This is a genomic window from Georgenia subflava (assembly GCF_009193155.1).
Taxonomy (GTDB): domain Bacteria; phylum Actinomycetota; class Actinomycetes; order Actinomycetales; family Actinomycetaceae; genus Georgenia; species Georgenia subflava.
This window is the reverse complement of the sequence record NZ_VUKD01000003.1, coordinates 513,319-570,989: the sequence shown is the minus strand read 5'-3', so window position 1 is coordinate 570,989 and position 57,671 is coordinate 513,319. Positions and strand designations below refer to the sequence as shown.

General features: G+C 72.3%; 52 protein-coding genes and 1 other RNA gene (1 of these 53 running past the window's edge). 28 read left to right on the top strand and 25 right to left on the bottom strand.

What is annotated here, in order from left to right:
• The first annotated feature begins 10 nt into the window (after nt 1-10).
• From GD748_RS12580 to GD748_RS12570, 3 genes are read left to right on the top strand one after another with little or no spacing between them, the layout of a single operon-like run.
• The gene (locus GD748_RS12580) at nt 11-1,192 is read left to right on the top strand and encodes a Nif3-like dinuclear metal center hexameric protein (protein WP_152195521.1); all 1,182 of its coding nucleotides are present in this window, start codon (nt 11-13) and stop codon (nt 1,190-1,192) included.
• Nucleotides 1,189-1,926 (top strand): zinc ribbon domain-containing protein, encoded by a 738-nt coding sequence (locus tag GD748_RS12575; protein ID WP_152195520.1) that lies wholly within the window; start codon nt 1,189-1,191, stop codon nt 1,924-1,926. The genes GD748_RS12580 and GD748_RS12575 overlap by 4 nt, the downstream gene beginning before the upstream one ends.
• Nucleotides 1,923-3,284, top strand: a complete 1,362-nt coding sequence (locus tag GD748_RS12570; RefSeq protein ID WP_226921275.1) for a bifunctional RNase H/acid phosphatase — start codon at nt 1,923-1,925, stop codon at nt 3,282-3,284. Before GD748_RS12575 ends, GD748_RS12570 begins: the two co-directional genes overlap by 4 nt.
• A gap of 3 nt (nt 3,285-3,287) precedes the next feature.
• On the opposite strand, the gene GD748_RS12565 is transcribed toward GD748_RS12570, so the two are convergent.
• On the bottom strand, nt 3,288-4,082 hold the full coding sequence (locus GD748_RS12565; RefSeq protein WP_152195519.1) for a YaaA family protein: 795 nt from the start codon (nt 4,080-4,082) through the stop codon (nt 3,288-3,290).
• 200 nt (nt 4,083-4,282) lie between these two features.
• On the opposite strand from GD748_RS12565, the gene rnpB reads away from it, so the two are divergent.
• An RNA gene (gene rnpB / locus GD748_RS12560) (RNase P RNA component class A) lies at nt 4,283-4,662 on the top strand.
• Between the two features lie 133 nt (nt 4,663-4,795).
• On the opposite strand, the gene GD748_RS12555 is transcribed toward rnpB, so the two are convergent.
• From GD748_RS12555 to map, 5 genes are all read right to left on the bottom strand, one after another.
• Nucleotides 4,796-5,230, bottom strand: coding sequence for a hypothetical protein (locus tag GD748_RS12555; RefSeq protein ID WP_152195518.1), 435 nt, complete (start codon nt 5,228-5,230; stop codon nt 4,796-4,798).
• 221 nt (nt 5,231-5,451) lie between these two features.
• Nucleotides 5,452-5,664 (bottom strand): PspC domain-containing protein, encoded by a 213-nt coding sequence (locus tag GD748_RS12550; RefSeq protein WP_152195517.1) that lies wholly within the window; start codon nt 5,662-5,664, stop codon nt 5,452-5,454.
• Between the two features lie 112 nt (nt 5,665-5,776).
• Nucleotides 5,777-6,565 carry an MBL fold metallo-hydrolase gene (locus tag GD748_RS12545; protein WP_152195516.1) on the bottom strand — a complete coding sequence of 263 codons (789 nt, stop codon included), beginning with the start codon at nt 6,563-6,565 and terminating at the stop codon, nt 5,777-5,779.
• A gap of 9 nt (nt 6,566-6,574) precedes the next feature.
• Entirely contained in the window at nt 6,575-7,342 is a 768-nt protein-coding gene (gene ppgK, locus GD748_RS12540) for a polyphosphate--glucose phosphotransferase (protein WP_152195515.1), read from the bottom strand.
• Between the two features lie 72 nt (nt 7,343-7,414).
• A complete protein-coding gene (map, locus tag GD748_RS12535; protein ID WP_152195514.1) occupies nt 7,415-8,287 on the bottom strand; it encodes a type I methionyl aminopeptidase in 873 nt (290 codons plus the stop codon).
• Nucleotides 8,288-8,333: 46 nt separating this feature from the next.
• Here map and GD748_RS12530 point away from each other — a divergent pair, with 46 nt between their 5' ends.
• Nucleotides 8,334-8,525 (top strand): SPOR domain-containing protein, encoded by a 192-nt coding sequence (locus GD748_RS12530; protein WP_152195513.1) that lies wholly within the window; start codon nt 8,334-8,336, stop codon nt 8,523-8,525.
• A 12-nt stretch (nt 8,526-8,537) separates the two neighbouring features.
• Here the strand turns inward: GD748_RS12530 and panB are convergent, their stop codons facing one another.
• On the bottom strand, nt 8,538-9,437 hold the full coding sequence (gene panB, locus GD748_RS12525) for a 3-methyl-2-oxobutanoate hydroxymethyltransferase (RefSeq protein WP_152195512.1): 900 nt from the start codon (nt 9,435-9,437) through the stop codon (nt 8,538-8,540).
• Nucleotides 9,438-9,832: 395 nt separating this feature from the next.
• Here panB and glnA (GD748_RS12520) point away from each other — a divergent pair, with 395 nt between their 5' ends.
• From glnA (GD748_RS12520) to GD748_RS12490, 7 genes are all read left to right on the top strand, one after another.
• Nucleotides 9,833-11,170: a type I glutamate--ammonia ligase gene (gene glnA / locus GD748_RS12520; RefSeq protein ID WP_152195511.1), complete on the top strand. Its 1,338-nt coding sequence runs from the start codon at nt 9,833-9,835 to the stop codon at nt 11,168-11,170.
• A gap of 42 nt (nt 11,171-11,212) precedes the next feature.
• On the top strand, nt 11,213-14,260 hold the full coding sequence (locus tag GD748_RS12515) for a bifunctional [glutamine synthetase] adenylyltransferase/[glutamine synthetase]-adenylyl-L-tyrosine phosphorylase (protein WP_226921273.1): 3,048 nt from the start codon (nt 11,213-11,215) through the stop codon (nt 14,258-14,260).
• A gap of 105 nt (nt 14,261-14,365) precedes the next feature.
• Nucleotides 14,366-17,107 carry a LuxR C-terminal-related transcriptional regulator gene (locus GD748_RS12510; RefSeq protein ID WP_152195510.1) on the top strand — a complete coding sequence of 914 codons (2,742 nt, stop codon included), beginning with the start codon at nt 14,366-14,368 and terminating at the stop codon, nt 17,105-17,107.
• A gap of 235 nt (nt 17,108-17,342) precedes the next feature.
• Nucleotides 17,343-17,600, top strand: a complete 258-nt coding sequence (locus GD748_RS12505) for a hypothetical protein (protein WP_152195509.1) — start codon at nt 17,343-17,345, stop codon at nt 17,598-17,600.
• A gap of 76 nt (nt 17,601-17,676) precedes the next feature.
• Complete coding sequence (locus tag GD748_RS12500) at nt 17,677-18,735, top strand: NAD(P)-dependent alcohol dehydrogenase (RefSeq protein ID WP_152195508.1); 1,059 nt, start codon at nt 17,677-17,679, stop codon at nt 18,733-18,735.
• Entirely contained in the window at nt 18,732-19,682 is a 951-nt protein-coding gene (locus GD748_RS12495; RefSeq protein ID WP_152195507.1) for an ABC transporter ATP-binding protein, read from the top strand. The genes GD748_RS12500 and GD748_RS12495 overlap by 4 nt, the downstream gene beginning before the upstream one ends.
• Entirely contained in the window at nt 19,679-20,542 is an 864-nt protein-coding gene (locus GD748_RS12490; protein WP_152195506.1) for an ABC transporter permease subunit, read from the top strand. The genes GD748_RS12495 and GD748_RS12490 overlap by 4 nt, the downstream gene beginning before the upstream one ends.
• Nucleotides 20,543-20,811: 269 nt before the next feature.
• Here the strand turns inward: GD748_RS12490 and glnA (GD748_RS12485) are convergent, their stop codons facing one another.
• Nucleotides 20,812-22,236: a type I glutamate--ammonia ligase gene (gene glnA, locus GD748_RS12485; protein WP_152195505.1), complete on the bottom strand. Its 1,425-nt coding sequence runs from the start codon at nt 22,234-22,236 to the stop codon at nt 20,812-20,814.
• A 317-nt stretch (nt 22,237-22,553) separates the two neighbouring features.
• Here glnA (GD748_RS12485) and GD748_RS12480 point away from each other — a divergent pair, with 317 nt between their 5' ends.
• Together GD748_RS12480 and GD748_RS12475 are read left to right on the top strand one after the other, a co-directional pair.
• Nucleotides 22,554-24,302: an HNH endonuclease signature motif containing protein gene (locus tag GD748_RS12480; protein WP_152195504.1), complete on the top strand. Its 1,749-nt coding sequence runs from the start codon at nt 22,554-22,556 to the stop codon at nt 24,300-24,302.
• A gap of 165 nt (nt 24,303-24,467) precedes the next feature.
• Nucleotides 24,468-24,827: an RDD family protein gene (locus tag GD748_RS12475; protein WP_152195503.1), complete on the top strand. Its 360-nt coding sequence runs from the start codon at nt 24,468-24,470 to the stop codon at nt 24,825-24,827.
• A gap of 285 nt (nt 24,828-25,112) precedes the next feature.
• Here the strand turns inward: GD748_RS12475 and GD748_RS12470 are convergent, their stop codons facing one another.
• The 4 genes from GD748_RS12470 to GD748_RS12455 form a co-directional block, all read right to left on the bottom strand.
• A complete protein-coding gene (locus GD748_RS12470) occupies nt 25,113-25,841 on the bottom strand; it encodes a DUF4191 domain-containing protein (RefSeq protein WP_152195502.1) in 729 nt (242 codons plus the stop codon).
• Between the two features lie 92 nt (nt 25,842-25,933).
• Entirely contained in the window at nt 25,934-26,932 is a 999-nt protein-coding gene (gene lipA / locus GD748_RS12465; RefSeq protein ID WP_152195501.1) for a lipoyl synthase, read from the bottom strand.
• Between the two features lie 41 nt (nt 26,933-26,973).
• The gene (gene lipB, locus GD748_RS12460) at nt 26,974-27,702 is read right to left on the bottom strand and encodes a lipoyl(octanoyl) transferase LipB (protein WP_152195500.1); all 729 of its coding nucleotides are present in this window, start codon (nt 27,700-27,702) and stop codon (nt 26,974-26,976) included.
• 9 nt (nt 27,703-27,711) lie between these two features.
• Nucleotides 27,712-28,242 carry a MarR family winged helix-turn-helix transcriptional regulator gene (locus GD748_RS12455; protein ID WP_152195499.1) on the bottom strand — a complete coding sequence of 177 codons (531 nt, stop codon included), beginning with the start codon at nt 28,240-28,242 and terminating at the stop codon, nt 27,712-27,714.
• Between the two features lie 127 nt (nt 28,243-28,369).
• On the opposite strand from GD748_RS12455, the gene GD748_RS12450 reads away from it, so the two are divergent.
• Both GD748_RS12450 and GD748_RS12445 read left to right on the top strand, forming a co-directional pair.
• On the top strand, nt 28,370-30,781 hold the full coding sequence (locus GD748_RS12450; protein WP_226921271.1) for an MMPL family transporter: 2,412 nt from the start codon (nt 28,370-28,372) through the stop codon (nt 30,779-30,781).
• Between the two features lie 145 nt (nt 30,782-30,926).
• The gene (locus GD748_RS12445; protein ID WP_193312929.1) at nt 30,927-32,210 is read left to right on the top strand and encodes a protein kinase domain-containing protein; all 1,284 of its coding nucleotides are present in this window, start codon (nt 30,927-30,929) and stop codon (nt 32,208-32,210) included.
• A gap of 94 nt (nt 32,211-32,304) precedes the next feature.
• On the opposite strand, the gene GD748_RS12440 is transcribed toward GD748_RS12445, so the two are convergent.
• The 4 genes from GD748_RS12440 to GD748_RS12425 form a co-directional block, all read right to left on the bottom strand.
• Entirely contained in the window at nt 32,305-33,294 is a 990-nt protein-coding gene (locus tag GD748_RS12440) for a TIGR01777 family oxidoreductase (protein WP_152195497.1), read from the bottom strand.
• Between the two features lie 86 nt (nt 33,295-33,380).
• Nucleotides 33,381-35,204, bottom strand: a complete 1,824-nt coding sequence (gene sucB, locus GD748_RS12435; protein WP_152195496.1) for a 2-oxoglutarate dehydrogenase, E2 component, dihydrolipoamide succinyltransferase — start codon at nt 35,202-35,204, stop codon at nt 33,381-33,383.
• A gap of 24 nt (nt 35,205-35,228) precedes the next feature.
• The gene (gene lpdA, locus GD748_RS12430; RefSeq protein WP_152195495.1) at nt 35,229-36,608 is read right to left on the bottom strand and encodes a dihydrolipoyl dehydrogenase; all 1,380 of its coding nucleotides are present in this window, start codon (nt 36,606-36,608) and stop codon (nt 35,229-35,231) included.
• A 318-nt stretch (nt 36,609-36,926) separates the two neighbouring features.
• Entirely contained in the window at nt 36,927-38,399 is a 1,473-nt protein-coding gene (locus GD748_RS12425) for a leucyl aminopeptidase (protein ID WP_226921269.1), read from the bottom strand.
• A gap of 46 nt (nt 38,400-38,445) precedes the next feature.
• Here GD748_RS12425 and GD748_RS12420 point away from each other — a divergent pair, with 46 nt between their 5' ends.
• From GD748_RS12420 to GD748_RS12410, 3 genes are all read left to right on the top strand, one after another.
• Nucleotides 38,446-38,799, top strand: a complete 354-nt coding sequence (locus tag GD748_RS12420; RefSeq protein WP_152195493.1) for a hypothetical protein — start codon at nt 38,446-38,448, stop codon at nt 38,797-38,799.
• Nucleotides 38,800-38,810: 11 nt separating this feature from the next.
• On the top strand, nt 38,811-39,281 hold the full coding sequence (locus GD748_RS12415; protein WP_152195492.1) for a hypothetical protein: 471 nt from the start codon (nt 38,811-38,813) through the stop codon (nt 39,279-39,281).
• Between the two features lie 62 nt (nt 39,282-39,343).
• Nucleotides 39,344-40,378 (top strand): quinone-dependent dihydroorotate dehydrogenase, encoded by a 1,035-nt coding sequence (locus GD748_RS12410; RefSeq protein ID WP_152195491.1) that lies wholly within the window; start codon nt 39,344-39,346, stop codon nt 40,376-40,378.
• Between the two features lie 70 nt (nt 40,379-40,448).
• Here GD748_RS12410 and GD748_RS12405 read toward each other — a convergent pair whose 3' ends face one another.
• Nucleotides 40,449-41,033 (bottom strand): DUF3043 domain-containing protein, encoded by a 585-nt coding sequence (locus GD748_RS12405; protein ID WP_152195490.1) that lies wholly within the window; start codon nt 41,031-41,033, stop codon nt 40,449-40,451.
• A gap of 86 nt (nt 41,034-41,119) precedes the next feature.
• On the opposite strand from GD748_RS12405, the gene GD748_RS12400 reads away from it, so the two are divergent.
• Nucleotides 41,120-42,481: a dipeptidase gene (locus tag GD748_RS12400; RefSeq protein WP_152195489.1), complete on the top strand. Its 1,362-nt coding sequence runs from the start codon at nt 41,120-41,122 to the stop codon at nt 42,479-42,481.
• Between the two features lie 76 nt (nt 42,482-42,557).
• Here GD748_RS12400 and GD748_RS12395 read toward each other — a convergent pair whose 3' ends face one another.
• Nucleotides 42,558-42,911, bottom strand: a complete 354-nt coding sequence (locus tag GD748_RS12395) for a DUF4333 domain-containing protein (RefSeq protein WP_152195488.1) — start codon at nt 42,909-42,911, stop codon at nt 42,558-42,560.
• Nucleotides 42,912-43,004: 93 nt separating this feature from the next.
• On the opposite strand from GD748_RS12395, the gene GD748_RS12390 reads away from it, so the two are divergent.
• The 6 genes from GD748_RS12390 to GD748_RS12365 all read left to right on the top strand — a co-directional run bounded on the left by GD748_RS12390 (nt 43,005) and on the right by GD748_RS12365 (nt 49,367).
• Nucleotides 43,005-44,282 carry a glycerate kinase gene (locus GD748_RS12390; RefSeq protein ID WP_152195487.1) on the top strand — a complete coding sequence of 426 codons (1,278 nt, stop codon included), beginning with the start codon at nt 43,005-43,007 and terminating at the stop codon, nt 44,280-44,282.
• Between the two features lie 197 nt (nt 44,283-44,479).
• Nucleotides 44,480-44,833, top strand: a complete 354-nt coding sequence (locus GD748_RS12385; protein ID WP_152195486.1) for a HesB/IscA family protein — start codon at nt 44,480-44,482, stop codon at nt 44,831-44,833.
• Between the two features lie 112 nt (nt 44,834-44,945).
• Nucleotides 44,946-45,917 carry an FKBP-type peptidyl-prolyl cis-trans isomerase gene (locus GD748_RS20215; RefSeq protein ID WP_152195485.1) on the top strand — a complete coding sequence of 324 codons (972 nt, stop codon included), beginning with the start codon at nt 44,946-44,948 and terminating at the stop codon, nt 45,915-45,917.
• A gap of 347 nt (nt 45,918-46,264) precedes the next feature.
• Entirely contained in the window at nt 46,265-47,155 is an 891-nt protein-coding gene (ctaC, locus tag GD748_RS12375; RefSeq protein WP_193312928.1) for an aa3-type cytochrome oxidase subunit II, read from the top strand.
• Nucleotides 47,155-48,930 carry an aa3-type cytochrome oxidase subunit I gene (ctaD, locus tag GD748_RS12370; RefSeq protein ID WP_152195484.1) on the top strand — a complete coding sequence of 592 codons (1,776 nt, stop codon included), beginning with the start codon at nt 47,155-47,157 and terminating at the stop codon, nt 48,928-48,930. The genes ctaC and ctaD overlap by 1 nt, the downstream gene beginning before the upstream one ends.
• Nucleotides 48,927-49,367: a cytochrome c oxidase subunit 4 gene (locus GD748_RS12365; RefSeq protein ID WP_319593315.1), complete on the top strand. Its 441-nt coding sequence runs from the start codon at nt 48,927-48,929 to the stop codon at nt 49,365-49,367. The genes ctaD and GD748_RS12365 overlap by 4 nt, the downstream gene beginning before the upstream one ends.
• A 268-nt stretch (nt 49,368-49,635) precedes the next feature.
• Here GD748_RS12365 and GD748_RS12360 read toward each other — a convergent pair whose 3' ends face one another.
• The 5 genes from GD748_RS12360 to ctaE form a co-directional block, all read right to left on the bottom strand.
• A complete protein-coding gene (locus GD748_RS12360; RefSeq protein ID WP_152195483.1) occupies nt 49,636-50,262 on the bottom strand; it encodes a superoxide dismutase in 627 nt (208 codons plus the stop codon).
• Between the two features lie 641 nt (nt 50,263-50,903).
• Nucleotides 50,904-52,631 (bottom strand): cytochrome bc1 complex cytochrome b subunit, encoded by a 1,728-nt coding sequence (gene qcrB, locus GD748_RS12355; RefSeq protein WP_152195711.1) that lies wholly within the window; start codon nt 52,629-52,631, stop codon nt 50,904-50,906.
• A gap of 59 nt (nt 52,632-52,690) precedes the next feature.
• Complete coding sequence (qcrA, locus tag GD748_RS12350; protein WP_152195482.1) at nt 52,691-53,746, bottom strand: cytochrome bc1 complex Rieske iron-sulfur subunit; 1,056 nt, start codon at nt 53,744-53,746, stop codon at nt 52,691-52,693.
• Nucleotides 53,743-54,522, bottom strand: a complete 780-nt coding sequence (gene qcrC, locus GD748_RS12345; protein WP_152195481.1) for a cytochrome bc1 complex diheme cytochrome c subunit — start codon at nt 54,520-54,522, stop codon at nt 53,743-53,745. The genes qcrA and qcrC overlap by 4 nt, the downstream gene beginning before the upstream one ends.
• Before the next feature lie 51 nt (nt 54,523-54,573).
• Nucleotides 54,574-55,227 carry an aa3-type cytochrome oxidase subunit III gene (gene ctaE / locus GD748_RS12340; RefSeq protein ID WP_152195480.1) on the bottom strand — a complete coding sequence of 218 codons (654 nt, stop codon included), beginning with the start codon at nt 55,225-55,227 and terminating at the stop codon, nt 54,574-54,576.
• 378 nt (nt 55,228-55,605) lie between these two features.
• On the opposite strand from ctaE, the gene GD748_RS12335 reads away from it, so the two are divergent.
• On the top strand, nt 55,606-56,040 hold the full coding sequence (locus tag GD748_RS12335) for a response regulator transcription factor (protein ID WP_152195479.1): 435 nt from the start codon (nt 55,606-55,608) through the stop codon (nt 56,038-56,040).
• Complete coding sequence (trpD, locus tag GD748_RS12330) at nt 56,037-57,116, top strand: anthranilate phosphoribosyltransferase (RefSeq protein WP_226921267.1); 1,080 nt, start codon at nt 56,037-56,039, stop codon at nt 57,114-57,116. Before GD748_RS12335 ends, trpD begins: the two co-directional genes overlap by 4 nt.
• A gap of 65 nt (nt 57,117-57,181) precedes the next feature.
• Here trpD and GD748_RS12325 read toward each other — a convergent pair whose 3' ends face one another.
• A complete protein-coding gene (locus tag GD748_RS12325; protein WP_152195478.1) occupies nt 57,182-57,460 on the bottom strand; it encodes an Lrp/AsnC family transcriptional regulator in 279 nt (92 codons plus the stop codon).
• Between the two features lie 70 nt (nt 57,461-57,530).
• A protein-coding gene (locus GD748_RS12320; protein WP_226921265.1) for a DEDD exonuclease domain-containing protein crosses the window boundary here: on the bottom strand, nt 57,531-57,671 show its 3' end. It continues 1,641 nt past the right edge of the window; the window shows 141 of its 1,782 coding nt (coding positions 1,642-1,782); the start codon falls outside the window, past its right edge — the gene reads right to left on this strand; the stop codon is at nt 57,531-57,533.

Genomic DNA, 57,671 nt, shown 5'->3' with positions numbered 1-57,671 from the left:
GCTCGCGGACATGGCTGACCTGACCCTGGGCGACGTGATCGGCCTGCTCGAGGAGCACTACCCGCCGGGGACGGCCGAGGACTGGGACGCCGTCGGGCTGGTGGCCGGAGACCCCTCCGCCCCGGTGCGCACGGTGCTGCTCGCCGTCGACCCGGCACCCGAGGTCGTCGCCGAGGCGCTGGACCGGGGCGCCGACCTCCTCCTGACGCACCACCCGCTGTACCTGCGCGGCACGTCCTCCGTCGCGGCGACGACTCCCAAGGGTAGGGCGGTGCACTCGCTGATCACCGGCGGGTGCGGCCTCTACACCGCGCACACCAACGCCGACGCCGCCGTCGACGGTGTCGCGCACGCGCTGGCGGACCTCCTCGACCTCCAGGACGTGCGCCCGATCGACCCGCTGCCGGCGCCGGCCCTGGACACCCTCGTGACCTTCGTGCCGCGCGAGAGCACGACGACGCTCCTCGACGCGCTCGCGGCGGCCGGTGCGGGCCGGCTGGGGGACTACGAGCGCGCCGCCTTCACCTCCCCGGGCACCGGGACGTTCCGCCCGCTGCCCGGCGCCGACCCGACCATCGGCGCCGTCGGCACGGTCGAGGAGGTCGCCGAGGACCGCCTCGAGGTCGTGCTGCCGCGCGAGCGCCGGGACGCGGTGCTCGCCGCGCTACGGTCCGCCCACCCCTACGAGGAGCCGGCGCTGACGCTGATCGAGCAGCCCCGCTCCGACTCCGCCGTCGGGACCGGCCGGATCGGGCGGCTGCCCCGACCGCTCACGCTGCGGGACTTCGCCGACCGCGTGGCCGCGGTGCTGCCGCGCACCCCCCAGGGGCTGCGCGTGGGCGGCGACCTGTCCGCCGACGTCAGCACCGTGGCGGTGTGCGGTGGCGCCGGCGACTCGCTGCTGGCGCGGGTGCGCTCGCTCGGCGCCGACGTCTACCTCACCGCCGACCTGCGCCACCACCCGGCGGCGGAGCACCTGGACGGCGGGCGCCCCTACCTGGTGGACGCCACGCACTGGGCCAGCGAGTGGCCCTGGCTGCCCCGGGCGGCAGAGGTGCTGCGTTCCGGCGCGGCCGCGCGCGGCGCTAGGTTGGACCTGCACGTCTCGACGCTCGTCACCGACCCGTGGGACCTGCACCTCGGACAAGAGAACAGCAGCGAGCCGCCGACCACCGAAGGAGCACGCCAGTGACCACAGCCCCCGTGGAGGACCAGCGCCGGCTGCTCGACCTCCAGGCCCTCGACACCCGCATCGCCAAGCTCGCGCACCAGCGCCGCACCCTGCCCGTCCTGGCCACCCTCGCCGAGCTCGACGGGCGCGCCGAGGACCTGCACCGTGCTCAGGTCGAGGCCCGCACCGTCGCCGCGGACACCCGCCGCGAGCTCACCAAGGCCGAGAGCGACGTCGAGCAGGTGCGGTCCCGGGCGGCGCGCCACCAGAAGCAGCTCGACTCCGGGCAGGGGCTCTCCCGCGAGCTCGTCGCGCTCCAGAACGAGCTCGGCCAGCTCGCCGAGCGCCAGGGCGTGCTCGAGGAGATCGAGCTGGAGATCATGGAGCGGATGGAGACCGCGGAGGCACGCGTCGCCGAGCTGGACGCCCAGGAGAAGGCGCTGTCCGCCGACGTCGAGCGCCACACGGCCGAGCGGGACGCCGCGTTCGCCGACCTCGACGCCGAGGCCGAGAAGGTCGCCGCGGAGCGGGCGGAGGTCGCCGGCCGGATCGACGGCGACCTGCTGGACCTCTACGAGTACGCCCGCTCGCGCACCGGCGGCCTGGGGGTGGTGGGGCTGCACGGGCACCGCAGCGAGGGCGCCCAGATCGACTTCTCGCTCAGCGAGCTCGCCGCGATCGACGCAGCCGCTCCCGAGGAGGTCCTGCTGTCCGAGGAGCACGGCTACATCCTGGTGCGCCTGGACGAGCAGTGACGGCGACCGGCGACGGGCCGGCTCAGCCCGGGCTGTTCGACCTCGGACCGGAGGAGCCGCCGGCGCCGGACGGGCAGGCGTCGGTCGACGTGCCGGCCGCGCCCGGGCGCCGTCTCGTCGTCGAGACCGACGGCGGTGCGCGCGGCAACCCCGGGCCCGGCGGCTACGGCGCGGTGGTCCGCGACGCCGAGTCCGGCGAGGTGCTCGCCGAGCGCGCGGCCTTCCTCGGGGTGGTCTCCAACAACGTCGCCGAGTACTCGGGCCTCGTCCACGGGCTCCGGGCCGCCGCGGAGATCGACACGGCCGCGGTGGTCGAGGTCCGCGCCGACTCCAAGCTCGTCGTCGAGCAGATGAGCGGCCGCTGGAAGATCAAGCACGCCGAGCTGGCGGCCCTCGCCGAGCAGGCGCGCCAGGCCCTGCCGCCGGGCCAGGTGCGCTACACGTGGGTGCCGCGGGCGCAGAACACCGCCGCCGACGCCCTCGCGAACGCCGTGATGGACTCCGGCGGGACGATCGCCCGTGACCACACCGAGGACCGCGTCCCGTCGTCGGCCGTCAGCGGTCCAGGCCGCGCCGGCCGTGCGGACGGGCAGCAAGCGGGCTGGTCCGGTGCGCACGACGACGCCGAGGAGGCTGCCGCCGCCGAGGCCAACGCCCCGCGCTCCTCCGGCACCCCGCTGCCCCGGCACGACGGCGAGCCGGTGACCGTGGTGCTCGTCCGGCACGGCGTGACCGCCCACACCGAGTCGGGCAGGTACTCCGGCGGGGACACCCCGGGACCGCCGCTCAGCGAGCTCGGCCGACGCCAGGTCCGCGGCGCCGCGGCGATCGTGCGCCGCGTGGGGACCGACCTGTGGCCCGACCTGCCGACGCCGTCGCAGCTGGTCGCCTCACCGATGGTGCGCACCCGCGAGACGGCCGCGGCGCTGGGCGAGCCGCTCGGGCTGACAGCCGGCACGGAGGCGCGGCTGGCCGAGTGCCGCTTCGGCTCGTGGGACACCCTCACGGTCCCGGAGATCGAGGCCGGCTGGCCCGGACAGCTGCTGTCGTGGGCGACGGACCCCGACCACCGGCCGCCCGGTGGGGAGTCGATGGCGGACGTCGGCGTCCGGGTCGGTGCCGTGGTGCGCCGGCTCGCCGCCGACCGGCGGGGGAGCACGGTCGTCGTGGCCGCGCACACCGTCGTGATCCGTGCCGCCGTCGGTCTCGTGGGGCAGCTGCCCGCGGCGCACTGGTCGAGCGTGCGCATCCCGCCCGCCTCGGTCACGATCGTGCGGGTCTGGCCCCAGGCCGGCGCGGACGGCCACCTGGTGGGGGATCTGACGGTGGTCGCCTGCCCCGCCGAGCTCGGCGCCTGAGAGCTACGCCCGTTCGACGAGGGTGAGGGTGCGCCGCCCGCGGACGCCGTCGAGCTCGACGGCGTGCACGGCACCGACCACGGTGGACGCCGTGTCGATCATCTCCTCGGCCGCAGCGGCGAGCTCCTCCGCCGTGCGCGGGGGAGTGCCCGCCCGCACCAGCAGGTGGTGGGTCAGGACCCCACGGGCGTGCTTGGCGTTGTGGGAGACCACCTGACGGCGCCCCCCGGACTCGCGGACCACCTGCACCTGCACGTGTTCCGCACCGGCAGGCGGGCGCCAGGCCGCGGCGTAGGTCGCCGACCGGCAGTCCACGACGACGTCTCCGGCCGCCTGCTCGTCGAGGACGTCCGGCAGGTGCCGGCGCCAGAACGTCGACAGCTTGCCCGTGCCCGGCAGGTCGACGCCCATTGACAGCCGGTAGGCGGGCACGCGGTCGGCGGGACCCAGGACGCCCCAGAGGCCCGAGAAGATCCGTACGCTGCGGTTCGCACGCCGTCGGGCGGTGCCGGTCAACCCTGCGAGGCCGGCGGCCGTGTAGAGCACCCCGGTGTAGACCTTCGCCGCCGGCGCGGCGGGCGCCGAGAGCAGCGCTGTGTTGCGCCGGACCTCGTCGGCGACGGCGGCGCCCACCCCGAGGACATCCGGGGCGTCCGGGCGGGCCGAGAGCTCGCTGACGTGGCCGAGCACCTGCTCCCGCGCACCGGTCAGCGCCGAGGCGGACAGGGCGCTGAGATCGACGGGTGCGCCCCGCGTGGGCGCGGTCTTGCCCTCCGAGGGCGGCAGCAGCAGAAGCACCCCGGGATGGTAGCCGCGGGTCGCGGAGCGTCGTCGCGCCGTCCGACCCGTGGTGCCGACCGGCTGGTGGCTCGAGCGGGCCGAGGGTTCGAGCGAGTCGACCATTGGTCGAGGAGTGGCCGGGCGGTTCGAGCGGACGCGCTGGTGGTCGAGCTCGTGGTCGGTCACCATCGGCGTGCCGGTAGACTCGGCGGCGCGGATGAGTCGGCCAGGCGGTCGCGTCACTCCGGCTCCGGCCGGGGTGCCGAGGAACGTCCGGGCTCCGTAGGGCGGGGTGGTGGGTAACGCCCACCCGGGGTGACCCGCGGGACAGTGCCACAGAAAGCAGACCGCCCTCCTGGTCCGCCAGGAGGGTAAGGGTGAAACGGTGGTGTAAGAGACCACCAGCACGGCGGGTGACCGTCGTGGCTAGGTAAACCCCACCCGGAGCAAGACCAGACAGCAGGCGTTCGAGGGTTGCCCGCCCGAGCCTGCGGGTAGGTCGCTGGAGGCGTGCGGCAACGCACGTCGTAGATGGATGGCCGCCACCGCGGTGCCTGGCACCGCGGGACAGAACCCGGCGTACCGGCCGACTCATCCGCCCTGCGTCGGCCCCCGTCCGCCCGCTGGCGTCAGCCTCTGACGTGGCTCAGGCTGCGGGTGTGCTCGCCTCGTGGCGGGGCTCAGGCTGCGGGCATGCTCGCAGCTCGGCGGGGTTCACCCCGTGGTGCGGCTCAGGCGAAGACGCTGATCGAGAGCGCGCCGTCGCGCTCGGCGAGGTCCTCGGCGGAGTAGCTGTAGACGTGCTCGCGGGGAGGTGACCCGGCCGACCGCAACGTGATCGTGTACTCGTCGGCGATCTCGACGTCCTCGAAGACCGCCGTCCAGGTGCAGCCGCGATCTGACGACGTGCCGGCACCACCGACCGTCGCCTCGCCGAGCACGGCCTCGTCGGCGTCCACCGTCACTGTCGCGCCGTCGAAGAAGCTGCCCTCGTAGGCAGTCGCGGTGCAGTCGGTCGTCCGAGAGGTGCCGGCGTCGGTGAGCTGCACGGTGATACGGGGCGGGACGTCCGGGTTGCGCGGCATGGCCGTGGAGGCGATGACCGTGATGGCCGCGAGAGCTCCGACGGCGACCCCGCCCCACCGCAGCAGATTCCGTGACGTCAACGACTCTCCTCACACTCTCGAACCTGAGCCCAGTGTAAGGAGTCGGGCTCGAACGGACACGGTCAGGGACGACGGGCCAGGCGTGGCATCGACCACGTCCGGGCGGTCGTACCGCCGGACCTCGCCCCCTTGCCTGCCGGCCTCGCCGTGTCGGCCGGCAGGCCCGCCAGCATGCCGCGTCGTCCTCACCGCCAGACGGTCGGCCCGACGGCGCGGAGCCCTCAGTACTCGTTCGGCATGAGGACCCACAGGATGAAGTACACGAGGAACTGGCTGCCGGGCAGCACCATCAGCAGCAGCACGAAGAGCAGCCGAGCGGTCCAGGGGCTCAGCCCGAAGCGCTGGCCGAGGCCGGCGCACACGCCGGCGAAGATGCGGGTACGCCGGGGCCGGACGAGGCCGTTGCGGCCGACGGACTGACGGATGGAGCTCATGGTTTCCTCACTTCTTGGGGTCAACCACAACGGTGCCGCATCGGTCCTGCCCGCACCATCAGTGAACGCCCTGATATCTCCCTGATCCACGGCTGTGGCGGCGGACCCCGGCTCAGGCTCGACCGTGGCGCAGGAACCCGCGCTGCCGCTCATGCTCGTCCCTCACCCAGTGGTCCGCCAGCCGCGGCTCCTCCGCCGTGTCGAGATCCCGGCCGGCGGCGACCGCGTCGACATAGCGCCGGTCGGCGGCGAGCCGCTCGAGCGCGCCTGCGCGGTCTGTCACGTGGCCGTGGCCAGGGACGAGCATGGTCGTCGACGGTCGGACCAGCACCGAGGCCAGGCGGTCGAGGCCCTCGTGGTGGGCAGCGACCGGGTCCGCGACGTCGAGGTCGAGCAGCGGCACCTCGACGTCGGAGAGCATGTCGCCGGCGATCAGGACCGGCCCCGCCACGAGGGCGGCATGTCCAGCGGCGTGCGAGGGGTGCTCGACCACCTCCACCGGTGGGCCGGACCAGGGCACGGCCGTCGCACCGGACGCGAGAGCGGCGAGCCTGTCGGTCGTCGGTGCCGTGCCCGGCACGTCCGCGGCGGCCTCGACGCGCAGCCGCGGCAGGTGCTCGCGGGCATACCGTGCGGCGTCGGCCGTGGCCCAGCGCGGGACGCTGCCCAGGTCGCGATGCCACAGCAGGTGGTCCCAGTGCGCGTGCGTGACGAATCCGGCGACCGGGTGCCAGCCGCGGTGCGCCAGCGCCGCTGCGAGCGCGCCCACCTCTCCAGCGGTCAGCGCCGGATCGACGACGAGGCACGCGCCGTCGCCGGCCACGAGCACTGTCGACGTCGTGGTGTAGGTGGTCGCGGTGGCCACGTGGACGCCGGGCGCGACCTCGACGAGCGCACGCACCCCGACCGCTCAGCGGTAGCCGTGCGCGGCGAGATGTGCGGCGCCGACGATCCCGGCGGTGTTGCGCAGGCCGGCGGGCACGATGGGCGCCTTGGTGCGCAGCAGGGGCAGGAACTTCTCGTGCTTCTTGCTCACGCCGCCACCGACCACGAGCAGGTCCGGGGAGAAGAGCATCTCGACGGTGTCGTAGAAGCGCTGCAGCCGCCCGGCCCACTCCTCCCAGCTGAGGTCCTCCGCCTCCTTCACCGAGGACGCGGCCCGGTCCTCGGCGTCGTGACCGTCGATCTCGAGGTGCCCCAGCTCGGTGTTCGGCACCAGCGTGCCGTCGACCACCAGGGCCGAGCCGATCCCGGTGCCGAGGGTCGTCACCAGGACGACGCCCGGAACGTCCTTCGCCGCACCGAAAGCGACCTCGGCGATCCCCGCGGCGTCGGCGTCGTTGACCCCGATGACCTCCCGGCCGGTCGCGTCGCTCATCAGCTCGGGGACGTCGACACCCTGCCAGGACTCGTCCAGGTTGGCGATGAAGGGCACCACGCCGTGCTTGATGGGCGCGGGGAAGGTGAGACCGACCGGCGTCGTCGCCGGGATGTCGAAGGCCGCGACCAGCTCGGCCACCGTGGCGGCCACCGCGCGCGGCTTCGAGGGCTGCGGCGTCGGGATCCGCAGGCGCTCGCCGATGAGCTCGCCCGTGGCGAGGTCGACCGGCGCGCCCTTGATCCCGGATCCGCCGATGTCGATGCCGAAGCCGACGGCAGAGGTGGTCGGGGCGGTCATGGTGCTCCTCGTCGGTGGCTCAGGCTCGGGGATCTGCAGGCTCAGGGTCTGCAGGATCGGGGTGGACGTGCGTCAGGGCAGGGTCAGGATCTCGGCGCCGTCCTCGGTGACGACCAGCGTGTGCTCCCACTGGGCCGTGCGCGAGCGGTCCTTGGTCAGCACGGTCCAGCCGTCGTCCCACTGCTCCCAGTCGATGTCGCCGAGCGTGAGCATCGGCTCGATGGTGAAGACCATGCCGGGCTCGATCACGTCGTCGTAGCGCGGGGCCGAGTCGTAGTGCGGGATCACCAGGCCGGAGTGGAAGGCCTCGCCGACGCCGTGACCAGTGAAGTCACGGACGACGCCGTAGTCGAAGCGGCGTGCGTACGCCTCGATGACCCGGCCGATCACGTTGACGGCGCGACCGGGCTTCACCGCCTTGATTCCTCGCTCCATGGCGGTCTTCGTGCGCTCGACGAGCAGGTGCGACTCCTCGTCGACCTCGCCGACCTCGAACATGGCGTTGAGGTCACCGTGCACGCCGTCGACGTAGGCGGTGATGTCGACGTTGAGGATGTCGCCGTCACGCAGCACCGTCGAGTCCGGGATGCCGTGGCAGATGACCTCGTTGACGGAGGTGCACAGGGACTTGGGGAAGCCCATGTAGTGCAGGGTCGACGGGTAGGCGCCGTTGTCGACCAGGTACTCGTGGCCCACCCGGTCCAGCTCGTCGGTGGTCACCCCGGGCGCCACAGCCCGGCCGACCTCGACCATCGCGCGGGCGGCGATCTGCGAGGCCCGCCGGATCCGCTCGATCGTCTCCGGCGACTTCACCTCCGACGCCGTCACCCGCTCCGGGCCGGTGCGGCCGACGTACTCGGGCCGCGGGATGGAGGCCGGGACGTCGCGGACGGGGGAGACGGTCCCGGGGGCCAGGGTGCCCCGGGGAGCGCGATCGGCGAGCATAGGCTGGAGTCTACGGATCACCGGGCCGACCACTGGAGGGACGTTCATGGAGAGCAGCGAGCGCGAGTTCTACTACAACCTCAGCACCGGCCAGGTGGAGGAGGGCAAGGTCACCGGCGCCTCGGACCGCATGGGGCCCTACCCGACGGCGGAGGCGGCGGCCCAGGCGTTCAGCAGGGCGGAGGCCCGCAACGAGGAGTGGGACGCCGAGGACGAGGCGTGGGAGGACGAGCAGTAGGTCCGCGCTCGGCTACTTCTCGTAGCTGTGCTCGGCGGCGGGGAAGGTGCCCTCGCGCACGGCCCGCGCGTAGTTCCGGGTGGCGGCGAACAGCTCGGCACCCACCTCGCCGAAGCGCTTGGCGAACCGCGGCGACCAGCCGGTCATCCCGGCCATGTCCGTCCACACCAGGACCTGGCCGTCGCAGTCGGGGCCGGCACCGATGCCGATGGTGGGCACGTCGAGCACCTCGGTGACCCGTGCGGCCACCGGGGCGGGCACCATCTCCAGGACGACGGCGATGGCTCCTGCCTCCGCCAGCGCCAGGGCGTCGGCGACGAGCTGGTCGGCGGCCTCGGCCCCGCGGCCCTGCACGCGCTTGCCACCCAGCATGTTCTCCGACTGCGGGGTGAACCCCAGGTGCCCCACGACCGGGATGCCCGAGCGGGTGAGGAGCTGGACGTGCTCGGCCAGGTGCGCCCCGCCCTCGAACTTCACCGCGTGCGCGCCGCCCTCCTTGAGCATCCGTACGGCGCTGGCGTGGCACTGCGCGGGGGATGCCTCGTAGGAGCCGAAGGGCAGGTCCGCGATGACCATCGCGCGCCGGCTCGACCGCGACACGGCCCGTACCGCGGGGATCATCTCGTCCACGGTGACGGGGATGGTGGTCGGGTGGGCGAGCATGTTGTCGCCCATGGAGTCACCGACGAGCAGCATGTCGATGCCCGCCTCGTCGAAGATCCGGGCGGTCACCGCGTCGTAGGCGGTCAGCATCGTGAGCGGCTCGCCACGCTCCTTGGACTGGCGCAGGTGGTGCACGCGCACCCGGCGGGGCACCGGCACCCCGCCCGCGGCGTCGGTGGGGGTTCCGGCTGTGCCGTCACTGGTGGTGGTACCGGTGTCGGGGTCCGCCGGTGGCGTGTTCTGGGTCATCGGTTCTGCTCCTGCGTTCTCTGGCGGACGCCGGTCTCGACGGCGAAGGTTCGGCGGGCGGTCACGGCCGGACGCCGTCGGGTGCTCGCTTCGACGCGTCCCCGGTCGGCGGTGCCATGGGGCACACCCTATTGCCGGTACGTGTGCCCGGCGCACCTGCCCCGTCCCGCCGGCCCGTGTGCGGCGGGTGCGCCGGCACACCCCGTGCCGCCCGAGAGGTGGCGACTGTGCCGTGCGAGGCTGCACCTGCGCAGCCCGTGCCGCCCGAGTCGGGGTGCCGGTGCCGCGCGACGGCGCCCGTGCGACATGATGGGGCCTGCGGCGGGCGAGCCCGCCGGACCCGGCCGCCGGCCCTCGGCGGTACCTCCGATCGCCACGCAGTCAGGAGCCGATGGATGGACAAGCAGCAGGAGTACGTGCTCAGGGCGATCGAGGAGCGCGACATCCGCTTCATCAGGCTGTGGTTCACCGACGTGCTGGGCGTGCTCAAGTCCGTGGCGATCGCCCCGGCCGAGCTGGAGGGGGCGTTCGCCGAGGGCATCGGGTTCGACGGCTCGTCCATCGAGGGTCTCTCGCGCGTGTACGAGTCGGACATGCTCGCCCGTCCCGACCCGGCCACGTTCCAGGTGCTGCCCTGGCGCGGCGAGGAGAACGGCGTCGCGCGGATGTTCTGCGACGTGCTCACCCCCACCGGCGAGCCGGCCAGGTCCGACCCGCGCAACGTGCTCAAGCGCGCCCTGAGCAAGGCGGGCGACGCGGGGTTCACCTTCTACACCCACCCCGAGATCGAGTTCTACCTCTTCGAGAGCGTCTCCTCGCCCGACCAGCCGCTCGTGCCCATCGACCGGGGCGGCTACTTCGACCACGTGGCCCGCGGCACCGCGCACGACTTCCGCCGCGACGCGATCACCACGCTGGAGTCGATGGGCATCTCGGTCGAGTTCTCCCACCACGAGGCCGGTCCAGGGCAGAACGAGATCGACCTGCGCTACGCCGACGCGCTGAGCACCGCCGACAACATCCAGACCTTCCGCACCGTGGTCAAGGAGGTCGCCCTCCAGCAGGGCGTGCTCGCGACCTTCATGCCGAAGCCGCTCGTCGACGCCCCCGGCTCGGGCATGCACACCCACATGTCGCTGTTCGAGGGCGATCGCAACGCGTTCTACGACCCGTCGGGGGAGTACCAGCTCTCCGCCACCGGCCGCGCGTTCATCGCGGGCCTGCTGCACCACGCCGGGGAGATCACCGCCGTGTGCAACCAGTACGTCAACTCCTACAAGCGGCTGTGGGGCGGCGGGGAGGCACCCAGCTACGTCTGCTGGGGCCACAACAACCGGTCGGCCCTGGTCCGCGTGCCGATGTACAAGCCGGACAAGGGCGGGTCGGCCCGGGTGGAGTACCGCGCCCTGGACTCGGCTGCGAACCCCTACCTCGCCTTCGCCGTCCTTCTCAACGCGGGCCTGAAGGGCATCACGGAGGGGTACGAGCTGCCCGAGGGGGCCGGCGACGACGTCTGGGCGATGAGCCGTGCCGAGCGCAAGGCGCTGGGCATCCAGGCGCTGCCCAACTCGCTGCGCCAGGCGGTCGAGCTCATGGAGGGCTCCGAGCTCGTCGCCGAGACCCTGGGCGAGGACAGCTTCGAGTTCTTCCTGCGCAACAAGCGCTCCGAGTGGGAGGACTACCGCAACCAGGTCACCGCCTTCGAGCTGCAGCGGTTCATCCCCTCGCTGTGAGCCGGGGCTCCGCGACGGTTCCGGACCGGGAGGTGAGGGGGCGTGGTGCGTGAGGTCTCGACGACGTCGGCGCTGCGCCGGCTGGGCTTCGCCGAGCCGGGCGTCGCGGCCGCGCGCCTCGAGGACGCCGTCCTCGCCCCCGCCGTCGCGGCCGCGGCGGCCGGTTCGCCGCTGCCCGAGGCCCTGGGGGCGACGGCGGACCCGGACCGTGCCCTGCTGACCCTGCTGCGGCTCGCCGAGGCGGCGGCCGAGGCCGGGACCGCCGACGACCTGACGACGGTGCTGGCCGACGACGGTGTCCACCGGCGCCGCCTGCTCGCCGTGCTGGGGGCCTCGGCCGCGCTGGGGGACATGCTCGTGGCGCGGCCCGAGGACGCCGGGCTCCTCGCCCACCGCGCCGACGAGGTCCCGGTGCTGGACCTGCTGCCGGCGGACGAGCGCGAGCGCGCACTGCGCGCCGTCGGCGCCGATCCGGGTGACGACGTCCCGGTCGCACAGGTGGGCGGCGCGGAGGGCGCGGCGACGGTGCGTCGCACGTACCGCCGTCGCCTCCTCGAGATCGCCGCTGCCGACCTGACGAGCCCGGACCCGCTGGCCGACCTGCCGAAGGTCGCTGCCGCGATGGCCGACATCGTGGCCGGCGCGCTGGACGCCGCGCTCGCGGTCGTCCGGGCGGACAACCCCGAGGCGGCGCAGGTGCGGCTGGCGGTCCTCGGCATGGGGAAGACGGGCGGGCGCGAGCTCAACTACATCTCCGACGTCGACGTCGTCTACGTCGTCGAACCGGCCGACGCGACCACCGAGCACGACGCCGTCGCCCGGGGGACCAGGCTCGCCACCGCGCTCGCGGCAGCGGTCTCGGCCCCCGGTCCCGAGCCCGCGCTGTGGCCGCTGGACGCGAACCTGCGCCCCGAGGGCAAGGACGGGCCACTCGTGCGCACCCTCGCCTCGCACGTGGCCTACTACGAGCGCTGGGCCAAGGCGTGGGAGTTCCAGGCGCTGCTCAAGGCGCGCCCGGTCGCCGGGGACCTGGCCCTGGGGGAGGCGTACTGCGCGGCGCTGGCGCCGCTGGTGTGGACCGCCGTCGAGCGGGAGCACTTCGTCGAGGACGCCCAGGCGATGCGCCGGCGGGTCGAGGCGCACGTGCCGGCCGCCGAGGCGGACCGCCAGCTCAAGCTCGGCAAGGGCGGGCTGCGCGACGTCGAGTTCACGGTGCAGCTGCTGCAGATGGTGCACGGGCGCACGGACGGACAGATCCGCTCGCGCAGCACGCTGGAGGGGCTCGCGCAGCTGGCGGCGGGCGGCTACGTCGCGCGGGACGACGCGCAGCAGCTGGACCACCACTACCGGTTCCTGCGGGTGCTCGAGCACCGCATCCAGCTCCATCGGATGCGGCGCTCGCACCTGGTGCCGACCGGCGAGGCCGACCTGCGCCGCCTCGGGCGGTCCATGCGGGTCGACGGGGTGGAGGGCGCCGGCAGCCTGGAGGAGCGGTGGCGACAGGTCCGGCGCGAGGTCCGCCACCTCCACGAGGAGATCTTCTACCGTCCGCTGCTGCCGCTCACCGCCCAGCTGAGCGCGGACGACGTCGCCCTCACGCCCGAGGCGGCGCGCGCCCGGCTCGCCGTGATCGGGTACCACGACCCCGAGGGGGCGCTGCGGCACATCGCGGCGCTCACCGAGGGGATCTCCCGCCGTGCCACGATCCAGCGGCACCTCCTTCCGGTGATGCTCGGGTGGTTCGGGCAGGGGCCCGAACCGGACGCCGGTCTGCTCGCGTTCCGCAAGCTCTCCGAGACCATGGGCACCACGCACTGGTACCTGAAGCTGCTGCGCGACTCCGGCGGCGCCGCCCGCCGCCTGGCCACGCTGCTCTCCGGCAGCAGGTACGTCGCGGAGGCGATCGCCCGGCTGCCCGAGGCCGTCGCGTGGCTCGACGACGCCGCCGACCTGCGCGGACCGACGGCGTTGGCGCTGGGGGCAGAGCTGGCCGCGCTGCAGGCCAGGCGCGAGGACCCGGTGGAGGCCGTCCTCGCGGCACGCTACCTGCGCCGTCGGGAGCTGCTGCGGGCCGCCATCGGCGACGTGCTCGCGGCAGGCACGGGTGGGGACAGACGGGCCCCGGCGATGATCACCACCGCCGCGGACGTCGCGCTCCAGGGGGCGCTGCGGGTGGCCGTTGCGCAGGCGACGGCGGAGGCGGGGCTGGACGAGGCGCCGTCGCGGTACCTCGTGGTCGCGATGGGACGCCTCGGCGGGCAGGAGATGAGCTACGCCTCCGACGCCGACGTGCTCTTCGTGCACGACCCGCTGCCGGGGGTCGACGAGGGGGTCGCCACGCGGACGGCGCTGGCGGTCGCGACGGCGGTGCGGAGCCTCCTGGGTTCGACGGGGCCCGAGCCGCCGCTCGAGGTCGACGCCGGGTTGCGCCCGGAGGGCCGCAACGGCCCCCTGGTGCGCACGCTGGCGGCCTACGCGGAGTACTACGAGCGATGGGTCGAGCCGTGGGAGCGCCAGGCGCTGCTCCGGGCGCGGCCGGTGGCGGGCGACGACGACCTGGCCGGGCGCTTCGAGGCGCTGATCGCGCCGCTGCGCTACCCCGAGGAGGGGCTCTCGGAGAGCCAGCTGCGTGAGCTGCGCCGCATCAAGGCGCGGGTGGAGTCCGAGCGGATGCCGCGCGGGGTGCCGCCGAACCGGAACCTGAAGCTGGGCCCGGGCGGGCTGAGCGACGTCGAGTGGACCGTGCAGCTGCTGCAGCTGCAGCACGCCGGCGCGGTGCCGGAGCTGCGTACCCCGGTCACCCTCGACGCCCTCCACGCGCTGCACGAGGCCGGTCTGGTCGGTGTGGCGGAGGCCGAGCGGCTGGCGGACGCCTGGCAGCTGGCCTCGCGGGTCCGCGACGCGATCGTCCTCGGGACCGGCCGGACCACCGGCCGGCGGACCGACGTGCTGCCGCACGAACCGGTCGAGCTCGAGGTGGTCGCCCGGCTGCTCGGGTTCGAGCCCGGCGGCCGGCTGGACCTCGAGGAGCACTACCTGCGCACCGCACGGCGGGCCCGCACCGTCGTCGAGGAGCTCTTCTACGCCTGAGGAGCCTGCCGCAGTCCGCCGGCACGCGCTACCGTCGACCCACCCGGCACCGCCGGGCCGCGTCGACCCGTCCGACGCCGACCGCTTCCCGACGGGAGGTGGCAGGTGACCGTCCCGGTGCTCGACACCAAGGTCCGTATCCCGAGGCGACGGACCGGGACTGTCGACCGCACCCGGCTGCTCGACGTCCTCTCCGGGCTCCCGGACGCCCGCCTGACGCTCCTCTCCGCACAGGCGGGCTTCGGCAAGACGACCCTGCTGACCGAGTGGCTCGCGACGGACCCCGTCGCCGGCCGCTGCGTCGCCTGGGTCTCGCTCGACACGCGTGACAACGACCCCGCCGTCTTCTGGCGCTACGTCGTCGCGGCCGTCCATGCGGCGGCGCCGGACGCCGGGGCCCGGGCGCAGGCCCTCCTGCAGTCCCGCCGGACCACCACGGAGCGCGTTCTCGCCACCCTCGTCAACGACGTCGGTGCCCGCGCGGACGATCTGACTCTCGTCCTCGACGACTACCACGTGATCGACTCGCCCGAGGTCCGCGACGGCGTGGCCTTCCTGCTGGAGAACCAGCCGCCGACGCTGCACGTGGTGATCGCGAGCCGCGCCGACCCCGCCCTGCCGCTGGCGCGGTGGCGGGCACGCGGCGACCTCGTCGAGGTCCGTGCCGACGACCTGCGCTTCACCACCGCCGAGACGGCCTCCTACCTCACCGGGGTCATGGGCCTGACGCTCACCCCGGACCAGATCGCGAGCCTGGACGAACGCACCGAAGGATGGATCGCCGCGCTGCAGCTCGCGGCGTTGTCGATACGGGGCCGGGGCGACGTCGCCGGGTTCGTCGCGGAGTTCGCCGGCGACGATCGCCACGTGGTGGACTACCTCGCCGAGGAGGTCCTCCAGGGCCAGCCGGTCGACGTCCGCGACTTCCTCCTGCAGACCTCCGTCCTCACCCAGATGTCGGGCTCGCTCTGCGACGCCGTGACCGAGGGGCACGGCTCCGCGGGGCTGCTGGAGACGCTCGACCGGCGCAACCTGTTCGTGGTGCCCCTCGACGACCGGCGCCGCTGGTACAGGTACCACCACCTGTTCGCCGACGTATTGCGGGCCCGGCTCGTGGGCGAGCGGCCGGCGGAGGCTGTCGCCGCGCTCCATCGGCGTGCCAGCGCCTGGTACGAGACGAACGGCCCGCGGAGCCTGGCGATCCACCACGCACTGGCCGGCGGGGACGCCGCCCGGGCCGCGGACCTGCTCGAGGTCGTGCTGCCCGAGCTGAGCCGCGACCGGCAGGAGGTGACGATGCGGGCGTGGATCCAGGCGATCCCCGACGACATCCTCCGGACGAGACCCGTGCTCAGCGTCGCCTACGCCGGTGCGCTGATGGTCCGCGGCGAGGTCGAGGGGGTCGAGCAGCGTCTGCGCGACGCCGAGCAGTGGCTGCGCCCGACGCGCTCCGGGGAATCGGTGCCCACGACACCGATGGTCGTCGTCGACGCCGAGGCGTTCCGGCGCCTGCCGGGGGCGATCGCCGTCTACCGGGCGGGCCAGGCGCACGTCACCGGTGACGTGCCAGGCACCATGGCGCACGCCGGGCGGGTCCTCGAGCTGGCCGGGCCGGAGGACCACGTCGACCGTGGGGCGGCGCAGGCCCTCCTGGCGCTGGCGTGCTGGACCAGCGGTGACCTGGCGGCTGCGGAACGCTGGTACACCGAGGCGGTCCGGAGCCTCGCCCGGGCCGGTCACTACGCCGACGTCCTGGGCTGCCGCCTCGGCCTGTCCGACGTCCAGGTCGCGCGTGGCGGGCTCCGCGACGCCATGGCGACCTTCGAACGCGGGCTCGCGATGGCTGCCGAGCACGGTTCCCCGCCGCCGCGGGGGACGGGCGACATGCACGTGGGTATGGCGAGGCTCCTCATCGAGCAGAACCGGCTCGACGACGCACGTGACCACCTGCGCGCGAGCGAGGAGCTGGGTGAGCTTCTCGGACTGCCGCAGAACCGGTACCGGTGGTGCCTGGAGAGCGCGCGGCTCTGCCGTGCCGAGGGCGACCCGCAAGGCGCGCTCGACCTCCTCCACGACGCCGAGGCGGTCTTCACCACGGACTACTCGCCCGACGTCCGCCCGCTCGCGGCCGTGCGGGCACGCGTGCTGGTCGCGCTCGGCGCGGTCGACGAGGCGCTCGAGTGGGTGCGGCGGGAGGGGCTCTCCGCGGACGACGACCTGACCTATGTCCGGGAGTTCGAGCACCTGACCCTGGCCCGGGTGCTCCTGGCCGTCGCCCGCGCCGGGCGCCCGCGTGGCCATCCCGACCCCAGGCGCCTCCTGACGCGCCTGCAGAGCTCGGCCGAGGACGGCGGACGCACGGGCGCCGTCGTCGAGGCTCTCGTGCTCCAGGCCCTCGCCCACCATGCGGCCGGCGACGCAGATCCTGCCGTCGACGCGCTCGACCGGGCCGCGCGGCTGGCGGAGCCCGAGGGGTACGTGCGCCTCTTCCTCGACGAGGGCGACGCTCTCTCGGCCCTGCTCGGCGCACTGGTGCGGCGGGCCCCGGCCGGGCACTACGCGCACCGGCTGGCCGCGGCGGCCGCCCCTCTCGCGCCCGGTCCACGAGCGACACCCCGGGCGGCCGGAGTCGTCGAGCGGCTGAGCGCCCGCGAGCTGGAGGTCCTGCGGCTGCTCACCACGGACCTCGACGGGCCCCAGATCGCCCGCGAGCTCGTGGTCACGCTCAACACCGTGCGGACCCACACGAAGAACATCTACGCCAAGCTGGGCGTGAACAACCGTCGGGCGGCCGTCCGCCGAGCCGGCGAGCTCGACCTCCTCTCGCGGGGCAACGACAGACCCTGAGGAACGAGGGTCTCGACGACGCCAGGACCTGCTGAGGACCTGCGCACCCCGGGCGTCGTCGCCCGAGCCCTGACCTGGGACTTCTGTGCGGGCGACCCCACGCCGGCACGACGCCGTCCTCGCAGCGGGGTCTGCCGAGGATCACCCTACAGATCACCACATCTGGGGATCCGTCCTCACCACACCGGTCCCTAGCGTGCGAGCACACGGACGGACGCAGACCTGAAGGAGTGCCATGAACCCCGAGCGGCCCGAGCAGCAGCGGTACGAGATCCGCGTCCAGGGCCGTCTGGATCAACGGTGGTCGGCCTGGTTCGACGGCCTGGACCTCACCAGCGACGGCGACGGGACGACGACGATCCACGGGCCGGTCGTCGACCAGGCCGCGCTGCACGGCGTGCTGCAGAAGCTGCGCGACACCGGGCTGTCCGTCATCTCCGTGGTCCGGGTTCCCGCCGGTCCGGCCCGCGGCACCACATCCCGCAGTTCCTGACCCATCAAGGAGACCCCATGCCTACCCATCCCACGCTGCCGACGCCGCCTCGCGTGCACCTCGTGAGCGTGCCCCGATGAGGGCCGCCGTCTACCGGCGGTTCGGCCCGCCGCACGTCGTGCAGGTGGCGGACGTCGCTCTTCCGCCCGTCGGGCCCGGCGAGGTCCTGATCGAGGCCCGCGCAAGCACGGTCAGCTCGGCGGACCGCCGCGCCCGCAGCCGCGACGTCCCACCAGGGCTGTGGATACCGTCGGCCCTGACCCTCGGGGTGCTGCGGCCGAGGCGCCCCGTGCTCGGGATGGATGTGGCGGGGGTGGTCGCCGCGGTCGGGTCGGACGTCACCCGGTTCGCGCCCGGCGACGAGGTCGTCGCGATGCTCGGCAGCCGCTTCGGCGGGCACGCCGAGTACGTCGTGGTCCCGGAGAGCGGCGCCGTCACCACGAAGCCCTCCACCATGGGCTTCGAGGACGCGGTCACCCTGGTCTTCGGCGGCATCACGGCGAGGGGCTACCTCGGCCAGGTCGACGTCCACCCCGGCACCACCGTGCTCGTCAACGGAGCCGCCGGGGCGGTCGGCACGGCCGTCGTCCAGCTCGCGCGGTACGCCGGTGCTCACGTCACCGCCGTCTGCAGCGTCCGCAACATCGACATGGTGACCGCACTCGGGGCCGACCGGGTCATCGACTACGCGAGCGCGGACTTCCTCGCCGAGAAGGCCGCGTACGACGTGGTCGTCGACTGCGTCGGAAACGCCTCCTTCCCGCGAAGCCGGCACCTGCTCGCCCCGGGCGGAGCACTGCTGCTGGTGGTCTCCGACCTGCGCGGGGTCCTCTCGGCCGGCTGGTACACGCGCCGCTCGGGACACCCGGTGATCACCACCCCGGGCCCATGGCGCGTAGAAGACCTGGCCCACCTGGTCGCGCTCGCCGAGTCCGGCGACTACCGGCCGGTGCACGACCGGACCTTCGACCTTTCCGACGTCGCCGCCGCACACCGCCACGTCGACGCCGGCAAGCGGGCCAACGTCATCCTGCGGATCTCGGACGGCGGCCCGCGTCGGCACGATCACGCCGAACCGGCGTCCGCAGCGCTCCGCGCGGCGTCCGGCTCCCACCCAGAGAGGCTGAACCGATGATCGAGGCACACGCACTCACCAAGCGCTACGGCGAGAAGACCGCCGTGGACACCGTCAGCTTCACCATCGCCCCGGGTTCGGTCACCGGCTTTCTCGGTCCGAACGGCGCAGGCAAGTCCACCACGATGCGGATGATCGTGGGACTCGACCGCCCCTCCGCCGGCACCGTCACCGTGAACGGCAGGCCCTACGACCGGCACCGTTCGCCGCTGCGCGAGGTGGGGGCACTCCTCGACGCCAAGGCGGTGCATCCCGGTCGCAGCGCCCGTTCCCACCTGCGGACCATGGCCGCCACCCACAGCATCCGCAAGAACCGCGTCGACGAGGTCATCGAGATGACAGGGCTCGCCAACGTCGCGGACAAGCGGGTGGGCGGCTTCTCCCTCGGCATGGGCCAGCGGCTCGGCATCGCCGCAGCGCTGCTCGGCGACCCACGCACACTGATCCTCGACGAGCCCGTCAACGGGCTCGACCCCGAAGGGGTGCAGTGGGTCAGGCAGCTCGTCCGCGGCCTCGCAGCCGAGGGACGCACCGTCTTCCTCTCCTCGCACCTGATGAGCGAGATGGCGCAGACGGCCGACCAGCTCCTCGTCATCGGCCGCGGCCGCATCATCGCGGCCGGCCCGGTGCAGGAGGTCATCGACTCGGTGTCCGGCGCGGGTGTGCGTGTGCGCTCGCCACGAGCCGCCGAGCTGCAGGCCTTGCTGCAGGCCGAGGGCATTGCCGTGACGTCCCCAGAGGCCGGGACGCTCGACCTGGTCGGGACGAGCGTCGAACGGGTCGGTGACCTGGCCTTCGCCCACGCCATCCCGCTCCACGAGCTCAGCCCGCGCAGCGGCAGCCTCGAGGAGGCCTACATGAGCCTCACCCAGGACGCGGTCGAGTACCGCTCCGAGCCGACCGCAGCACGTCCGCGCACCACCTCCGAAAGGGGCCAGGAACGATGAGTACCGCCGTCACCACCACCACCATCATCACCGGCACTCCGACGCGGACCGCGGGTCCCACCGTCGACGCCCGCAGCAGCTTCCGCGGCGTCATGCGCGGGGAGTGGATCAAGCTGCTCTCGCTCCGGTCGACCTGGTGGTCCCTCGGCGCGACCGTCGCGCTAATGGCGCTCGTCTCCCTCGCGGCAGCCATGTCGCTGGACGCCATGACCGAGGACCCAGCGATGTCCCAGGCAGTCGCCCAGATGCACGGTGCCGACGTCATCTCCGGCGAGTTCCAGATCGGGATGCTCACCATCGCGGTGCTCGGCGCGCTCCTCATCACGGGGGAGTACTCAACGGGCATGGTCCGATCGACGTTCGCCGCCGTCCCCACCCGCACCCCGGTGCTGCTGGCCAAGGCGATCGCACTCGTCGTCCTCACGACCGCCGTGACCGTCGTCGGCGTTGCGCTCTCGTACCTGGTCACCCTGCCGCAGCTGTCCGAGTACGGCCTCGTACCTGCCCTCGACGACGCCGTGACCTGGCGGGTGGTCGGCGGCACCGTCTACTTCCTCGTCGCGTCCGCGCTGTTCTCCCTCGGCGTCGGAACTCTCCTGCGTTCCACCGCCGGGGCTGTCACTGTCTCGCTGACCGTCCTGCTCCTGCTGCCCGGCATTCTCAGCTTCATCAGCCTGGACTGGGTGGAGACGATCGTCAGCTACCTCCCGCTCCCGGCCTCCGCGGCTTTCGTCACCGCTGCGGAGACCTCGGTCCGCGGCGCCGATCTGAGCGCCGGTGCGGGGCTGGCGGTCGTCGCTGCCTATGCTGTCGTCCCGCTCGTGGCCGCCGGCGTGGTGCTGCGCCGCCGCGACGTCTGACCCCAACCGGACCGGCTCGAGCACCAGCAGCAAAGGTCGGAGCTCCTCCCTGTGCGGGAGGAGCTCCGACGTTTTCAGGGCCATGCCGGGAGACATGGTGAGAGGAACTCCGACGGTCGTCTCTGAGACCGTGCCGGGAGACTCGGGCAGAAGAGCTCCGACGGTCGCCTCTCGGGCCTATGCCGGGAGACGTGGGGAGAGGAACTCCGGCGGTTGCCTCTCAAGCCCATGCCGGAGCCGCGGGGGAGGGCTGGCAGCGGCCCCGATGCTCAGAGGTCGTAGTACATCTCGAACTCGTGGGGGTGCGGCCGCAGTCGCAGCGGGTCGATCTCGTTCGTGCGCTTGTAGTCGATCCAGGTCTGGATCAGGTCGGGGGAGAACACGTCGCCCTCGGTGAGATAGTCGTGGTCGGCCTCGAGGGCGGCGAGGGCGCCGGGGAGCGAGTCCGGGAGCTGGGCGATCTGGGCGTGCTCCTCGGGCGGCAGCTCGTAGAGGTCCTTGTCGATCGGGTCCGCCGGTTCGATGCGGTTCTTGATGCCGTCGATCCCGGCCATGAGCATCGCGGAGAAGGCGAGGTACGGGTTGGACGACGGGTCCGGCACCCGGTACTCGACGCGCTTGGCCTTCGGTGAGGACCCGGTGACCGGGATACGGATGCAGGCAGAGCGGTTGCGGGCCGAGTAGACCAGGTTCACCGGCGCCTCGAAGCCGGGGACGAGGCGGTGGTAGGAGTTCACCGACGGGTTGGTGAAGGCGAGCAGGGACGGCGCGTGCCTGAGCAGGCCGCCGACGTACCAGCGAGCGAGGTCCGAGAGTCCGCCGTACCCGCGCTCGTCGAAGAACAGCGGCTTGCCGTCCTTCCAGAGCGACTGGTGAGAGTGCATGCCGGAACCGTTGTCCCCGAAGAGGGGCTTCGGCATGAAGGTGGCGGACTTGCCTGCCGCCCAGGCCGCGTTCTTGATGACGTACTTGAACTTCATGACGTCGTCGGCCGCTGCGCGCAGTGTGTCGAAGCGGTAGTTGATCTCCTGCTGTCCCGCGGTCCCGACCTCGTGGTGAGCCCGCTCGACCTCCAGGCCGACCTGCTGCATGACACGGACCATCTCGTCGCGCAGGTCGGCCATCTGGTCGTTCGGTGAGACAGGGAAGTAGCCGCCCTTGTAGCGGGTCTTGTAGCCGAGGTTCCCGCCCTCCTCTTCGCGGCCGGTGTTCCAGGCGGCCTCGTTGGAGTTGAGGTAGTAGAAGCTCGAGTGCTGGGTGGTCTGGAAGCGCACGTCGTCGAACACGTAGAACTCGGCCTCGGCGCCGAAGTACACCGTGTCCGCGATGCCGGTGCTCTTGAGGTAGGCCTCGGCCTTGGCGGCGATGTTGCGCGGGTCGCGAGAGTACGCCTCGTCGGTGAAGGGATCGACGATCGAGAAGTTGACGACGAGGGTCTTGTGCTTGCGGAACGGGTCCACGAAGGCGCTGGTGACGTCGGGGACGAGCTTCATGTCGGACTCGTGGATGGCCTGGAAGCCGCGGATCGAGGAGCCGTCGAACATGAGGCCGTCGGTGAACGCGTCCTCGTTGAAGGCCTCGACCGGGATGTTGAAGTGCTGCATGACCCCCGGCAGGTCGCAGAAGCGGACGTCGACGAACTTGACGTCCTGCTCCTTGGTGAAGGCGATGGCCTCCTCGGCGCTGGAAAACATCCGTGAACTCCTTGTTGTGGACTCGCTGCCCGGATGGGAACACCCATGAAACTAGTGCGGCGCCGTTTCTCCGGTGTCACCTGAATGTGTCGGGCATGTTACGCCCGGGCGGCGCGGTGTCAGACGCGTCACAGCGCTGAACGGTCGGGCAGAGAGAACCGGCCACATGTGGGAGATCCGGCCGGGCCGGCGGCTCCGCCAGGCGGATGGTCAGCTGTGCGAGAAGCTGGGCTACTGGCTCCTCATCGAGGGTGGCTCGCCCGCCTGTCCCACCCCCTCGGGGTCGGATGTCAGTGGCCCGAACTAGTGTTTGAGACATGCTCGAGGACGAGGTGTCGGGGTCGGCCGGTGGTGCACCGGTCGGGCCGGACGGCGTGCCGGTCGACGGCGGCGTGCCGGTCGTCGGGCGGGACGCGGTGCCGGTGGACGGGCCGGCCGACGCCGTGGAGTTCTCGCCGCTCGAGGCGCGTGTGCGCGGGCGGGTCTCGTCTTATCGTCGGGCGGTCGGCGTGGTGTGCGTGGACGCCCGGCGTGTGACGGCGACCGGCTGCGCCGCCGGCGGGTCCGGGGTCGACTTCGCTCGGCCGCCCGGTGTCTGGGAGCTGGAGTCGATGGTCCTGGACCCCGACGAGGTCGATGCACGGAGGTCGCCGCACGGGCTCGTCTCGGTCGCCGCCCGGTTCTTGGAGGACCAGCCCGGTGGTCCGGTCCTGGCACACGTGCTGGCCGCGCTCGAGCCCGCCGGGGTCGGCGAGCAAGAGCTGATCGAGGCGATCGCGGGGTTCGAGCGTCTGGCGTCGTGGGCGATGTCGACCCAGGCCAGGTTCGTCGCGGAGCTGACCGACCGGCGCGGGAGCGGCTCGAACGCGTTGACCGAGGCCGGTGCGGAGATCGGCGCCCGCCTGGGCACCACGACCAAGGCGGGGGAGGCGAAGGTCCACTTCGCCTCCGGGTTGTGCCTGTTCCCCAAGGTCGCCGACGCGTTGACGACCGGGACCATCGACACCAAGAAGGCCGGGATCCTGTCGTCCCGGGAGCCGGGGATGAGTATCGAGGACTACCGCAAGGCCGTGGATGAGCTGCTGGACCAGGCCGGCGAGCTGTCCGGGACGAAGCTCAAGGCCCGGCTGCGCAAGGCCGCGCTGACCATCGACCCCGACGCGGGAGCGAAACGTCGGGTCAAGGAGCACGCGGACCGGCGGGTGGTCTTCGACCCGGCCCCGGACGCCATGGCCTGGATCAGCGCCTACGTACGCGCCGATGACGCCGCCCGGGTCCGCACCATCCTCGACGCGGTCGCCAAGGCCGCGAAAGGGAACAAGGACACCGACCCCAGGACCCTGGACCAGGTGCGGGCGGATGCGTTCGTGGACGTCTTCACCACCCTGGCCGCCAAGGGCGTCGACCTCACCGGCCACCCCCTGCCCACCCGCACCGGCGGGGGTGTGTCGGTGCAGGTCACCGTCGGGGCCGGGACCCTGCTGGGTGTCGATGACGAGCCGGGCATGCTGGGTGGGTACGGGCCGATCCCGGCCGACCTGGCCCGTCAGATCGCGCAGGACGGGACGTGGCGGGCGCTGTTCACCGACGCCGATGGCCAGTTCCGTGCCCTGGGGACGAAGAAGTACCGCCCCGGCGCGGACCTGACCCGCACGATCGTCGCCCGGGATGTGACGTGTACCTTCCCGGGATGCCGCCAGCCCGCGGTGTGCTGCGACCTCGACCACATCGTCGCCTACGACCCGGCGTGCGCGGCGCGGATCGCGCAGACCACCGAGGTCAACCTCCACCCGCTGTGCCGGCGGCATCACAACCTCAAGACCAACAAGAAGTGGGGCGCCAGACGCGCAGCGGACGGGACGATCGTCTGGACCGCACCCACCGGCCACACCTACCGACGCCGCCCCGAACCCATCCCCGGCACACCCACCAGCCGTAGCGCCGCCGGCGGCGGCGGAGGTCCAGATGGCGGTGGAGCCGGCGGCCGGGGCAGCGGCGGCGGAAACAGCGGCGGCGCCAGCCCACCCGACCCCCAGCAGAACGCTGACGACACCCCGCCGTTCTGACAGCCATTCCCCTCGAAGGCTGTGTTTTCTGAGTCCGGTGTACGACGACTGCTGACGCCTGGCGACGCTAGTGCGCAGACGTGGGCCGGCAGACGTGGGCCGCAAGTGCGGGCCGTTCGACGGACGGCGTCCGAAGCACCGGCTCCGGATAGGTACGCTCGCTGGGTGCCCGAGAATCCCCAGCTGCCCCCCGTCGCGGGCTTGGGCCGACGGCTCGTCGCGCTGGCCGTCGACTGGGCGATCGCCTCCGCGATCAGCGCTGGCTTCTTCGCCTACGACCCCCTGGCCACGCTCGGAGTCTTCGCCGTGATGACCTGGCTGATGCTCGCCACCCTGAGCGCATCCATAGGGCATGTGGTGCTCGGGCTCGGTGTGCGAACCCCCGGCCGCGGACCTGCCGGTCCGTTACGCGCACTGGTTCGGACGGTCGCGCTCTGCTTGGTGATTCCGGCGGTAATCTGGGGACCCGACGGCCGGGGTCTTCACGATATGTGGGCGGGAACTGTCATCACGAGAATCCGGTGAACCGCGCGGCGAGCTGACGACCGTGCCGTCCTCATGCCGATGACCGTTCCATCCACGCGCTGATGCCGCCGCTCTCGCCCTGACGACAGTGCCGTGCTCACGCCGATTGTCGACACCGCTCTCGCCCTGACGACCCTGTCCTTCACACGCTGACGTGCGTGTCCTTCACGCGATGACGGCCGTGCCGTCCCCGCGCTGACGACCGTCCGGTTCACACCGCTGCGCCGCCGCAATGGCGAACGGCACCGCCGCGCGAGAGACGGTGCCGCGGGGCGCGATGCTGGGTCAGCGGCCGCGCATGCCCTTGCGGTCAGGGCGAGCCTTCATCGGGTCGACGCCCTTGGGGATAGGCATCCGCGCGGAGCCGAGCGCCTGGAGACGCTTGGAGACCTGTGCCACCTCGGCCGTCGTCAGCGTGTTCTTCAGCTTCTGCACGGTGCGGACGAGCTTGCCGATCGGCACCTGGCCTTCGGCGTTGCCGTACTGGACGAAGTGCACCGGCACATTCGGGGCGACGCGGGACACCTTGCGCTTCTCGTCGTCGAGCATCCGCTTGACACGGTGCGTGGGCCCCTCGGAGACGAGCACGATGCCCGGTCGGCCGACCAGGCGGTAGACGAGGTCCTGGGTGCGCGGGTTGACGGCGACCGGCTGCTCCTCGATCGTCCAGCCCCGGCGGATCTGGCCGAGCGCAGCGCCGGCAGCCCCGGGCTGGCCGTCGATCTGCGAGTAGCTGGCCTTCCGCGTCTGCGTGGCCAGCACGATCATCATGACCATCAGCGCGAGGAGGAGCCCGAAGAAGCCCATGTACCACGGGTGTCCCCATGCGAACCCGATGACGAGCGCGACGCCCATCACCAGGACGAAGACCCCGATCAGCATCCAGGTGATGGTCGGGTTGACCTCACGCGTCAGCCGGTAGGCGTCCCGGACGTTGTGGTACCAGCGCTGCTTCTTCTCTTTGGGCGCGGCGGAGGACCCCTCGACGCCGGCGCTCTTCTTCTTGCGGACCATGATCAACAAGGATACCGGCCCTCCAGGCTCCGACCCGCCCCTGTGCAGGGGCGCGCCGGGCGCGCTGGGGCGCATGGAGCCGGTGGTCGCTGTCAGCCCACCAGGGCGGCGGCCTCCTGGCGCGACGTGGTGGCCTCCGTCAGGTGCTGCAGCGCGGCCGGCACCTCGAGACCCTTCTTCACCATCGCCCTGCCCCACAGGCGGCCCGCGCGGTAGCTGGAGCGGACCATCGGTCCTGCCATGACGCCGAGGAAGCCGATCTCGTCCGCGATCTCCGACAGCTCGACGAACTCCTGCGGCTTGACCCAGCGCTCGACGGGGTGGTGCCGCACGGAGGGACGCAGGTACTGGTTGATCGTCAGGAGGTCGCAGCCGGCGTCGCGCAGCATCTGCATCGCGTCGACGACCTCCTCGAACGTCTCTCCCATGCCGAGCATGAGGTTCGACTTAGTGACGAAGCCGTCGTCCGCCGCCGCCGTGATCACCCGCAGCGAGCGCTCGTACCGGAAGCCCGGACGGATGCGGCGGAAGATCCGCGGCACGGTCTCGAGGTTGTGCGCGAGCACCTCCGGCCGCGACGAGAACACCTCGGCGAGCTGGTCGGGGTCGGCGTCGAAGTCAGGGATGAGGAGCTCGACGCCGGTGCCCGGGTTGAGCTCGTGGATCTGGCGCACGGTCTCGGCGTACAGCCAGGCTCCGCCGTCCTCCAGATCGTCGCGCGCCACCCCGGTGATCGTGGAGTACCGCAGGCCCATCTCCTTGACCGACCGGGCCACCTTGAGCGGCTCCATGCGGTCCAGCGGCGACGGCTTGCCCGTGTCGATCTGGCAGAAGTCGCAACGGCGGGTGCACTCCGAACCGCCGATGAGGAACGTGGCCTCGCGATCCTCCCAGCACTCGAAGATGTTGGGGCAGCCGGCCTCCTCGCAGACGGTGTGCAGGCCACCGCCGTGCACGAGCTGCTTGAGCTCCCGGTACTCCGGCCCCATGACGGCCTTGGTCTTGATCCACTCGGGCTTGCGCTCGATTGGGGTCTCGGCGTTCCGGGCCTCGACTCGCAGCATCCTGCGGCCCTCGGGAGCGATCGTCACGTCTGGTCCGTCCTTTGGTGGCGTGTGGTGCGCTTTCGATCCTACGACGCCGGCGCGGCGGTCACCTCGACGGGTGGGACGAGCGCCTGCCCGTGGCCAGCACCACGAGCGGCGACGCCGGGCACGCCGGCCCTCGTGAGCGGGCCGAGCGTGGCCTGGAGCTCACGCCCCAGCAGGTCGACGACGTCGAGGACGCCGAGCGGTCTGCCGGTCTCGGCAGCGAGCGAGGTGACATCGGCGTCGTCGATACCGCACGGGACGATCCGGTCGTAGACGCCCAGGTCGGGGCAGACGTTCAGGGCGATGCCGTGCATCGTCACACCTCGGGCGACGCGCACCCCGACGGCGCAGAGCTTGCGGTCCCGACCACGGTCGTCGGCCAGCACCCACACCCCGGAGCGGCCGGGCACGCGGGCGGTCCGCACGCCGTACGTCGCGGCGACGTCCATGACCGCCTGCTCCAGCGCACGGACGTAGGCGACGACGTCGACAGGCTCGCGCAGCCGGACGATCGGGTAGGCGACGAGCTGCCCGGGACCGTGCCAGGTGATGCGCCCGCCCCGGTCGACGTCGATGACCTCGGTGCCGTCGCCGGGCCGGTCGCGCCGCGCCGTCCGCTTGCCGGCGGTGTAGACGTCGTCGTGCTCGAGCAGGAGCACCTTGTCGCCACGTTCGCCGGCAACGACGTCGGCGTGCACGCGTCGCTGCATGTCCCAGGCCCACCGGTAGTCGACCAGCCGTGTCCCCAGGTCCACGCGCTCCAGCTCCACGTCGTGATCCTAACGCTCGGCAGCGGCACCCCCGGGCCTCCGGGTCGGTCCCTGCTCGACCAGCAGGACGAGCAGTTCTCGCAGGATGGTGACCTGGTCGGGAGTGAGCGGGCCCGCGACCAGTGCCTCCACGGCGGCGGTGTCGTCGAGCGCAGCAAGGGCAGCACTGCCGGTCTCGGTGATACTCACGGCCTGCCGGCGACGGTCCGTGGCGTGCCGTCGACGAGCGACGTAGCCCGAGCGCTCGAGCCCGGCGAGCATCCGGCTGACGGTCTGCTCGGTGACCCCGAGCGACTCGGCGACCTCACGCTGGGAGCGCGGCCCGCCGGCCAGGACCGCCAGGAGGGGAAGCGAGGCGTGCGTGAGCGACCATCGCTCCAGGTAGGCGTCCCAGGCCCGCTCCGCACGGCGCGCGGCCGCCGACAGGAGTCGGCCGGTCGGCCACTGGGCCGGCGGGTCCGAGACGCCGGGACCGCTGAGCCGGTGGGAGGCTTCGTCCGCACGTGGGGCCTCGTCGAGGTCCGGGCTGTCGGTCGTCACATGGTCCTCTCAGGGGCCGGAGCCCGGTCGGTGCGAACTTGCGCCTCGAGCGTCCCACCCACACTATTACTCAGCACGCTTAGTAAATCGGCGAGGAGTCTCGCACGCATCATCACCGGAGGACCGCGTGAACCGTCGAAGCGACACCCGGACCGCAGGACGACGTGCGGGCACCGGCCGTTCCGGCGTCGTCCGCGGTCTGCTCATCCTGCTCGCACTCGTCGCCTGGCTGGGCATCGGCGCACTCGGTGGCATGGCGCAGGGCTCGCTGTCCGAGGTCCAGGAGAATGACAACGCAGCCTTCCTCCCCGCCAGTGCGGAGTCCACGCGCGCGGACGAGATCGCCGCCGAGTTCTCCGACAGCGCCTCGCTCCCGGCCCTCGTGGTGCTCCGGCCCGCCGACGGCGGCGCCGTCACGGACGAGCACCTCACCGCCGCACAGCACTTCGCCGAGGCGGTACCTGGCATCGCCCTGCCCGACGGCGGCACTCTCGAGGAGTCGCTGACCGCGCCCGTCGTCACCGTGCCCTCCGAGGACGGCGAGGCGCTGCTGGTGCCGGTGCCCCTCGATGCCGAGGGAGCCAACGAGCTCGTCGGCGCGGACGAGGAACGACTCGTCAACGTCGTCGTCGACGAGCTGCGCCTCCTCGTGGACTCGGAGCTCGTCGACTCCGGGCTCGATGCCTGGGTCACCGGGCCGGCAGGCTTCGTGGCCGACCTGGTGGCCGCGTTCGGCGGGATCGACGGGATCCTGCTGGGCGTCGCGCTCGTCGTCGTCCTCATCATCCTGTTCATCGTCTACCGCTCGCCGATCCTGCCCTTCACGGTGCTCCTGACCGCGGTGTTCGCCCTGTGCGCCGCGGCGCTCGTGGTCAAACCGCTCGCCGGCAACGGGCTCCTCCTCCTGAACGGGCAGAGTCAGGGCATCCTCTCCATCCTCGTCATCGGCGCGGCGACCGACTACTCGCTCCTGCTCGTGGCGCGCTACCGCGAGGAGCTCGCCCACCACGCGCATCCCGCCGCGGCGATGCGGGCGGCCTGGCGGGCGTCGCTCGAGCCCATCGCCGCCAGCGCGGGCACGGTCATCGTCGGACTGCTCTGCCTGCTGCTCTCCGACCTCGGCTCGAACGCCAGCCTCGGGCCGGTAGCGGCCATCGGGATCGCGTCCGCGGTGCTCGCGGCACTGACGTTCCTGCCGGCGCTGCTGCTCGTCGGCGGACGCCGCTCGCGCGCCATCTTCTGGCCGCGGGTGCCGCGCCATGTCGACCCCGACCGTCGCGAGGCGGCGCACCGCGCGGGCGGGCCCGTCCGTGCCGAGCCGACGCACGGGCTGTGGCAGCGGGTCGCGGACTTCGTCGCTGCGCACGCCCGACCCGTGTGGGTGGCCACCGCCGTCGTGCTGCTGATCGGCGTCGCCTTCGTGCCCACCCTTCGTGCCGAGGGCACCAGCGACACCGACGTGTACCTCAGCGCGACCGAGTCGGTCGCCGGCGAGGAGGTCCTCGCCGAGCACTTCGACGAGGGAACGGTCCAGCCCGCCGTCGTCATCACCTCGGAGGAGACCGCCGACGACGTGCGCGGCGCCGCCGAGGGCGTCGACGGTGTTCTCGGAGCGTCAGTGCTGACTCAGGGGTCGGGAGCCGGGGGGCCGGCCGCGGAGACGCCTGGCGAGGGTGCGCCCGCCGAGGAGGCGCCTGGCGAGGGTGCGCCCGCCGAAGAGACGCCTGGCGAGGGTGCGCCCGCCGAAGAGACGCCTGGCGAGGGTGCGCCCGCCGAAGAGACGCCCGCCGAGGGGATGCCCTCCGGGGGTGCGCCAGCCGAGGACGCCGCCCCGATCGTCGTCGACGGCAACGTCCAGATCCAGGTCGTCACCGAGCACGCCGCGGAGAGCCAGCAGGCCCTCGCCACCGTCGCCGCACTGCGCGAGGCCGTGCACGACGTCGATCCCGGCGCCCTGGTGGGCGGTGCCGCGGCGCAGCGGCTCGACACCCAGGAGACGGCCGCGCAGGACCTGCGAACCATCATCCCCGTGGTGCTGGTGGCGATCTTCCTCATGCTGGTCCTGCTGCTGCGCTCCGTCGTGGCGCCGCTGGTGCTGCTCGCCGCGAACCTGCTCTCGTTCGGCGCGACCATGGGGCTCAGCGCGATCGTCTTCAACCACGTGCTCGGCTTTCCCGGTGCGGACGCGACAGTCCCGCTGTACGGGTTCGTCTTCCTCGTCGCGCTCGGCATCGACTACTCGATCTTCCTGATGACGCGCGTCCGTGAGGAGTCGCTCCAGCACGGCACCCGCGCCGGTGTGCGGCGTGGCCTGGCCGTGACCGGTGGGGTGATCACGTCCGCGGGGCTCGTGCTCGCCGCGACCTTCAGCGCCCTCGCGGTGATCCCGCTGCTCTTCCTCGTGCAGCTGGCGTTCATCGTGGCGGCCGGCGTGCTGGTCGACACCTTCGTGGTCCGTACTCTCCTCGTCCCGGGCCTGATCCACGACATCGGGCGTCGTGCCTGGTGGCCCTGGCACCGGCGGGTGCCTCACGACTGAGGCGGGACCGCCCCGTGCCGTCCGTCCACAACCCGCTGAGCGCCGCATGCCCTGTGGATGGCGTCGGCGGCGGCGCCCGACCAGGTGCTTGGCTCGAGCCGTGCCCTTCCGACGTCGCCGCTCCCGTCCCACGCCGGGACCACGCGTGCCGGGGTACCGCCTGCTGACCCCGGTCGGCTTCGGGGCTGGCGGTGCGGTCTGGTCCGCCCGCGACGGCGCCGGACGACCCGTCGCCGTGTCGTTCGTCGCCCTGCCGGCTGGGGAGCGGGGCAGCGCCACCCTCCGCCGGCTCGGCGCGCTACGCTCCGGCATCCATCCGCACCTGCCGCGGGTGCTCGACGTCGTCGGCCTGGCGCAGGGGCGGTGCGCTCTCGTCACCGAGGTCGTTGCCGGGCCGACGCTCGCGACGGTCCACGCGGCCCGCGGCGGTCTCCCGGCTCCTGAGCTCGCCACGTTGCTCGGTGCCCTCGGCTCGGCGCTCGGGTACCTGCACGACCGCGGCATCATCCACGGCGACGTCGCGCCGCGGAACGTCATCATCGCCGCCGGAGGCGTGCCCGTGCTCGTGGACCTGGTCGGCGAGGTCTCCCACGAGAAGGGCACCGCGGGGTTCGTCGCGCCCGAGCGCGCCCGTGGTGCGCCGGCGAGCCGGGCGGCAGATGTCTGGGCCCTCGGGCAGGTGCTGCGCTGGGCCGCGGCGCCGGACACCGGCGCCCGGCTGGTGGAGGCCGCACTTGCCGAGCACCCGGCCGCCAGGCCGGGTGCTCGCGACCTCGCCGCCATGGCGCCGGGTCTGGCGGACGCCGCGGAGATCGTTCTGCCGGACGACGCCGACCTCGCGCAGGCACAGCTCCGCGCCGGTGCCGGAACGACCCCCACCGAGCTGGCCCGGACGCGTCGCCCCCGCCGCCGGCACCGCCGCACCGGCCGGAGGGTCGCCGTCGGGACGGCAGTGGTCGCTCTGCTGATCGGTACCGGCGCTGCAGTGCTCGCCGTCGGCGGGGAGGACGACGACGCGCCGCTGGCTGCCGCCGAGGCCTCCGCCGTCGCCGCAGACCTCTTGCAGCGGCGGGATGCCGCCCTGATGGACGCGGACGCCGCGGCCCTCGCCGATCTCACCGTCCCGGGCTCTGCGGCGGCGGAGGCGGACGCCGCGCTGCTCGCGCGACTCCGCGGCTCCGGCCTGCGGGTGGACGGCCTCGAGACCGGGGCCGTCGAGGTGGAGGTGGTGAGGCACGGGCCCGGACCCGAGGTCGTCGTCGACGTGGTCAGCCACCAGGGGCCGTACGTCCTCGTCCCAGCAGACGCCGCGCCGGACCCTGACGTGCCGAGCACCCCGGTGGCACCGCAGGGGGACCGTTGCGTGCGGCTGGTGCTGGCCGGGCCGGCGCCGTGGCGCGTGAGCAGCACCGGCCCGTGCGGCGAGTGAGGCAGACGGCCAGGAGGGCTCAGCGGCGCCGCGACCGAGGCACCGCGGCGGACCGAACGGTCCTACCAGCGCGGACGCGGTGGTGGCCGCGGCCTTACTGCGCGACCCAGCGGGCAGCGCTCGTGAGGTCCGGGTGGCGAAAGGTGAAGCCGTCGTCCTGCAGCACCCGGGGCACCACCCGGTGGGAGGACGTGAGGAAGTCGGCGAAGTCGTCCCCGGCCAGCCGGAGGAGCGACTTCGGCGCGACCATCGGTGCGGGACGTCTCCTGGCCCTGGCCAGAGCGCGGGCGACCTCGATCTGCCGCGCGGTGTCCGGTGCCACGAGGTTGACGGGGCCGGTCACGCGCGAGTCGATGAGGTGGAGCTGTGCGCGCACGTGGTCGACCAGCGTGATCCACGGCCACCACGACTCACCGCTGCCGAGTCGTCCGCCGAGTCCGGCACGCAGGAGCAGCAGGAGCGGGCCCAGTGCGCCGCCCGACGGAGCGAGTACCGCGCCGGAACGGAGGACGACCACCTCCGCTCCGGACTCGCGCGCCGGCTCGGTGGCCGCCTCCCAGTCCTGGCAGATCTCGGCGAAGAAGCCAGGCCCGGGTGCGCTGGTCTCGTCCAGGACCTCGTTGCCTCGGTCGCCGTAGACGTCGGCCCCGCCGGCCTGCAGCATCCGCACGGGACGGCCCTCGGGACGCGGCATACGGGCGATCGCCTCAGCGAGCAGATGCGTGCCGCGGATCCGCGAGAACCGGATCTCGTCCTTGTAGGCGCGCGTCCACGGCACCCGGCCCATCGACGCGCCGCCGAGGTTGACGACGACCTCGGCCCCCGCCAGCGCGGTCGGTTCCAGCGCACCGGTGTCGGGGTCCCAGCGGAACTCCGACGGCGTGGCGGGCGCCCGGCGCACGAGCCGCCGCACGACGTCGCCGCGACGTTCGAGGTGCCGCACCAGGTGTCTGCCGAGGAAGCCGGAGGCACCGGCGACCAGGACGGTTCGTGGGGCACGGGACTGAGTCTGAGAACTCGGCTGACTCTGGGGACTGGGCTGACTCGGGGAACTGGGCTGACTCTGCGTCGCGGCGGTGGCCATGCTGCACGCTATCGGGGAGGCTCCGGACATGCAGCGGGGCCCAGCACCGGACCGGTGCTGGGCCCCGCCGGGACCACGTCAGACGGTCAGAGACCGACCTCGGCGTCGAAGGCACCCTCCTCGAGGCGTGCCTTGACGGTCTGGAGGAACCGGCCGGCGTCCGCGCCGTCCACCAGACGGTGGTCGTAGGTCAGCGACAGGTAGATGATCGAGCGGATGCCGATCGTGTCGTTGCCCTCGGCGTCCTTCACCACCGCCGGCCGCTTGACGATCGTGCCCACGCCCAGGATGGCGACCTCGGGCTGGTTGATGATCGGCGTGTCGATCAGCAGGCCGGCCGAGCCGGTGTTGGTGATCGTGAACGTCGATCCCGAGAGCTCGTCCGGGGTCACCTTGCTGTCCCGGGTGCGGGCGGCCAGGTCGTTGATCCGCTTGGCGATGCCGCCGATGGTCAGGTCGCCCGCGTCCTTGATGACGGGCACGAGCAGACCGCGCGGGGTGTCGACCGCGATGCCGATGTGCTCGGCGCCGTGGTAGACCACCTGCTCGCCGTCGATCGTGGCGTTGAGCTTCGGGTGCGATTTGAGCGCCTCCGTGGCGGCCTTGACGAAGAACGGCAGGAACGTGAGCTTCGTGCCCTCGGCCGCCTGGAAGGAGCCCTTCGCCCGACCCCGCAGAGCGGCGATCCGGGTGACGTCGACCTCCATGACCGAGGTCAGCTGGGCGGAGGTGTCCAGGGACTCGCGCATCCGCTTGGAGATGACCTTGCGCAGGCGGGACATCTTCTCGGTGGTCCCACGCAGCGGCGACACCTCGACCGGAGCCGGCTTGGCAGCTCCTGCACCGGCAGGTGCGCCTGCCGGTGCCTGGGCGGCGGCCTTCTCCGCCGCTGCCTTCTCGGCCGCGGCCTCGACGTCCTGCTTGCGGATCCGGCCGCCGACACCGGTCCCGGTGAGGGTGGACAGGTCCACGCCCTTCTCGCCGGCGAGCTTGCGGACCAGGGGGGTGATGTAGGCGGTGCCGGCGGCAGCGGCAGCCTTGGGTGCCTCGGCCTTGGGCTCCTCCCGGGGTGCCTCAGCCTTGGGCTCCTCCTTGGGCGCCTCGGGCTTGGGCTCCTCCTGGGGCTCCTCGGCCTTCGGCTCCTCCTTGGGCGCCTCAGCCTTCGGTTCCTCGGCCTTCTCGGCCTCGGGCTCCTCGGCCTTGGGCTCCTCCTTGGGTGCCTCGGCCTTCGGGGCAGCGGCCCCGGAACCAACGATCGCGAGGTCGGTGCCGACCTCGACGGTCTCGTCCTCGCCGACCAGGATCTTCACGACGGTGCCGGCTACCGGGGAGGGCACCTCGGTGTCGACCTTGTCGGTGGAGACCTCGAGCAGCGGCTCGTCGACCTCGACCGTGTCACCCTCGGCCTTCAGCCAGCGGGTGACGGTGCCCTCCGTGACGGACTCGCCCAGTGCGGGCATCTTCACGGCCTCGCCCTCGGCGTCGCCGGAGGCCTCGGACGAGCCGCTCGCCGGTGCGGACTCGGTGGCCTCCTCCTTCGCCTCCTCGGCGGGCTCGGCAGCCTCGGACTCGGGCTGCGCGGCCTCGACCTCCTCGGAGGCGGGCGCCTCGGAGGGGGCCTCGGCCTCGGGAGCCTCGGCCTCGGGTGCCTCGTCCGAGCCGGACGCGCCCGAGCCGTCCCCGACCACGGCGAGCTCGGTGCCGACCTCGACAGTCTCGTCCTCCTCGACGAGGATCTTCTCGACCACCCCGGCGACGGGGGACGGGACCTCGGTGTCCACCTTGTCGGTGGACACCTCCAGCAGCGGCTCGTCGACCTCGACCGACTCGCCCACCGCCTTGAGCCACCGTGTGACGGTGCCCTCGGTGACGGACTCGCCCAGCGCGGGCATCTTCACGGACTCAGACATGTCCTGGCGTCTCCTTCGATCGGGTCAGTTGTGGGCGTGCAGCGGCTTGCCGGCCAGGGCCAGGGCAGCCTCGCCCATGGCCTCGTCCTGCGTCGGGTGGGCGTGGACCAGGGCGGCCACGTCCTCGGGGTAGGCCTCCCAGTTCACCATGAGCTGCCCCTCGCCGATGAGCTCGCCGACGCGGCCGCCGAGCATGTGCACCCCGACGATCGGGCCGTCCTTCTCCCGGACCAGCTTGATGAAGCCGGTGGTCTGGAGGATCTGGCTCTTGCCGTTGCCGGCGAGGTTGTAGTCGACGGTCTCGACGTTCTCGGCGCCGTACGTCTCCTTGGCCTCCGCCTCGGTGAGCCCGACCGAACCGACCTGCGGCTCGCAGTAGGTCACACGCGGGATACCGGACTCGACGATCGGGGCCGGGTTGAGGCCGGCGATCTCCTCGGCGACGAAGATGCCCTGCTGGAAGCCGCGGTGCGCGAGCTGCAGGCCAGGGACGATGTCGCCGACGGCGTAGACGTTGCCGACGCCGGTGTGCAGCCGCTCGTTCGTCAGGACGAAGCCGCGCTCCATCGGGATGCCGTTCTCCTCGTAGCCGAGGTTCGCGGTGGCCGGGCCACGCCCGACCGCGACGAGCAGCAGCTCGGCCTCGAGCTCCTTGCCGTCCTGGGTCGTGACCTTCACGCCGTCGGCGGTCTGCTCGACGCCGGAGAACATGGTCTTGGTGTGGAAGGCGATCTTGCGCTTGCGGAAGGCGCGCTCGAGGCCCTTGGACAGCGCGATGTCCTCGTTCGGGACCAGGTTCGGCAGGCCCTCGACGATGGTGACCTCGGCTCCGAAGGAGCTCCACACGGAGGCGAACTCGACGCCGATGACGCCGCCGCCGAGCACGATCGCGCTCTTGGGCACGTAGTCGAGCTCCAGGGCCTGCTCGGAGGTCAGGACCCGGCCGCCGATCTCGAGACCCGGCAGCGACTTGGAGTACGAGCCGGACGCGAGGATGACGTTCTTGCCCTTGTAGCGGGTGCCGTCCACCTCGACGGTGTCCGGGGCGACGAGCTTGCCCCAGCCGTTGATGAGGTCGACCTTGCGGGAGGAGACCAGGCCCTGCAGCCCCTTGAAGAGGCGGGCGACGACGCCGTCCTTGAAGGAGTTCACGCCGTTCATGTCGATGCCCTCGAGCGACCCCTTGACGCCCACGCCCTCGCTCTCGCGGATGGTGTCGGCCACCTCGGCGGTGTGCAGCAGGGCCTTGGTGGGGATGCACCCGCGGTGCAGGCAGGTGCCGCCGAGCTTGTCGGCCTCGATCAGGGCGACCTTCTGGCCCAGCTGTGCGGCACGCAGCGCAGCCGCGTACCCGCCACTTCCAGCTCCCAGGATGACGATGTCGTACTCCTGCGTTTCAGCCACGTACCTCTCCTTGAGCGCGCTCGATCGACCCCGGGTGGGTCAGGTCCGCGGTCATTGTTTCACTCATCCCTCGTCCAGGCCCATTCCGTCCGCTGCCGCGCCGGTCACACCCCGTCGCGTGCCGTACGGCGCCCAGCCTGGCACGCCGGGCGCCGTCGGGCAGGGCGGGCACGAACCCCGGACGTCGACGACGGGCCCAGACCGTCCACGACGACGGCCCGAGACCGTCCACGACGACGGCCCGAGACCGTGCACGACGACGTCCGGAACGGGCCGGGCGGCGGGCACCGTCCCCGGTACCCGCCGCCCGAGTGCGCCTCAGCGCCGCGCCGCGGCCTCGAGGACGCCGAGCAGGGTGCGCAGGCCCATGCCGGTGCCGCCCTTCGGCGTGTAGCCGTACGCCGAGCCCTCGTTGTACGCCGGGCCGGCGACGTCGACGTGCGCCCACGGGGTCTCGCCGACGAACTCCTTGAGGAACAGCCCGGCGACGAGCATGCCGCCGAACCGGTCGCCGATGTTGGACAGGTCGGCCACCGTCGACCTCAGGGACTCGCGCAGCTCGACGGGCAGGGGCATCGGCCACATCTGCTCGCCGACCGCCTCGGCCGCGGCGACGACCTCGGCGCGTGCGTCGTCGGTGCCCATCACGCCGCCCACCCGGGCGCCCAGCGCGACCATCTGCGCGCCGGTGAGGGTGGCGATGTCCACGATGGTGTCGGGCTTCTCCTCGCGCGCCGCCACCAGCGCGTCGCCGAGGACCATCCGCCCCTCGGCGTCGGTGTTGAGCACCTCGACGGTGGTGCCGTCGCGCATGGTGACGACGTCCGAGGGCCGCTGCGCCGAGCTGCCGGGCATGTTCTCCGCCAGCGCCAGCCAGCCGGTGACCTTCACGGGCAGGTCGAGGGCGGCGGCCGCGAGGACGGTGTGCAGGACGGTGGCCGCGCCGGCCATGTCGTCCTTCATGTTCTCCATGCCCTTGGCGGGCTTCAGCGACAGCCCGCCCGAGTCGAACGTGATGCCCTTGCCGACGAGGGCGTAGTGCGCCTTGGCGCGGGCGGGGGAGTAGGCGACCTTCACGAGGCGCGGCGGACGGGTCGAGCCCTGGCCGACGCCGACGATCCCGCCGTACCCACCGGCCTCCAGCTCCTTCTCGTCGAGCACGGTGACCTTGACCTTCGTGCCCCGGGCGGCCGTGCGGGCCGCCTCGGCGAAGGACTCGGGGTACAGGTGCCGCGGCGAGGTGTTGACGAGGTCCCGTGCGCCGCGCACACCGTCGGCGACCGCCTGGGCGCGGGCGACGGCGGCCTTCGCGTCCTTGTCCCGGGCGACCGGGGTCGCCAGCGTCAGGCGGGCCACCGGTGCCGGGTCGGAGGTCTTGTAGCGGTCGAAGCGGTAGGCCCCCAGCAGGGCCCCCTCGGCGACGGCGCCGACCTGGGCGGCGTCCTCGGCGGGCAGGGCGAGCACGACGTCACCGGTGCCCGCGAGGGCGCGCACGGCCGCGCCAGCGGCGCGGCGCAGGGGCTCGACGGCGACCGTGTCCGGCACGGCGCCGACCCCGGTGAGGACGACGACGCCCGCGGCCAGGCCGTCGCCGGCCGGTACCCGCAGCACCTCGTCGGCCTTCCCGCTCACGCCCAGGGCCGGCAGCAGGGCGGCCAGTGCGTCGGCCACCTTCTTCGGCAGGGCATCGGCGAGGAGGCGCGGGCCGCCGTCGGCGGAGGCCACGGCGAGGACGATCGCGTCGGCGTCGGTGCGGGCAGGGTCCTTGGTGCTGAGCTTGAGATCGGTCACAGGGCACGATGCTAGCCGGGCGGTCGCGGAGCGGTAATCTCCCGGGGTGCTCATCAGCGTCTACGTCACCGCGGTCCTGTGCGGCCTGCTGGGGCTGTGGGCGGCGTGGTTCGCGGTCCGGGGCCGCCCGGTGATCTTCAAGCAGCTCCTCGCCGGGGGCGTCGTGGAGGCGGCCCTGGTCGTCCAGGGCGTCGTCGCGCTGGTCGGCGTCGTCGGCGGGCACCCGCTCGCCGAGCCCTGGACGTACTGGGGCTACCTCGTCACCGCGCTGTTCCTGCTGCCGGTGGCGGCGGTATGGGCGATGGCCGACCGGACGCGGACCAGCTCGATCGCACTGGTCGTGGTCTGCGTCGCGATCCTCGCGATGCAGGCACGGATGTGGCAGGTGTGGACGGCATGAGGGAGGACGAGATGAGCACTTCCGGCACCACCCACGAACGGGTCGTGACCACGCCGACGACGGACACCCGCCGCCCGGCCTACGGCCTCGGGCGCGTCCTGATCCTGGTCTACGGGATATTCGCCGTCGCCGCCACGGCCCGGGCGAGCGTGCAGCTGCTCACCCACGCGGCGGAGGCGCCCCTCGCGTACTCCCTCTCCGCGCTCGCCGGCGCCGTCTACCTGGTGGCGACGATCGCGCTCGCCCACAACGGCCGGCGCATGCGCCGCACGGGCTGGTTCGCCGTCGTCTTCGAGCTCCTGGGCGTGGTGACGGTGGGCACGCTCAGCCTGCTGCAGCCGGACCTGTTCCCCGACGACACCGTGTGGTCGCAGTTCGGCAGCGGCTACGGCTACGTCCCGGCCGTGCTCCCGCTGCTCGGCATCGCCTGGCTCTGGCACTCCAGCCCGGCACGCGTGTCGGCGCGCTCCGAGCGGCCCTGAACCCCCGGGCGCGCACCGGTCCGGCCGGAAGGACGCTGCCGGCGCGCCGGTAGGCTCGCGGCGTGTATCCCCTGCTCTTCCGCGCGCTCGCCGTCCGTCTCGACCCGGAGCGCGCACACCTGGGCGCCATGCGGCTCATCCGCGCCGTCGCCCGCGTGCCCGTGCTCTCCGACGCCGTGCGCGCCACCCTCGGGCGGCGTCCCGCACGCACGGTCCCGTCGGTCGACGACGGCGGCCCTCTCGCGCGGCCCGTCCCCGGCGTGCTCGGTCTCGCGGCCGGGATGGACAAGGACGCCGACACGGTCCTCGGCATGGACATGCTCGGCTTCGGCTTCGTCGAGGTCGGCACGGTCACGGCGCTGCCGCAGCCCGGCAACGACCGTCCCCGGCTGTGGCGGCACGTCGAGCTGCGGGCGCTGCGCAACCGGATGGGCTTCAACAACCGCGGCGCGGCGGCGGCCGGGGAGCGGCTGCGGGCCCTGCGGGCGACCCGCCGGGGACGCGCGGTCGTCGTCGGCGCGAACATCGGCAAGTCGAAGGTCACCCCGCTGTCGGAGGCCGTGACCGACTACACCACCAGCGCCCGCGCGGTGGCCCGCTGGGCGGACTACCTCGTCGTCAACGTCTCCTCCCCGAACACGCCGGGGCTGCGCGACCTGCAGGCGGTGGAGTCGCTCCGGCCCATCCTGACGGCGGTGCAGGACGCGGCGGACGCCGCCGCCGGACGTGCGGTCCCGCTCTTCGTGAAGATCGCCCCGGACCTCGCCGACGCCGACATCGACGCCGTCGCCGCTCTCGTTCTCGAGCTCGGCCTGGCCGGCGTGGTGGCGACCAACACCACGATCGGGCACGACCTCGGTCCCGGCGGCCTGTCGGGCGAGCCCCTGCGGACGCGCTCGCTCGCGGTCGTCCGGCGTCTGCGGGCGCAGCTCGGTCCCGGGCCGACGATCATCGGGGTGGGCGGCATCAGCACGGAGGCCGACGCCCGCGCCATGGTGGCGGCAGGGGCAGACCTGCTGCAGGCCTACTCGGCCTTCATCTACCAGGGGCCGGCGTGGCCGGGCCGGATGAACCGGGCACTGGCCTCGCCGGCCTGAGCGGGGCCTCGCCGGCCTGAGCGGGCCTCGCCGGCCCGAACGGGGGACTCGCCGACCTGAGCAGGCGGCGTCAGGCCGGGTACTCGCCCCGCCTGACCTGCGGCTTGGGCTGGCGCATCCGCCGGAAGTAGAAGCTGCGCCCGAACGCGTAGAAACCGGTCCAACCCGGGATCTGGTCGGCTCCGAACTTCTTGCGCAGCTTGCGCTTGAGCAGCTGGACCATGATCAGCGAGTCCACGATGGCGACGAGCAGGATGCCGTACATGCCGAGCACCAGGGCGTTGGCGAGCTGCGGGTAGGAGCCCGCGAAGAGCATCGCGACGATCATCAGCAGCGCGAGCGGCATGAAGAACTCGGCGATCGACCAGCGGGCGTCGACGTAGTCGCGGGCGTAGCGGCGCACCGGTCCCTTGTCCCGCATCGGCAGGTAGCGCTCGTCGCCGGTGTTCATCGCCTCGCGCTGGCGCATGTAGGCGTCGTTGCGCCGCTCGCGCGCGATCCGCTTGGCCTCCTTGCGGTCGTCCGGCACCAGGGGGCGACGGTTGCGCGCCTCGGCCTCCTTGCGCTTGGGCGTGGGCCGGCCCTTGCCCGCGGCCACCTCCTCGACGGGCTGCGGCTCGGGCTCGACGGGGGTGCTCTTACGACGTCCGATCACCCCAGCAGGGTAACGCCGATCGAGGCGCCGCCCAGCCCCCGCCCGCCGCTGCCCGGCAGGGGGACGGCATCGGTAACCTCGCCCTCGTGATCACCGTCGAGACCCTCGCCCACCGCACCCACGAGGCATTCGCCCAGGTGCGTGCCGACCTCGAGGACCTGGTACGCATCCCCAGCGTGTCCGCGTCCGCGTTCGACCAGGCCCACGTGCGCGCGAGCGCCGAGGCCGTCGCCGCGCTCCTGCGCGGGGTCGGCATGCCCCAGGTCGACGTCCTTTCCGTCGAGGTGCCCGACGGCGAGCCCGGCCGTCCCGCCGTCGTCGCGCACCGGCCCGGGCCCGCCGGCTCGCCCACGGTGCTCCTCTACGCCCACCACGACGTCCAGCCCCCGGGCGAGGCGGCCGGCTGGACGTCCGACCCGTTCGAGCCCACGCGACGCGGGGAGCGCCTGTACGGGCGCGGCGCGGCCGACGACAAGGCCGGGATCATGGCGCACGTCGGCGCGCTCCGGGTGCTCGGGGACGAGCTCGGCGTCGGCGTCACCGTCTTCGTCGAGGGTGAGGAGGAGATCGGCTCGCCGACCTTCACCCCGTTCCTGCGCACGTTCCGGGACCGGCTGGCGGCCGACGTCATCGTCGTCGCGGACTCCAGCAACTGGAAGGTGGGCGTGCCGGCGCTCACGACCTCCCTGCGCGGACTGGTCGACTGCGAGGTCGAGGTCCGGGTCCTCGGCCACGCCGTCCACTCCGGCATGTTCGGCGGCCCGGTCCTGGACGCCGTCACCCTGATGTCACGCCTGGTGGCCACGCTGCACGACGACGCGGGCGACGTCGCCGTCGCCGGCCTCGTCGCGCAGGACGAGGCGGCCGTGGACTATCCCGAGGACGAGCTCCGCGCGGACGCCGCCGTCGTGGACGGCTACCGCATGGCCGGCACGGGCGCCCTCGCCGCCCGGCTGTGGACCAAGCCGGCCATCTCGGTCATCGGCATCGACGCGACCGACGTCGCCCACGCCTCCAACACCATCGCGCCGGTGTGCCGGGCGAAGCTCTCCATGCGCATCGCACCCGGCCAGGACCCGGCCGAGGCGGAGCGGCTGCTGCACGAGCACCTCCTCGCCCACGCCCCGTTCGGCGCACAGGTCACCGTCACACCGGGGGAGCGCGGCCAGGCGTTCGACGCCACCGAGGACACGGCGGAGATGCGGACCGCGCGGTGGGCCTTCGCCGAGGCCTGGGGCCACGAGCCGGTCGACATCGGCGTGGGCGGGTCCATCCCCTTCATCTCCGAGCTCCAGGAGGTCTTCCCGCAGGCGAAGATCCTCGTCACCGGGGTGGAGGACCCCGACTCCCGCGCCCACAGCGAGGACGAGTCCGTGCACCTCGGCGAGCTGGAGCGGGTGGTCCTGGCGGAGGCGCTGCTGCTCGCCCGGCTCGGCGGCCAGGTCTGAGCCGGTTGGTGTGAGCCGGAAGGTCCGAGCCGGCCGGCGCAGGCGCGCTGCGACTGCGCCGTCGCCTCGGTCCGGCTCAGCCCTCGCTGCCGGCCGGCGCGTCGGCGACGACGACGTCGAAGTCGACCTCGCCCGTGTCGGTGTCGACGGCGGTGACGGTCGCCGTGACCGGGTAGATCGTCTCGGGGTCCACCTGGGTGGTGAGGTCGCACACGACCTCGGCCCCTACCTCCGCGGGCAGCTCTTCCGAGCACTCGATGACCGGACGCTGACCCACCTCTTCCTCCAGCGCGTCGGCGATCCGCTCCGCGACGAGGTCGGCCGGTATCGGCTCCACCTGCTGCGCGCCGCACGCCGTGAGCAGGAGGACGGCTGCGCCGGTGAGGACGAGCAGTGCTCCCGGGCGGCGGAAGTCGGCAGGTCGCCTCATCGCTGGCTCCTCGGTGCGGCACGGGTCGTGGACGGCTGATCGTCCCACAGGCGCGGGTGCGGGCGCGGCACGTCGGTCGGCGATGATGGACGGGTGCACATCCTGCTCGCCCCCGACCGGTTCACCGGGAACCTGACCGCCGTCCAGGCCGCCGCCTCGCTCGCCGACGGCTGGCACGCCGGTGCCCCCGACGACACAGTCACGCAGCTCCCGCTGTCCGACGGCTCGGGCGGACTGCTCGACGTCGTCGCCGCGGCCCGCGGCGGCGAGCTGGTCACCGTGGCCGCGCCGGGCCCCCTGGGCGAGACCGGTCCCGCCGCCGTCCTCCACGTACCGGGCACGGCGGGCGGCACCGCCTACGTCGAGACCGGCCAGGTGATCGGCGCGCACCTCGTGCGCGGACAGGACCGGGCGCGGGCCGCCGGCACCGGCACCAGCGCGGGCGTGGGCCACCTCCTCACCGCTGCGCGCGCGACCGGCGCGCGCCGGATCGTTGTCGGCCTGGCCGGCACCAGCGCCGTGCACGACGGCGGCACCGGCCTCCTCGCGGCGCTCGCCGAGCAGGCCGGCGCGACCGTGCCCGGCGACGTCCTCGGTGGCGGAGCCGCCGGTCTGGGCGCACTCGCTCCCGCCGACGTCGAGGTGCTCGACGCGGTGCGCGCGTGGCTCGAGGACCTCGACGTCGTTCTCGCCGTCGCCGACGACCTCCCGCTGCTCGGCCTGCACGGCGCCGGGGCGCTGCTCGGCAACGACCCGGCGGTGGGGCCGGTGCTGGCCCAGGAGCTCGAGCGCGCGCTCGGGCACGCCACGGACCTGCTCGAGCAGCGCGCGGCGGTCCTGCCGGCGCCGCGGGCGGGCCTGTCCCTCTCGGGTGCCGGCGGCGCGGGGCACAGCCACGCCCGCACCGCCGCGCGCCCGGCGCGGAGCCCCGGCTCGGGGGCCGGCGGCGGGACCGGCTTCATGCTCCAGCTGCTCGGCGCCCGTCACCTGCCCGGTGCCGAGGTCGTCGCCGACGCCGTGGACCTGCGGAGCCGTGTCGCCGAGGCCGACCTGGTGGTGACCGGCGCCAGGATCCTCGACGCGCCGAGCCTCACCGAGTCGGTCGTCGCCACCGTCGCGCGCCAGGCGCTGCCGCTGGCGCTGCCCGTCGTCGTGGTGGCGGAGGAGGTGCGCACCAGCAGGCGCGAGATCGCCCCGCTCGGCATCTCCGGGACCTACGAGGTGCGCGACCGTCGTCGGACCGCCGTGCGCGTGACGCAGCCCGGGCCCGACACGCACGTCGAGGAGGCGGTCGACGGCGCCGCCGCGAGCGACCTGCCCCAGGCGCTGGCCGCGCGCGCGGTGCGGGTCGCGCGGACCTGGTCGGTCTGACCGGCCGCCTGACGGACCGCCTGACGGACCGCGCACCCCCGGTGCACGACACGCACGACCAGCCGCGCGTGAGCGCGACAACAGGTGGCGCCCCGTGCACAACCGCACCGCGAAGACGTACGCTGCATCAGGAACAAGGCGGCGCCCGGCCGAGTTGTCATCTCAGACGGCCGTCCCACGACGAAGCGGAGAAACCCATGAGCGAGACCACCGAGCAGATCACCACGCACGCCGTGGAGCTGACCGACGTCGCAGCCACCAAGGTCAAGACCCTGCTCGAGCAGGAGGGCCGCGACGACCTGCGTCTGCGGGTGGCCGTGCAGCCCGGCGGCTGCTCGGGCCTGATCTACCAGCTCTACTTCGACGAGCGGCTCCTCGACGGTGACGCGGTCCGCGACTTCGGCGGCGTCGAGGTCATCGTCGACCGGATGAGCGTGCCCTACCTCGAGGGTGCCACCATCGACTTCGCGGACACGATCGAGAAGCAGGGCTTCACGATCGACAACCCGAACGCCGGCGGATCCTGCGCCTGCGGCGACTCCTTCCACTGATCGGTCCGGCGAGCCCCGCTCGCCCGCGCGGCCCCGCGCCGGTCCCGACCGGCCGGGGCCGTCGCTCTGCCCGGTCCCACCTTCCTGAACCTGCACCTGCCTGGAGCTCTCTGTGCGTCGTCGCCCCACCGTCCTGACCGCCCTCGCCGCCGCCGCGGCCCTCACTCTCGCGTCGTGCTCCGGTGGCGCGCAGGACGAGCCGACCGAGGGCGCGGAGACCAGCACCGCCGCGGCGGAGGCCACCCCCGCCGGAACCGAGCTGCCCACCGTGGAGGGTGCGTTCGGCGAGGAGCCGACCATCACCTTCCCCGGCACCGGTGCGCCCGCCGACCTCCAGGTCGAGGTGCTCGAGGAGGGCGACGGCACGGAGGTCGGCCCGGACGACTACGTGGTGGCGAACTATCACGGCCAGGTCTGGGACGGCGACGTCTTCGACAGCTCGTTCGAGCGCGGCGCGGCCACCGGGTTCGGCCTGAACAACGTCATCCAGGGCTGGAAGGACGGGCTGACCGGCACGCAGGTCGGCGACCGGGTGCTGCTGTCGATCCCCGCCGAGCTCGGCTACGGCGACTCGCCGTCGGGCGACGTCATCCAGCCGGGGGACACCCTCGTGTTCGTCGTCGACGTCGTCGACACCTTCGCGCCGGACGCGAACGGGCAGGCCGACGCCGTCCCGGTGGAGCCGGCACCCGAGCTCCCGGTGATCATCGAGGGCGGGCTCGGCGAGCCCGCGACGATCTCGGTCGAGGAGGGCGCCCCGGAGCCCACGGAGCCGGTCGTGGAGACCCTGGCCACCGGCACCGGAGAGCCGGTGCCGGCCACCGCCGGCGCGTCGGTGGTCGTGCAGTTCGCCGAGTCGCTGTGGGACAACAGCCAGCAGTCCTCCACGTGGGCCACCAGCGGCGCGACGGCCGTGCCGATCGGCCAGGGCACGGTGTTCGACCTCCTCGCGGACATCCCCGTCGGGTCCCGCGTCGCGTTCCTGGTGCCCGGCGCCCCCGCCACCGACACCGCCGAGGCCCAGCCCTCCGTGGCCGCCGTGGTCGACATCCTCGGGGCGGTCCCCGCGCCGGAGGCCGGCTGACCGCCGCAGTACGACAGGTCCGGCACAGCCCCGGTCCGGTGCCCGTCACGGGTGTCGGTCGCCGGGGCTGTGGCGTGCCGCACACCCGCGTCGCGGACGTGACGGACAAATCGGACGATCCGGCACGATCGACCTGACGATCCGCCACGATCGATCTGACGATCCGTCAACATCCGACGTCCGCACCGGCGAGCGTGGGCGTCCTCGCGCCGGGTTCACCGGTAGGGTGAGCGCGGAGGACGACGGTCCTGGCTCTGCGCGCGCCACCGGGCGACGGCGCAGGCCGCAGGCGCCGGAGATCTCCACCCGTAGGACTCAGCACAGCACCGCGTCGGAAGGTCAATCCCGTGCGTACCCCGTCTCTCAACCAGGGCAGGCGCCCCGTCGTGCGATCCCTCGCGCTCGCCGGCCTGGTGGCCCTCGTCGTCGCCGCCTGCGCGCCGGCGGACCAGTTCCCCAGCGAGCCCGGCAAGGGGGTCGACGTCGGCTTCCTGCCCAGCGACCACGGGATCACCGACCGCACGGGCGGCCTGATCGACCTGTGGAACGGCTCCTGGATCGCCGCGCTGGCCGTCGGTGCCGTGGTGTGGGGCCTGACCATCTGGTGCATCGTCGTCTACCGCAAGCGCAAGAACGACGACCAGCTCCCCGTCCAGCTGCGCTACCACGTGCCGCTCGAGCTCATGTACACCGTCATCCCGATCCTCATGATCGGTGTCCTGTTCTTCTTCTCCACCAAGGTCACGGGCGAGTTCCAGGACGTCAGTGCTGAGCCGGACGTCGAGATCGAGGTCTACGGCAAGCAGTGGAGCTGGGACTTCAACTACCTGAGCGACGACGTCTACTTCTCGGGCGAGCGTGTCCAGCTCACCGGTGAGGTGGGCGTCGAGGAGACCCTGCCGACCCTGTACCTCCCGGTGGACGAGACGGTCGAGTTCACGCTGAAGTCCCGCGACGTCGCGCACTCCTTCTGGATCCCCGCCTTCCTGTACAAGGTGGACCTCATCCCCGGCCGCACGAACACCTTCCAGGTGACCCCGGAGCGCGAGGGCACCTACTCGGGCAAGTGCGCCGAGCTGTGCGGCGAGTTCCACTCCGAGATGCTCTTCAACGTCGAGGTCGTCGACCGTGCGACCTACGACGACGAGATGGCCGCGCTGCGCGAGGCCGGCCAGACCGGGCGCCAGGGCGACGAGCTCAACCGCCAGTACCACGTCGCTGAGGAGGACCTGAACTGATGGCGACCACCGTCGAGACCGCACCGGAGGTCGTCCCCGGGCTGCGCCCCCAGCGCCAGAGCCTGGGCCGGATCATCGTCTCGTGGATCACCTCCACGGACCACAAGGTCATCGGGTACATGTACCTGATCACCGCCTTCATCTTCTTCATGGTCGGCGGGCTGATGGCGCTGCTGGTGCGCGCCGAGCTCTTCGAGCCGGGCATGCTGCTGCAGTCCATGGAGCAGTACAACCAGCTGTTCACGATGCACGGCACGATCATGATGTTCCTGTTCGCGACGCCGCTGTTCACGGCGTTCGGCAACATCCTCGTGCCGCTGCAGATCGGTGCGCCGGACGTCGCGTTCCCGCGGCTGAACATGTTCGCCTTCTGGCTGTTCTCCCTGGGCGGCCTGGTGACCGTCGCAGGTTTCCTGACCCCGAAGGGTGCGGCGAGCTTCGGCTGGACCGCCTACTTCCCGCTGGCGAACGCGACGTTCTCACCGGGACTCGGCGGCGACCTGTGGGTCCTCGGCCTGGCGATGACCGGCTTCGGCACGATCTTCGGCTCGGTGAACTTCATCGCGACGATCATCACCATGCGCGCCCCGGGCATGACGATGTTCCGGATGCCGATCTTCACCTGGAACATCCTCATCACCTCGATCCTCGCGCTGATGGCCTTCCCGGTGCTGGCGGCCGCGCTCTTCGGCATGGTGGTGGACCGGTCCCTGGGTGGCCAGGTCTTCAACCCGGAGGCCGGGGGTGCGCTGCTGTGGCAGCACCTGTTCTGGTTCTTCGGCCACCCCGAGGTCTACATCATCGCCCTGCCGTTCTTCGGGATCGTCTCCGAGGTCATCCCGGTCTTCTCCCGCAAGCCGATGTTCGGCTACAAGGGCCTGGTGTTCGCGACCATCGCGATCGCTGCCCTGTCGGTGACCGTGTGGGCGCACCACATGTTCACCACGGGCGGGGTGATGCTCGAGTTCTTCTCGCTGATGACCATGCTGATCGCGGTGCCCACCGGCGTGAAGTTCTTCAACTGGGTCGGCACCATGTGGCGCGGCAAGCTCACGTTCGAGACGCCGATGCTGTTCTCGCTCGGCTTCCTCGTGACGTTCCTGTTCGGCGGGCTGACCGGGATCATCCTGTCCAGCCCGGCGATGGACTTCCAGGTGCACGACACCTACTTCGTCGTCGCCCACTTCCACTACGTCGTGTTCGGCACCGTGGTGTTCGCGATGTACTCCGGCTTCTACTTCTGGTGGCCGAAGTGGACCGGCCGGATGCTCGACGAGCGGCTGGGCAAGATCAACTTCTGGCTGCTGTTCATCGGCTTCCACACCACGTTCCTCGTCCAGCACTGGCTGGGCGTGCAGGGCATGCCGCGCCGCTACCCGGACTACATGCCCGAGGACGGCTTCACGCTCTACAACCAGATCTCCACGGTCGGCGCGGTCATCATCGCGCTGTCCACCCTGCCGTTCCTGTGGAACGTCTACGTCACCCAGCGCGGCCCGCGCACGGTCTTCGTGGACGACCCGTGGGGCTTCGGCAACTCCCTGGAGTGGGCCACGGCCTCTCCGGTCCCGCGGCACAACTTCACGTCGCTGCCGCGCATCCGGTCCGAGCGCCCGGCGTTCGACCTGCACCACCCCGAGGTCGCGGCGATGGATCACCCCGAGCCGAACCGCGACCTGCTCGACTCGCTCTACGCCAGCCCGGAGGCCAAGGGCCGCCAGCAGGTGCTGCAGCAGCGCGTCGAGCGCAACGACGAGGAAGGGACCCAGCGATGAGTCACGGACACGGTGACGTTCCGGAGCAGGTGAAGCCGCTGCGCGTCGAGGCGTGGCTGTTCAGTGCCGGCGTCGCGTTCTTCGTACCGATCGGCCTGATCTACGGCTACGTGGCCGACTGGGAGGCGGTCGGCACGGTGGGCTTCCTGCTCCTGGGCGGCATGTTCGCCCTCGCCGGCGGCTACATGTGGATCACGGCCCGGCGCATCGACATCCGGCCGGAGGACACCCCCACCGCGGACATCGAGGACCGGGCCGGCGAGGTCGGGGTGTTCTCCCCGCACAGCTGGTGGCCCCTCGTGCTCGGGGTCGCCGTGACGCTGGCGTTCGCCGGCATCGCGATCGGCTGGTGGATGACCGGTCTCGGCTTCGCCGTCGGGATCGTCGGTCTCGTCGGCCAGCTGTTCGAGTTCTCCCGCGGGCAGCACGTGCACTGAGCAGGCACCTCGGCCGACGAGGAGAGGGGCCCGGACATCTCGATGTCCGGGCCCTTCGCCGTCCTTGGCCCGGCACGACGACGAGCGGGCGGCACGGTGCTGCCCGACGCCTGAGGGTGGCGTCGCACCCGCACCGGCACGACGAAGCCCCCGGACCTCAGGGTCCGGGGGCTGACGGTCGAACGGCGGCGGTGCGGGGCGCAGACCGCGTCTCAGGCGCTCCTGAGGGCTTCCGGGCCGTCCCGCCGCGTCACGGGGTCGACAGCGCTCAGGCGGAGACGATGAGCCCGCCGGCCTGGCTGGTCGCGACCGACAGGCGCGCGGCGACGTCCTGCCAGTTCACGATGTTCCAGAACGCCTTGACGTAGTCGGCCTTGACGTTGAGGTAGTCGAGGTAGAACGCGTGCTCCCACATGTCCAGCATCAGCAGCGGGATGGTGCCGACCGGCACGTTGCCCTGCTGGTCGAACAGCTGGAAGATCACCAGCTTGCCGGAGACCGAGTCGTACGCGAGCACGGACCACCCGGAGCCCTGGATCCCGGTGGCGTTCGCGGTGAAGTGCTTGACGAACCCGTCGAAGGACCCGAAGGAGTCCTTGATGGCCTCGGCGACCTCGCCCTCGGGCTCGCCGCCGCCCTCGGGGGAGAGGTTCTTCCAGAAGATGCTGTGGTTGATGTGACCGCCGAGGTTGAAGGCGAGGTTCTTCTCGAGCAGGTTCACCGCACCGAGGTCACCGCTCTCGCGCGCCTCGGCCATCTTCTCCAGCGCGGTGTTGGCGCCGTCCACGTACGTCTTGTGGTGCTTGTCGTGGTGCAGCTGCATGATCTTGCCGCTGATGTGCGGCTCGAGCGCGCTGTAGTCGTAGGGAAGGTCGGGGAGCGTGTACACGGCCATGAATGGTCCTCCTGGCGTCTCGGGCGGTGCCGCTGCTGGCACCGCGTTGCTCGGTCGATCGGGGATGAACCCGCTCACATGGTCCAACCTAATCCGTCCGCTTCTGTTCCCGCTCGTCCAGACTGTGGCGGGCGCGTCCAGGGGGTCGGCGCGCCGCGAGGATCCCGCTCGGACGACCGCTCACCGGCTGCCGGGACGTGCGCGGTGAGCGGAAGAGGTGGCGCGGAGGTGAGGAGAGGCGCTGGGGGTGGTGCGGACATACGCGATGAGAGGCGCGGGGGTGGTGCGGACATGCGCGATGGGGGGCGCGGGTGTGGTGAGGACATGCGCGATGGGGGGGCGCGGGTGTGGTGAGGACATGCGCGACCAGAAGTGTGGTGAGGTTTCGGTGCAGCATCCGCACCGAATCCTCACCACACCTGTGCTCCGACAGTGGGCGCGACACATGCCTACAGTGAGCGCGGCGGACCCGACGGCCGCGAGCCACCGTCCTGACCGAACGACGACGAGGGCGGGCCCTGGGTAGGGCCACACCGAACGACGACGAGGGCCGGCCCTGGGCAGGACCACCGACCGAACGACGACGGCCGGCCCTGGGTAGGGCCGGCCGTCGCCGGGAGAGCGTCGCGTCGTCTGCCGGGTCAGCGCCGCTCGGACCGTGCCAGGGTGGCCACGGAGCCGCCGCGGGCCGACTCCTCGTCGCCGCTGCCGTGCGTGGTCGTGGGGAAGTGGTCCAGCGCCACCGCGCCACCGTGGATGCCCTCGGCGTGGTGACCGGTCTCCTCGATCTGCGGGTGGTGCCCGGCGGCCGCGAGCTCGGCCGGCGTGACCGGCTCGACACGGTCCTCGTAGAAGAACTGCGAGAGCTTCTGCCGCACCGCGTCGATCCGGTACCCGGGCCGGTCCACACCGTTCCGGTCCGTCGCGGGCTCGATCTCGATCGGGCGGTGCGGCTCGTGGGCGACGAGGATCCAGCGCTCCTCGTCGGTGAGCGGCTTGTGTACCTCCATGAACGCGCCGTTGGCGAGCTGGACGACCCGGCCGGTCTCGTGCCCGTGCAGGGCCAGCTCGCGGTCCCGCCGCTGCAGGCCGAGGCAGATCCGCTTCGTCACGATGAACGCCACGACCGGGGCGACGAAGAACAGGATCCGGAACGCCCAGGTGATGTCGTTGATCGACAGGTCGAAGTGCGTCGCGATCAGGTCGTTCGACCCGGCCAGCACGAGGATGCCGAACGCCGTCAGATAACCCACGCCGAGGCCAGTCCGGACCGGCACGTTGCGCGGGCGGTCGAGGATGTGGTGCTCGCGCCGGTCGTTGGTCGCGGCCGCCTCGATGAACGGGTACAGGGCCAGGAAGGTGAACAGCAGGCCCGGGATGACCACGCCGGGGATGAGGATGTTCAGCGACAGCGTGTAGCCGCCGATGACGATCTCCCAGCCCGGCATCAGCCGCAGCGAGCCCTCGAGGAAGAGCATGTACCAGTCCGGCTGCGCGCCGGCGGAGACGGGGGAGGGGTCGTACGGGCCGTAGTTCCAGACGTTGTTGATCGCCATGAAGGCGCCCATCATCGCCAGGAACCCGAAGACGATGAAGAAGAAGCCGGCCATCTTGACGGCGTACACCGGGAACGCCGGGTAGCCGACCACGACCTTGTTCGACCGGCCGACACCGGGGTACTGGGTGTGCTTGTGCACGACCATGAGGATCAGGTGCACGGTCACCAGCGCGACGATGGCGGCGGGGACCAGCAGGATGTGCACGGTGAACAGCCTGGGGATGATGTCGGTGCCGGGGAACTCGCCGCCGAACAAGCCGTAGCTCGCGTAGGAGCCGATGATCGGGATCGACTTGGCGACGCCGTCGGCGATGCGCAGGCCGTTGCCGGAGAGCACGTCGTCGGGGAGGGAGTAGCCGGAGAAGCCCGCGGCCAGGCCCAGGATCATCAGGGTGAAGCCCACGAGGTAGTTGATCTCGCGCGGCTTGCGGAAGGCGCCGGTGAAGAAGATCCGGAAGGCGTGGGTGACGATCGCCGCCATGAACAGCAGCGCGGCCCAGTGGTGCATCTGCCGCATGAGCAGACCACCCTTGACCTCGAAGGACATGTAGACCGTCGAGGCGTAGGCCGCGGACATCTCCATGCCCTGGTGGGACACCGGGAGGGCGTCCTCGGGGTAGGTCGTGTGGGTCATCGACGGCTCGAAGAACATCGTCATGAAGATCCCGGTCAGGATCAGCACGACGAAGCTCCACAGCGCGATCTCACCGAGGAGGAAGGACCAGTGCTCGGGGAAGATCTTGCGCGAGATGAACTTCACGACGCCGGCGATGCCGACCCGGCTGTCCAGGACGTCGGCGGTGGCGCCCATCGCCTTGGAGGGCTTGTACTCGCCGGACGGTGACGCCGTGGGTGCGGTGGACGAGATGCTCACTTCAGACGCTCCCAGTAGCTCGGGCCGATCGGCTCGTCGAAGTCGCTGCGGGCGACGAGATAGCCCTCGTCGTCGACGGCGATCGGCAGCTGGGGCAGCGGACGCTTGGCCGGCCCGAAGACCACCTTGGCCTGATCGGTGATGTCGAAGGTGGACTGGTGGCACGGGCACAGCAGGTGGTGGGTCTGCTGCTCGTACAGCGCCACCGGGCAGCCGACGTGCGTGCAGATCTTCGAGTACGCCACGATGCCCTCGTAGGACCAGTCCTTGCGGTTGTCCGGCTCCTTCAGCAGGGTCGGGTCGAGCCGCACCAGGAGGACGACGGCCTTCGCCTTCTCCTCGTAGAAGTGCTCCGCCTCGTTGAGGCCGTGCGGGATGACGTGGAAGACCGAGCCGATGGTGACGTCGGCGGCCCGGATCGGCGTGTCGGTCGGGTCGATGGCCAGCCGGCGGCCGAGACCGCCGTCGGGCAGCTGGCCGGAGAACTCCTCCGGCGTCTCGCCCCAGAGGGTGTGCCGGAACTTGCTGACGTTCCAGTCGTCGCCGAGGTTGCCGACGAGCGGGACCAGGAACGGCAGCGGGGCCAGCGCGGCGGCGCCGGCGACGGCGCCCTTGAGCACCGGTCGACGCCCGATGCCGGAGTCCTCGACCCCGTGCTTCATCATGGCGGCGGCGGTGGCGCGGGTCTCGTCGGAGGAGCGCTGGGGGTGTCGCTCCTCGATGTACTCCACGGTCGACATCAGCGACTTGGCCCAGTGGATCGCCGCCACGCCGATGCCGAGCATGCCCAGGCCGAGCCCGACCCCGAGGACGAGGTTGGAGAGGCGGACGTTGCCCAGGGTGCTGTCGAGCGGGATCGCGAAGTACCCCACCACGGCGGCGATCGAGCCCAGGACGGAGATGCCGAAGAGGATGGCGATCTGGAGCTCGACCCGCTTGGCGGCCCTCGGGTCCTTGTCCGAGAGCCGGCCGCGGTGCTCCTCGAGCCCCGGGTTCTCGAAGAGCTCGGGCTGCTGCGCCGCAGGGGGCGCGAGGTGCTGCTCAGTGCTCACGACGACTTCGCTCCGATCCACACGGCGGCGCCGATGAGGCCGCCGATCCCCACGATCCACACCCACAGGCCCTCGGCGACCGGGCCGAGCGAGCCGAGCGTGATGCCCCCGACGGAGGTCTCGCGCTGCTCCACGAGGTAGGCGATGATGTCCTGCTTGCCCTGCGGGTCGATGTTCGCCTCGTTGAAGACCGGCATCGACTGCGGGCCGGTGAGCATGGCCTCGTAGATCTCGGTCGGGGTCGAGTCGTACAGCGCGGGCGCGTACTTGCCCTCGCTCAGCGCACCGCCGGCGCCGACGGCGTTGTGGCACATGGCGCAGTTGGTGCGGAAGAGGGCCATGCCGTTGACCGGGTCACCGCCGGCCGGGTCGACCTGGTCGGCGTCCGGGATCGCCGGGCCGGGGGCCAGGGAGGCGACGTACGCGGCGACCTGGCTGATCTGCTCCGCGTCGAACTGCGGCGGCTTGGCCTCGGCCTGCGGGGAGTTGTTGGCCATCGGCATGCGGCCGGTGGCCATCTGGAAGTCCACGGAGGCGGCCCCGACGCCGATGAGCGAGGGCGCCAGGTCGGTGCCCTCGGCCTCGAGGCCGTGGCAGGTGGAGCAGTTGGCCCGGAACAGCGCGGCACCGGCCTCGACGTCCGCCGTGTCGCCGGTGGTGGCGGTGGCGGGTTTGGGGGCCAGCACGGCGTACAGCGCGCCGGTCAGGATCAGGGCGAGCAGCAGGAGCACGGCCGGTGCGTACCGGCTTCTCCTGCTTGCGGCGAGTGCCTTCACGATGGACGTCCTCGTTCGGGTCGGAGCGGTTAGGGGAAGCTGACGGGCTACTTACTGGACCAGCACGTAGTCCAGGACGTAGATGATGAAGAAGAGACCGATCCAGACGACGTCGACGAAGTGCCAGTAGTAGGAGGTCACGACGGCGCTGCCGGCCTCCAGGTGCCCGAACTTGCGGGCGGTGAACGAGCGTCCGAGGACGAACAGGAAGGCGACGAGGCCACCGATGACGTGCAGCGCGTGGAAACCGGTGGTGATGTAGAAGACCGAGCCGTAGGTGCTCGCCGAGATCGTCATGCCGTGCTGGATCAGCTCGGCGTACTCGGTGACCTGACCGGCGACGAAGACCGACCCCATGATGAAGGTCAGCGTGTACCACTCCTGCATGCCCCAGCGCGCCACGTTGAGCAGCGACCCGGTCCGGCGCCCCTGGAAGCGCTCGGCGGCGAAGACGCCCATCTGGCAGGTGACCGAGCTGAGCACCAGGATCGTGGTGTTCACGAGGGCGAACGGGAAGTTCAGCACGCTGGACGACTCCGCCCACGCCTCCGGCCCCGCGACCGAGCGGTGCGTGAAGTACATGGCGAAGAGGCCCGCGAAGAACATCAGCTCGCTGGACAGCCAGACGATGACCCCGACCGACAGCGTGTTCGGCCTGGTCACCTGCACGACGGAGGTGCTCGGGGCAGCAGTAGATGACGACACGCTGTCATTATGGCGCAGGTCGACCCCGATCTGGCCACTTAGTCCGTGCGCGAGTCCGTGGCCGGCCGACCATCCAGCGCCGTTCCGCCGAAAGGTCCCGCCCGGGTGCGGCCGGTTCCGGCGTGCCCGGTGCCGGATCCGCCGGAAATGTCGGCATCCGGCGTCCCGGACGTGGCCGAGATCACCCTGACGAGGTGCACCGGGTGCCCGCAGGGCGGGAGTACCTCGTCCAACGCGCTCGACGGGCGGGCGGTTCCACCACGGGGCGGGGTCAGCACTACGATGACGGGAAAGGACGGCGGGGTCACCGCACCGTCCGTGCACCGATTCCCCACGCCCGGTCCCACGCCGGTCGTGCCACTGCCCTGGAGGACGACGATGGCCACCACCGAGATCGGCACCGCCCGCACGGCGGACAAGGCGGAGACGGTCGACCTGCTGATCTACAGCGACGACGTCGACACCCGCCGGGCCGTGATGGCCGCAGTGGGCAGGCGACCCGGCAAGGGCCTGCCGCTGGTGCGCTGGACGGAGTCGGCCACGCACGCCGGAGTGGTGAAGAAGGTCGAGGAGGGCGACTTCGCCCTGCTGGTCCTCGACGGCGAGACCGGCAAGGTCGGGGGCATGGCCGTCTCCCGCCAGCTCAAGAACGAGATCTACAACTGCCCGCCGGTGCTGATCCTCACCGCCCGCCCCCAGGACGCCTGGCTCGCGGTGTGGGCGGACGCGGACGCCGTCGTCCAGGCACCGCTGGACCCCGTCGCCCTGCAGGAGGCGGTGGCCGCACTCCTGCGCGCACGCCAGGCACGGTGAGCGCGACGGAGACCGTGGTGCCCGGCGACGCGGCACCCACGTGGTCGGACCTCATCGCCCGGCTGGTGCATCGGGAGGACCTGAGCGCGGCCGAGACGGGCTGGGTGATGGACCAGGTGATGACCGGCCGGACCACGCCCGTCATTCTCGCCGGCTTCCTCGTGGGCCTGAGCACCAAGGGCGAGACGGTCGACGAGCTGCGCGGCCTGGCGGACGCGATGCTGGCGCACGCCGAACCGATCACGGTCTCGCGCGACGTCGTCGACATCGTCGGCACCGGTGGCGACCGGATGCACACGGTCAACATCTCCACGATGGCTTCGCTCGTGATCGCCGGGGCCGGTGTGGGGGTCGTCAAGCACGGCAACCGTGCGTCCACCTCGTCCTCGGGCTCGGCGGACGTGCTCGAGGCCCTCGGGGTGGACCTGAACCTGCCGATCCCGCGGGTGCAGCAGGTCTTCGAGCAGGTCGGCATCACGTTCTGCTTCGCCAACCTCTTCCACCCGTCGATGCGCCACGCCGCCCCCACGCGGCGCGAGCTGCCGGTCGCGACCGCCTTCAACGTCCTCGGGCCCCTGACCAACCCGGCCCGCCCGCGCGCCGGGGCGATCGGCGTCGCCGACGCCCGCACCGCGCCGCTGGTCGCCGGCGTCCTCGCCGGGCGCGGCACGCAGGCGCTGGTGTTCCGCGGCCGCAACGGCCTCGACGAGCTCAGCGCCACCGCCATCAACGAGGTGTGGGAGGTCCGCGACGGCGCCGTCGTCGAGCACACCCTCGACGCCGTCGGCGAGCTGGGCCTCGCCGCGGCGACCGTGGCCGACCTGCGCGGTCAGGACGCCGGCTACAACGCCGGTGTCGCCCGCGGCGTGCTCGCCGGTGACCCGGGGCCGGTGCGCGAGGCGGTCCTGCTCAACGCAGCGGCGGCGCTCGTGGCCGAGGCCTCGTTGCCGGGGACGGAAGCGACCGCGGGCCCGCTGGTCGAGCGGCTCCGGTCCGGGCTCGACCACGCGGCCCGGTCAGTCGACTCCGGCTCGGCCACCGGGCTCCTGGAGCGCTGGGTGGCCCTCACGCGGTAGGGCCTCGTTCGCGTCCATCTCGCAAGCCCAGACGGCGACGGCCCTCGCCCGCCCGGGCCGCTCGTTCAGTCCAGCCCGATGTGGAAAGCCTGCTCGAGGTCGTGGCGCGAGTAGGCCTGGAACGCGATGTACGTCTGCGTCCGGACGACGCCCTCGACCTTCCCGAGCTTGTCGGCCACCACCTTGGCCAGGTCCTCGTGCTGGGCCACCCGCGCCAGGGCGATGAGGTCGATGTCGCCGGTGACGGAGTAGACCTCGCTGATGCCGTCCAGCTCGGCCACCTCCTGGGCGACCTCGGGGATCCGGGCGGCGTCGGCGTCGATCAGCACGATGGCGGTCAGCATGTCTTGGTCTCCTCGGCGGTGGGGTGATCCGTGGCCCGCCGGCGGGCGGGGGAGGACCGGTGCACGCACATCATCCCCTGCCGGGCACCTCGTGTCGCGCAGCCCCGCGCACCGGGCACGCCAGCGGCTCGGGTCCCGGCACGACGTCGACCAGGCGCACGCCTGCCTGCTCCAGCCAGTCGGCGACGAGCTCGCTCTCCTCGACCGGCGC

Coding starts and splice junctions, on each gene's coding strand:
- GD748_RS12580 (WP_152195521.1), top strand. CDS start 11: ATGGCTGACCTGACCCTGGGCGACGTGATCGGCCTGCTCGAGGAGCAC.
- GD748_RS12550 (WP_152195517.1), bottom strand. CDS start 5,664: ATGAGCTCCATCCGTCAGTCCGTCGGCCGCAACGGCCTCGTCCGGCCC.
- ppgK (WP_152195515.1), bottom strand. CDS start 7,342: ATGACCGCCCCGACCACCTCTGCCGTCGGCTTCGGCATCGACATCGGC.
- map (WP_152195514.1), bottom strand. CDS start 8,287: ATGCTCGCCGATCGCGCTCCCCGGGGCACCCTGGCCCCCGGGACCGTC.
- GD748_RS12530 (WP_152195513.1), top strand. CDS start 8,334: ATGGAGAGCAGCGAGCGCGAGTTCTACTACAACCTCAGCACCGGCCAG.
- panB (WP_152195512.1), bottom strand. CDS start 9,437: ATGACCCAGAACACGCCACCGGCGGACCCCGACACCGGTACCACCACC.
- glnA (WP_152195511.1), top strand. CDS start 9,833: ATGGACAAGCAGCAGGAGTACGTGCTCAGGGCGATCGAGGAGCGCGAC.
- GD748_RS12505 (WP_152195509.1), top strand. CDS start 17,343: ATGAACCCCGAGCGGCCCGAGCAGCAGCGGTACGAGATCCGCGTCCAG.
- GD748_RS12500 (WP_152195508.1), top strand. CDS start 17,677: ATGAGGGCCGCCGTCTACCGGCGGTTCGGCCCGCCGCACGTCGTGCAG.
- GD748_RS12495 (WP_152195507.1), top strand. CDS start 18,732: ATGATCGAGGCACACGCACTCACCAAGCGCTACGGCGAGAAGACCGCC.
- GD748_RS12490 (WP_152195506.1), top strand. CDS start 19,679: ATGAGTACCGCCGTCACCACCACCACCATCATCACCGGCACTCCGACG.
- glnA (WP_152195505.1), bottom strand. CDS start 22,236: ATGTTTTCCAGCGCCGAGGAGGCCATCGCCTTCACCAAGGAGCAGGAC.
- GD748_RS12480 (WP_152195504.1), top strand. CDS start 22,554: ATGCTCGAGGACGAGGTGTCGGGGTCGGCCGGTGGTGCACCGGTCGGG.
- GD748_RS12470 (WP_152195502.1), bottom strand. CDS start 25,841: ATGGTCCGCAAGAAGAAGAGCGCCGGCGTCGAGGGGTCCTCCGCCGCG.
- GD748_RS12440 (WP_152195497.1), bottom strand. CDS start 33,294: ATGGCCACCGCCGCGACGCAGAGTCAGCCCAGTTCCCCGAGTCAGCCC.
- sucB (WP_152195496.1), bottom strand. CDS start 35,204: ATGTCTGAGTCCGTGAAGATGCCCGCGCTGGGCGAGTCCGTCACCGAG.
- GD748_RS12415 (WP_152195492.1), top strand. CDS start 38,811: ATGAGCACTTCCGGCACCACCCACGAACGGGTCGTGACCACGCCGACG.
- GD748_RS12395 (WP_152195488.1), bottom strand. CDS start 42,911: ATGAGGCGACCTGCCGACTTCCGCCGCCCGGGAGCACTGCTCGTCCTC.
- GD748_RS12385 (WP_152195486.1), top strand. CDS start 44,480: ATGAGCGAGACCACCGAGCAGATCACCACGCACGCCGTGGAGCTGACC.
- ctaD (WP_152195484.1), top strand. CDS start 47,155: ATGGCGACCACCGTCGAGACCGCACCGGAGGTCGTCCCCGGGCTGCGC.
- GD748_RS12365 (WP_319593315.1), top strand. CDS start 48,927: ATGAGTCACGGACACGGTGACGTTCCGGAGCAGGTGAAGCCGCTGCGC.
- GD748_RS12360 (WP_152195483.1), bottom strand. CDS start 50,262: ATGGCCGTGTACACGCTCCCCGACCTTCCCTACGACTACAGCGCGCTC.
- qcrB (WP_152195711.1), bottom strand. CDS start 52,631: ATGGGCGCCACCGCCGACGTCCTGGACAGCCGGGTCGGCATCGCCGGC.
- GD748_RS12335 (WP_152195479.1), top strand. CDS start 55,606: ATGGCCACCACCGAGATCGGCACCGCCCGCACGGCGGACAAGGCGGAG.
- GD748_RS12325 (WP_152195478.1), bottom strand. CDS start 57,460: ATGCTGACCGCCATCGTGCTGATCGACGCCGACGCCGCCCGGATCCCC.